Here is a 56,961-nt window from a genome sequence, read left to right as displayed (position 1 = left end):
GCGCGGGGCGGCGGTGCGCCGCTGCGCCCTGCGGTGCGAGCCTTCGCCCGCGCCCCGGGGCTGCGGAGTCCGCGGCGGAGGCGTCCCCAGGGGCCGCGGGGGCGGGAACTGCTGCTGCGGGACCGGCTGCGGGGCCCCCTCCCCCGTACGGAAGAGATTGTCGAACTCGGCGGGCGGCGGCCGGTCGCCGGGGGCTCCGGGCCTGATGCCGTACGGCGCGCCCGGGGGCGGCGGCGGGACCGGCGGCGTGTCCCGCCGGCGGTGGGCGCCGAGGTACGCGGTGGACTCGGCCGGGCTCTCGGGAGGCAGCGCCCCCGGCCCGACGGGCGGGATCACCTGGGTGGCGTCCACCGGCTCGGCCCCGACCGGCGGGATCACCTGGGTCGCGTCCACGGGACCGGCCCCGACGGGCGGGATCACCTGCGTCGCGTCGGACGGGCCCAGGCCGAACGGCGACGGCGCCGGGTGGCCGGGCGGCTCGCCGGGCAGCGGGCCCGCTCCGACGGGCGGAATGATCTGGGTGGCGTCGGACGGTCCCGGCCCCACGGGCGGGATCACCTGCGTGGCGTCCGACGGGCCCTGGCCGAACGGCTGGGCCGGGGGCAGCGGCTGGGACCGTACGCCGTACCAGTCGTCCGGGGACTGAGGCGGCTGCGGCGGCGGCTGCGGACCGGCCGGAGCGGCCGGGTACGGGGTCCCGTCCTGCCAGGACTGCCCGGGCGGCGGGCCCCACTGCTGAGGGGGCTCGGGAGGCCGCTGCCCCCACTGCTGTCCGTCCGCCGGGCCGGGCCGCTCGCCCGCGCCCCGGGGCGCCCAGGGGCCGGCCGTCTCGGGGGGCAGCTCGCCGCCCCGATCGTCACCCTGTCCGCTGTGCGTCACGAGGACTCCTCCGTATGAGCGTGCGGGACCGTCGGTTCACGCTACCGGCTGCCCGGAGTCCCGCCGCACACCCACCGTGGAGCCTGTCGGACATGCCTCCTCAAGTCGCTTCCCGGGAACGGTGTGTGACCGTCCTCACTCAAGACCCGGGCTCAGGCCGCCTGGAGCTCCACCCGCGCCCCGAACTCCCGGACCGCCGGTTCGTCCGCGTACGGCTCCAGGCGCTGCTGGAAGTCCTCCAGATACTCCGCGCCCCGGCTGGAGCGCAGCCGGGAGAGCAGATCCAGCGCGCGGCCGCCCGTGTGGCACGCCTGTTCCACCTCGCGCTGCTGCACCTGGGCGGTGGCCAGGACGACGAGACCGATCGCCCGCCGGCGCGCCCGGGTCTCCGGGTGGCCGTCCAGCGCCTCGGCCGCGTGGTGCGCGGCGGCCTCGGGACGGGCCAGGTCCCGGTAGCAGTGGGCGAGTTCGTCGGCGAGATAGGCGCGGTCGAAGTGGGAGATCCAGGACGGGTCGTCGCCCGACTCGGGCTCCGCCCGCTCCAGTGAGGCGATCGCCTTCCCCGCCACGGTGTGGCAGGTGCGGGAGTCCCCCAGCAGGGCGTGTCCGCGCGCCTCGGCGGCGAGGAACATCGCCTCGGCGCGCGGGGTGACATGGCCGCGCGCGCCCTCCTGCGCGGCGCGCGCCAGTTGGGCGATCTCCCGGGGGTTGCCCAGTTGGGCGGCGAGATGGCTCATGGAGGCGGCCAGCACATAGCCGCCGTAGCCGCGGTCGCCCGCCGCCTGGGCGAGGCGCAGGGCCTGGATGTAGTAGCGCTGGGCGAGTCCGGGCTGTCCGGTGTCGACGGCCATGTATCCCGCCAGCTCGGTCAGCCGGGCGACCGCCGCGAAGAGTTCGCGGCCGACGGACTCCCGGTAGGAACCGGAGAGCAGGCCGGAGACCACGGAGTTGAGGTAGTGCACGACGACCGGGCGGACATGCCCGCTGCCGAAGCGGTGGTCCAGCTCGGTCAGCGCGGCCGTCATCGACCGCACCGCCTCCACGTCGCAGGCGCCGACCCGGGAGCCGGCCGAACGCGCCACCTGGCTGTCCGCGCCGGTGATCAGCCAGTCGCGGCTGGGTTCGACCAGCGCGGAGGCCGCGACCGAGGTGCCGGAGAGGAAGTCGCGGCGGCCGACGTCGCTGCGCCACAACTCGCAGACCTGCTCGATCGCTCCGAGCACGGTCGGGGAGAACTGGAGCCCCACGCCGGACGCGAGGTTCTTGCCGTTGGCCATGCCGGTCTCGTCGATCGTGACCGTACGGCCGAGCTTGCGGCCCAGCGCCTCGGCGATGATGCCGGGCGCGCGCCCGCGCGGCTGCTGTCCGCGCAGCCACCGCGCCACCGATGTCTTGTCGTACCGCAGGTCCAACCCGCGTTCCGCGCCGACCATGTTGACGCGGCGGGCGAGCCCGGCGTTGGAACACCCGGCTTCCTGAATGAGCGCCTGCAACCGTTCGTTCGGCTGTCGGGCGACGAGAGGCCTGGCTGCCATGAAAACCTCCTGAGGCCGCGGTGATCCGCTCAGGGATCGATGCCCGGCTGATATACGGAGAATGCAGAATTGACGGACTTGGTCTGGTTTTTCCACTAGAGCTGCCCACGATGCTTCCGGGCGCTGCCGGAATCCGACCGCGAACAGACGCGAACGGACCGTCAGAACCCTCCCCCTGGGCCTCCGGAACCGGACGGACGGCCGACCCGCGCCGCCGCCCGGAACAGACGACATCCCGCCCCCCTTGTACACGTAGCTACCCGCCCCCGAGGTCCGTCTCCACGCGCGCCCCCGTCCGTGCATCCATGCGCCCCATATGCGGGATCATGAGCGCGGGGCGGGCCGTAGGGTGCCCGTAACTCAAGGTGATGGTGGGAGTTGACTGGTCGTGGAAGAGACCATTGGAGTGAGAGAAGCCGCGGAGATCCCCCAGCAGAGGGGCGAACAGCTGCTGGATCACGCGGTGCGGTACGCGGAGGAGCGGCACTGGGACGTATTTCCGGGGACCTGGCTGGAGGCGGCCGACGGCAGGGAGCACTGCTCGTGCGGCGACACCTCCTGCGAGACACCGGGCGCGCACGCGGTGAATTCCGACTGGGCGAGCCAGGCGACGGGCAGCGCGACCGCCGTCCGCCGGATGTGGGGGAAGGACCCCAGGGCCTCGATCCTGCTGCCGACGGGGCGCGCCTTCGACGTTCTCGACCTGCCCGAGTCCTCGGGCTTCCTGGCACTGGCCAGGCTGGAGCGGATGGAGCTGCCGCTGGGGCCGGTGGCCTGCACCCCGGACCGGCGGATGCTGTTCTTCGTGCTGCCGGGTGCGGTGGCCAAGGCGCCGGATCTGATCCGGGGTCTCGGCTGGGCCCCCAGCTCGCTGGATCTGATCGCGCGGGGCGAGGGGCACTACGTACCGGCCCCGCCGACCCGGGTCGGCGGCCGGGGCGCGGTGCAGTGGGCGCGCAGGCCCACCAACGCCAACCGGTGGCTGCCGGACGCCGAGGAGCTGATCAGCCCGCTGGCGTACGCGTGCGGACGGGACGCCGTCGCGGCCCGCACCCGGAACGCTTAGGAGACGCCTACATAAGGTGGACCTGGTACTGACGCGTACATATCCAGTACGCGCATGACATAGGGGACACCGAAAGGCGGGCACCATGCCGGATATCCGGGCGACAGGGACCGGGGGCACAGACGCGGGCGGGGCGCCGGTCGCGCCGCCCGCTGTTCGGGTGGAGGGTCTGTGGAAGCGGTTCGGCGAGCAGATCGCCGTGTCCGGCATCGACCTGACCCTGCCCGCGGGCAGGTTCATCGGCCTGGTGGGCCCCAACGGCGCGGGCAAGACGACGACCCTCTCGATGGTGACCGGCCTGCTCCGCCCCGACCAGGGACGGGTGGAGGTCGCCGGGCACGATGTGTGGCGGGACCCGGTGGCGGTCAAGTCCCGGATCGGTGTGCTGCCGGAAGGGCTGCGCCTCTTCGAGCGCCTCTCCGGCCGTGAGCTGCTCGCCTACACCGGGCGGCTGCGCGGGCTGCCGGGCGCGGAGGTCGACAAGCGGGCCGATCAGCTCCTGGGCGTACTGGATCTGACGGGATCTCAGAACAAGCTGGTCGTGGACTACTCCACGGGCATGCGCAAGAAGATCGGGCTGGCGGCGGCGCTGCTGCACAACCCGGAGGTCCTCTTCCTGGACGAGCCGTTCGAGGGCGTCGACCCGGTCTCCGCCCAGACGATCCGGGGGGTGCTGGAGCGCTACACCTCCTCGGGCGCGACGGTGGTCTTCTCCAGCCATGTGATGGAGCTGGTGGAGTCGCTGTGCGACTGGGTCGCGGTGATGGCCGGCGGCCGGATCCGGGCGCAGGGTCCGCTCGCGGACGTACGCGGCGACGCGCCGTCGCTCCAGAGCGCCTTCCTGGAGCTGGTCGGGGCGACCGGCCGGGACACCGCCCACGAGGCGCTGGACTGGCTCGGCGGCGGCAGCGCGGGCGGTGCGCGTTGAGCGCCCCGGCCGCCGCGAGTGCCGCGAGTGCCGCGGGCACCGGTGTCGGGCCCGGCACCGGGGAGCTGGCGAGGATCTTCGTACGGCTGAAGCTGTCACTGCTCCGCAACGGGCTGCGCCAGTCCTCCGCGCGCACCGCCGTCTTCGTCCTCTCGCTCGTCTTCACCGTCCTCTTCGCGGCGGGCCTGCTGATCGGGCTGATCGTGCTGCGCGGCGGCGACGGCGCGGCGACCCTCACCGTCCTGCTGACGGGGCTGCTGGCGCTCGCCTGGGCCGTGATGCCGCTCTTCGCCCCCGGCGGCGACGAGACGCTCGACTCGACCCGGCTGGTGATGCTGCCGCTGCGTCCGCGCCCGCTGGTCGCCGCGCTGCTGGTCTCCTCGCTGGTGGGCATAGGACCGCTCTTCGCGCTCTGCCTGGTGGTCGGATCGGCGCTCGCGCTCGCGCACGGCGCGGCGGCCGTGATCGTCTCGCTGCTCGCCGTGCCGCTGGCGCTGCTGATCTGTGTGGCGCTGGCGCGGGCCGTCGCCGCGGCCAACGTCCGGCTGCTGACCTCGCGCAAGGGCCGCGATCTGGCGCTGCTGAGCGGGCTGCTGGTCGCCCTCGGCTTCCAGCTGGTGAACTTCGGCGTGCAGCGGCTCGGCGAGGCGGGCGGGCTCTCCGCGCTGGAGCCCGCCGCACGGATCGTGGCCTGGCTGCCGCCCGCCTCCGCGATCGGCTCGATCGACTCCGTGAGCGAGGGCCGCTACGGCGCGGCTCTGGCGCAGCTGGCGCTGTCGGCGCTCGCGCTGGGCGCGCTGCTGTGGTCCTGGCAGCGGAATCTGACGAAGCTGATGACCTCCCCCGACGGTTCGACGCTGGGCGCGGCCCAGGAGTCGGCCACCGGCGGGGAGTCGTCCGGCACGCTGTCGCGGCTGCTGCCCGAGGGCCGCACCGGCGCGGTGATGCTGCGCGGTCTGCGGTACGCCTGGCGGGACCCGAAGACCAAGGCGTCCTGGGTCACCGGGCTGGCGATCGGTCTGCTGGTGCCGCTGTTCAGCGCCGCGCAGGGGACCGGCTCGGTCTATCTCGCCTGCTTCGCGACGGGCATGCTCGGCATGCTGATGTACAACCAGTTCGGGCAGGACACCTCGGCGTTCTGGATGGTCGCGCAGACGATCTCGACGACGCGTGAGGCGTACGAGGAGCTGCGGGCGCGGGCGCTGGCGCTGCTGGTGATCACCCTCCCGTACACCGTGGTGACGACGGCGGTGACGGCGGCCGTGCTGGGCGACTGGGGGACGCTGCCCTCGGCGCTCGGGGTGTCGTTCGCGGCGCTGGGTGTGTTCCTGGGCACGGGGGCGGTGGCCTCGGCCCGGCTGGCGTACTCGATCCCGCAGGACAGCGGGTACAAGAGCGTCGCGCCCGGGCAGGCGGCACTGGCCTGGATGTCGCTCTTCGGCGGGATGGTCGCCGCCCTGGTGCTCTCCCTGCCGGTGATCGTGCCGACGGTCTGGCTGCATCTGTCGGGCGACCGGGGGACGCTGTGGCTGATCCTGCCCGCCGGGGCGCTGTACGGGCTGCTGATCGGCTGGGCCGGGCTGCGGGTCGCCGCGCCGGTGACGGCGAAGCGGCTGCCGGAGATTCTGGCGGCCGTCAGCAAGGGGTGAGGGGTGGTCCGCCGCCTTCGGCGAGGGTGTTTTCCCGTCGAAGCGGGGTGGCGAAGAAACGTACCGCCTGAGCGTTTTCGCAGCTCAGGCGGTTCTTTCTGAGCGGACCACTCAAGATTGTCCATATGCCGGACGCCTTGCGGAGGCGTCCGGCACCCGTCGCGAGCTGCCCAAACGAACATTCGGTCACCCCCGCCGGGACCCCTGCGGCCGGAAAGACGCGATCGAGGTGCGTTCACTGTCCGCGTACGCGAGACTCCCGAGCGCAATCACCCTCAGAAGCGAAGGAGCTTCACCGATGCGTTCTGTTCGCAGCACGATCGCCGTCACCGCCGCGCTGGTGCTCAGCGCGACCGCCGCGGTCTCGGCACAGGCCGCTCAGACCCGGTCCGAGCCGGTGCGGCCGGTCGTGGCGCACACCCTGGCGGCCCCTGCCGCCGCCGGGCCCTTCGAGGGCGCGGCGGCCGGGCGGACGGCCCGGCTGTACGCGCCCTCCGCGCTCGTCCTCAGCGTCGGCAAGGGCGCCGACCCGATGAGCACGGCCGTGGAGCGCGCGGTCACCCTCAGCTGTACGCCGCGCGCCCACGGCACCCACCCCTCGCCCGCCGCCGCCTGCGGCGAACTGCGCTCGGTGGACGGCGACATCGCGGCGCTGCCGACGGCGCTGCCGCAGACGCTGTGCACGCGTGAGTACGACCCGGTCACGGTGACGGCGGACGGAGTGTGGCAGGGCGAGCGGTTCGCGTGGTCGGCGACGTACAACAACGGCTGCGAGATGGGCGCGTACCTGCCCGGGGCGCTGTTCTCCTTCTGACCCGCACAGCCCGCGGCTCTTCGGCCCCCGGGTCTTCCGACGGCACGCCAAGGCCGCTCCGGCCGTCCTCCGCACGGGACGGCCGGTGTCCGGGCCGGCCCGGGGCGCTCAGCCCGGCCCGGACGCTCGCACCCCGTCGCCCTCGGGGGCGCGGTCCCGGTCGTGGTCGCGGTCGCGGCAGTGGGCGTCGAGGAACGGTTCGATCGCCGCGTACCAGGCCGCCGGGCGCTCGTAGTGGACCAGATGGCCGCCCTCGGCCACCTCCGCGTACCGCCCCCGGGGGAGCACCCGGACCATCTCCTGGGCCTCGGCGCGGCCCAGCTGGCCGTCCGGCCCCCGGACGACCAGGGCGGGGCAGGTGACCTGGGCCAGCTGGTCCCAGTGGGCGTCGTGGGCCCAGGCGGCGCGGGCGGCGAGGAGCTGTTCGCGGGAGAAGACCGGACGCCAGCCCTCCGCCCCTTCGGCCATCATCTCCGCGAAGAACTCGCCGCGCGCGGGGCTGGGGCGCTCCAGCCAGGGGTCCGCCTCGCCGAACCAGCGGCGGGCCTCGGCGAGCGAGGCGAACGGCAGCGGCCAGGAGCGGAACCAGTCCGCCCATTCCCGCTGGGAGGCCGCGCCGTGGGCAGCCGCCCGCATGTCGCAGACGATCAGCGCCCGGACCAGATCGGGGCGGGCGGCGGCGAGCTGCCAGGCGGTGAGCGCGCCCGCCGCGTGGCCCACCAGGGTCACCGGGGCGAGGTCCAGCCGCTCGATCACCGCCACCGCGTCGGCGAGGTGCGCCTCGCGGGTGAAGGGGCCCTCGGCGGGCTTGCCGCTGTCGCCGTGGCCCCGCTGGTCGAGCGCGACCACCCGGTGCCCCTCGGCCAGCAGCCGAGCCGCCGGGGCCCAGTGCGAGGCCCGGCCCATCAGGCCGTGCAGCAGTAAGACGCCAGGCGCGGAGTCGGGCTCCGCGCTCTCCCCGGAGCCCTCCCCGGGGCCTTGGGCACACTCCCCGCCGGGCTCCTGGCCCCCCTCCGGCGATCTGGTGAACTCCCAGGCGGCCAGGTGTACGCCGCCGGCTCCGATCACGTCGATGCGGCGCACCATGTGCCCGGCACCCCCTTCTCTTCCCCGGTCGTCCGTCCGGCCGGACCCCTCCCCGCCGGACTCCTTCAGTTTATCGAACCAACGTTCGAAGATACGGCTTCGAGAGGCAACACCCCTCGTTCGAGTGACCCCTCACCAGGCATGACTCCCGTCGACGGGGGGAGACCTTCTGCGGGAGACGGGCCGCTCGGGGAAGACGGTCCGTGGGGATTGACCCTGGGAGCTCGGGGCTCCGGGTCAGCGCAGGGGAGGGCAGGCCCCGGCGTCCTTGGGCGCCGGGGCACTCCCGTGTCGGAGTGCCTTCCGGCCCGGGGCGGTGACCGCCCCCGGGAAGCACGGATGCACGGCGCACCGGCGGAGCCGGGCGCGCTGGGGCGTACGACGGGCGAGTCACCCTGATCCCTCCCCGGCCGTATGTCATATGCCTCGGCGACAGCCTTGCACGCGAGGGGCCCGCAGGGCTTCCCCCGGGGCCGAAAACGGTGCCGCTGGGGCCGGTGATATCCGGTGATACGGGGGCCCTGGCGCACGGCCCGCGGGTGCGGCCGTCACGGCCCGGGGACCCGCCCCCGGTGGCGGCTCCGCCCCTCGGGCGCGGCCCGCGCCGAGCGCCCCGGGCGGCGGCGGCCCTCCCGGCCGCTCCCCCCGGCACCTGGCCTGAAGACCACCTGTCCGCGCCGCCCCGAAGACGGCGAAGGCCCTGCCGCGCGCCCCGGGGGCTGGTGCTGCGACCGGAAAGGTTCACCGGCCTGCGACGCCCTGCACGGCACCTCGCCACGTTGTCGGACCACGCAAGTACGTCCAGTACGAACCGTGGACCTCCGCCTGGGGGCACCACCCGCACCGGAGGCCGCGGGGGAGATGCACCGCACCGGACGCCGCAGGCCCACGGCAAACCTTTCCGGTCGCAGCACCAGGTCTTCCCGGCCGGGCGCACGGGAGGGCCCCGGCACGGCCCGGGGGTGAGCCCGGGCCCTTCCTCACTGGTGGTTCACTGACAGGCGTGGCTCAGCGCTTGGCCACGAAGACGTGGGAGGCGACATCCGCCTCCAGCTCCGCGGCCTCCCCGCTGCTGCCCACCAGCACCCCGCCGGGCGACTCGGTCACGCTGACCACCGAGCCGGGCTGCACACCCGCGCGCCGCAGGGTGTACATCAGCTGGGCGTCCGTCTGGATCGGCTCGCCGATCCTGCGGACGATCACCGTCTTGCCGTCCACCCCGGGGTCAAGATCGGCCAGCGAGACCATGGAGTCGTCCAGGAAAGGATCGGCCTCCGCCTTCTCGCCCAGCTCCTCCAGGCCCGGGATCGGGTTGCCGTAGGGCGATTCGGTGGGGTGGCGCAGCAGCTCCAGCACCCGGCGCTCCACCGCCTCGCTCATCACATGCTCCCAGCGGCAGGCCTCCGCGTGGACCTGCTCCCACTCCAGGCCGATCACATCGACGAGGAGGCACTCGGCGAGGCGGTGCTTGCGCATCACGCGCGTCGCCAGCTTCCTGCCCTCGTCGGTCAGCTCCAGGTGGCGGTCCCCCGCGACCGTCACCAAGCCGTCCCGCTCCATGCGGGCCACGGTCTGACTGACCGTGGGCCCGCTCTGGTCGAGCCGCTCCGCGATACGGGCGCGCATGGGAACCACACCTTCCTCTTCCAGTTCGAGGATGGTGCGGAGATACATCTCCGTGGTGTCGATCAGTCCGGACATACGTGCCCCTCGATGAAATCGTGCGCTGCGGCCCCGGAGTCAATTCTTACGCATCCCGCCGACAACCGTGCCGCGCCGGGAGAAGCCGCCGGGCAGAGCCGTTGTGGAGACTGTAGGGACAGTATTGACAGGGCAATGGTCCAGACCGCAACGTGATCGGCGGCACGGGTATTCCCCGGCGCGCTCCATGTTCCACATGTCCCGGGTACGCGCGCCCGCATTCCGCGTCCCCGCACCTCCGGAGAGGGCTCAATGATGAGCGAGAGCAAGCTGGCCGGTCAGTTCTTCGACGCGGCCATCGGTCTGCTGGAACGCGTGCGCGACGAGGAGGCGGAGAGCGTCGCGGCCGCCGGCGCGGTCATCGCTGACACCGTCGTCGCGGGCGGCAGACTCTTCGCCTTCGGAGCCGGGCACTCCTCGCTCGCCGCCCAGGACGTCGTCTACCGGGCCGGCGGGCTCGCCCTGATGAATCTGCTCGCCGTCCCCGGCGTGGTCGGCGTCGACGTCATGCCCGCCACCCTGGGATCCGCGCTGGAGCGGGTCGACGGGCTGGCGGCGGCCGTGCTCGACACCAGTCCGCTGCGGGCGGGCGACACCCTTGTGATCATCTCGCTCTCCGGGCGGAACGCGCTCCCCGTCGAGATGGCGATGAACGCCCGGGCGCTCGGCATCAAGGTCATCGGGGTGACCTCGGTGGCGTACGCCGAGCAGACCAGGTCCCGGCACGTCTCCGGCGGCTTCCTCAGGGACCACTGCGACGTCGTCCTCGACTCCAAGATCGCTGTCGGGGACGCGGAGCTGACCCACGAGGGCATCGAGGCCCCCTTCGCCCCGGCCTCGACCGTAGTCACCAGCGCCCTGATGCAGGCGACCCTGGCGGCGGCGGCCGAGCTGCTGGTGGCGCGCGGCTTCGAGCCGCCGATGCTGCGCTCGGGGAATGTGGACGGCGGTCACGAGTGGAACGGCCGTGTGATGCGGGAGTACGGCGACCGGATCTTCTACCGGCGCTGACCCGGGGGGCCCGGCCCGGGAGCCGCGCACCCGCGCCGTCGCCCGTGCACCCCGTACCCACCTCATGCGCGGACCGCGCAGCCGCCCCGGACGCCGACCGGCCCCGGGGCGGCTCCGCGTCCGGGCGGCCCGGTCAGCTCGGGGTGCGGCCCGCGAGGTCCAGGGCGAGCGCCGCCATGGCCGACATGCTCTCCGCGTACACCGCGTCCGCGCGCTCGAAGACCGGGCGGGTGCTGCCGCGCAGGAAGGTCACGACGCCCAGGGTGCGGCCCCGGCTGCGCAGGACCGTGCAGAGGGCGTGGCTCATGCCGGCCGGCCACTGGCGCTCCTTGCACCAGCTCGCCGACGCGGCTCCCGCCGTGCCCGTGCCCGTACCGGTGACGGTCGCCGGAGCGGACACGGCGGCGGCGGGCGCGCTGGCGCGGACCGAGCCGATGCGCTCGGCCGCCTGGAGCGCGGGGTGGCCGCTCGGATAGCGGACCGGGATGCCGCCGCCCGCGACCGGCAGACAGGGGCCCGGCGCGCCGCTCGCCGGGGTCGCCGCCGCGCGGACGAGCCGGCCCCGGTCGCCCGGCTCCACGACATCGACCAGCACATGGTCGGCGAAGCCCGCCAGCGCGAAGTCGAGATAGGCGGTGGTGGCCTCCAGCGGGTCCTCGCACTCCCCCGCCGCCCGGGCCGCCCGGTGCAGCTGGCTGGCGCGGAACCGCAGCCGGTCCGCCTCCTGCTCGGCGAGCTTCGCGGCCGTGACGTCCTGGAACACCCAGCCCACCCCCAGTGGCACGGGCTCCTCCGCCAGCGGGGACGCCAGCCGCAGAAAGCCGCTGCGCCAGCAGCGCCGCCGCCCCGGCTCGGGCCCGCCCGCCAGGGTCACCCACATCTCGCCCACGCCGCGCGGCTCCCCCTCCGCCAGGACATGCTGAAGCGCCGCCTCCAGCTCCTCCACGCCCTGGACCACCAGCTCGCCCAGCGGTCTGCCGAGCTGGACCGGACGGCCCGTGCCCAGCGCCTCGGCCGCGTAGACGTTGACGACGGTCGGCCGCAGATCGACATCGACCAGGACCAGTCCCCAGGACGTGTCGTCGAAGAGGGCCTCGCTCAGCGCGATCGACCGCTCCAGCCCGATCTGCGTATGCACCTCGTTGAACGCGCAGTACAGCCCGGCCCGCTCACCGGTCGCGCCGAGCACCGGCGCGGACTGGGTACGGACCAGCACCCGCCCGCCGTCCTTGCGCAGCAGCGCGAACTCATTGACCGTGCGCCCCGGCGCGTCCATGGCGGCTGTCAACCGGGCCTCCACATCGGCGGCGTCGCCGGAGCGGACCGCCCAGCCGGTGAACCCGCGCCGCCCGACGGCCTCCTGGGCCGACCAGCCGAGGACGCGTTCGGCCTCCCGGTTCCAGTGGGTGATCGTGCCGTCCGCGCCGAAGGCGCAGAGCGCCGCGTCCATCCCGTCCAGCAGGGCGGCCAGCAGCTCCGCCCCCGCGCCCGCCGTCGCCGTCAGCGTCGGTTCACTCTTCGAAGCACTCATCGCGGCCCCCTGTCACCTCACATTCAACTCGAACGTGACCCACGACACACCAGCTTCCGGCTATTCGTTGTCCGTCGGACGCCGTCAGAACGGCTCATTTAATTCGGTTGAGCCCTCCCGGGGGCGCTTCTAAGGTGTGGAGCACACGACGAAAGGAGGTGATCCGGAAGTGGTTTCTTTTCGGATGCGTGAGGTGACTGCGGGCTAGAGGCCTGCTGTCGCACTCTGTGCAGTGGCAGGTTTTCTGCCGCACTCCAATGCAGTCACCCGACCCGTGGGCCGCCGGTGGTCCGACCGGCTTCCTCCGTCCCGTACGGAGGAAACAGGCCCACGGGTCGTTCCGCATTGTCTTTCCCGGGGGATACCCGGGCGCTTAGCCGGGGGGCTTGCCCAGGGGCTTACCCAGGCGCATAGCGGGGCGCATTCAGGGCGCGCCGGGGAGCTTTCGGAGCGCTTTCAGGGCGCGAGCCGCTCAATTCGCCACTTCCCGCCCTCCCGGACGTACCGCAGCCGGTCGTGCAGCCGATTCTCGTGCCCCTGCCAGAACTCCACCGTCTCCGGCACCACCCGGAAGCCGCCCCACTCCGGCGGCGCGGGCACCGGCTCCCCCTCCGGGTAGCGCGCGGCCAGCTCCTCGTACCGCTCGATCAGCTCCTGTCTGGAGCCGATCACCGAGGACTGCTCGCTGGCCCACGCGCCGAGCCGGGACCCGTGCGGACGGCTGCGGAAGTACGCGACCGTCTCGTCCCTGCCGACCCTCGCGGCCGTCCCGGTCACCACGACCTGACGGGCGATCGGATGCCAGGGGAAGAGCAGCGCGACCCGCGGGTTCGCCGCGATCTCCCGGCCCTTGCGGGAGCCGTAGTTGGTGTAGAAGACAAAGCCCTCCGCGTCGTGCCGCTTCAGCAGCACCGTGCGCGAGGACGGCCGTCCCTCGGGGGTCGCGGTCGACACCACCATGGCGTTCGGCTCGCTCAGCCCGGCCGCGACGGCCTGGCCGAACCAGCGGGCGAACTGATCCATCGGGGCGGCGGCCAGCTCCTCCTCCAGCAGCGGGGTGGAGCGGTAGCGCTCCCGCATCACGGCGGGATCCGGCACGGGTACGGGATCCGGCACGGGATCCGGCACGGCGTTCTGGGCGGCGGAGTCAGTCACGACCGTCATCCTGCCCCAGCGGCCACGCACCGGCCCCCGGCGGGGGCCCTGGGCGGGGGGCCCTGGGTCAGTGGCTCACCCTGGCTCCTCCCGCTCCCTCAGCTGACGCCGGAGGATCTTCCCCGAGGCGGCGCGCGGCACCCCCGCGACGAACGACACCCGGCGGATCCTCTTGTACGGGGCGACCCGCTCCGCCACGAACGCCATCACCTCGTCCTCCGTCAGCCTCGCGGCCCCCGGCCGCCGTACGACATACGCCTTGGGGATCTCCGAGCCGTCCTGGTCCGGTACCCCGACCACCGCGGCGTCGGCGATGCGGTCGTGGGTCAGCAGCAGCGCCTCCAGTTCGGCGGGCGCGACCTGGTACCCCTTGTACTTGATCAGCTCCTTGACCCGGTCGACCACATACAGCCAGCCGTCCGCGTCCATCCGTCCGACGTCCCCGGTGCGCAGCCAGCCGTCCTCGTCGATCATGTCGGCGGTGGCTTCGGCCAGGCCGAGATAGCCCTTCATCACCTGCGGCCCCCGGATCGCGATCTCGCCCTCCTCGCCGGGCCCGACCGTCCCCGCCCTCTTCCCGCCTCCGTCCAGCGGCAGCAGCCGCAGCTCCGTCGACGGGAGCAGCCTGCCGACGGTGCCCGGCGGCCCGGGCGGACCGGCCGGCGGTACGACATGGGTGGCGGGCGAGAGTTCCGTCATGCCGTACGCCTGTCCCATCGGCGGCAGCCCCAGCCGTTCGGAGCAGACGGCCGCCAGCGCGGCGTCCAGCGGCGCGGCCGCGCTGATGGCGTACTCCAGCGAGGAGAGGTCGTACCGCGCCACCGCCGGGTGCCTGGCCAGCGCGAGGACGATCGGCGGGGCCACGAACAGGGCGGTGACGCGGTGCCTCTCGATCGTGCCGAGGAAGGACTCGATCTCGAAGCGGGAGAGCACGACGACGGTCGCGCCCTTGCGGAGCGGGGCGTTCATCAGCGCCGTGAGGCCGTAAATGTGAAAAAACGGCAGTACGGCGAGGATCCGGTCGCCGGGGCCCATCGGCAGCGGGACCTCCAGCTGCGCCAGATTGGTGGCGATGGAGCGGTGGGTGAGCATGACGCCCTTGGGCACGCCGGTGGTGCCGGAGGAGTACGGCAGCACCGCGACGTCCTCGTCCGGGTCGATGGCGACGACGGGCTCGGGCCCGGCCGACTCGGCCATGTCCAGCACGCTCGCATGCCCCTCCGCCCGGTCGCAGACGAAGATCTCCTCGATCCCCGGGGCCAGCTCTGCGGCCCTGCGCGCGGTCTCCAGCAGCGGCGCGACGGTGACGATCCAGCGCGCGCCCGCGCCCCTGAGCTGGGTGGCGAACTCCTCCGCCGTCGCGAGCGGATGCACGGTGGTGACCGAGGCCCCGGCGCGGGTGGCCCCGTAGAAGACGCCGGGGTAGGCGATGGAGTTGGGGCTGTGCAGCGCCAGCACATCCCCCTTGCGCAGCCCGGCGCGGGCGAGCCCGGCGGCGATCCCCCGGTGGGCGCTGTCGAGCTGTGCGTAACTGACGGTGGCGCCCGTCGCCGCGTCGATCAGGGCGGTGGCCTCGCCGTGCTCGGCGGCGGCCCGGCCGAGCACCGCCTCGTGGATGGGCAGGGCGACCGGCCGGGCCTCGGGGTAATGGCTGCGGAAGACGTGCTCGTGGAAGACGTGCTCGTGATCGACCATCGGAGCCCCCTCTGCGCTGAGTGGACGGCCAGAATCGCGGCTGACGGCCCGGCTTGGGGAGCCCCGGGAAGCGATGAGATGGGGCGGGGCGGCCCGGGGTCGTGGCTCCAGGGGCGGGCGGTACGCCAGGGGCGCCCGGTCCGGCGGGGGTTCTACCGCCCGTTCTCCACGGGCTCCGGTTTCACGGGCTCCGGTTTCACAGGCTCCGGCGTCCGGCGCCGGGTCTGGGTCCGTACCGCTCCCATGCTCGCCGCGATGACCAGCGCGATCGCCAGCGCGTCCGTGAGCGAGAGCGCCTGGCTCAGTACGAGGAAGCCCGCCGCCGCCGCTATCGCGGGCTCCAGACTCATCAGCACGGCGAAGGTGGGCGACGCCATCCGGCGCAGGGCGAGCAGCTCCAGCGTGTACGGGAGCACGGACGACATCAGCGCCACCCCGAGCCCCAGCACCAGGATCGACGGATCGATCAGCTTGGTCCCGGACTCGGCGATCCCCAGCGGCAGACTGATCACCGCGCCCACGCCCATCGCCAGCGCCAGCCCGTCGGCCTGCGGGAACCTGCGTCCGGTACGGGCGCTGAAGACGATGTACGCGGCCCACATCGCGCCCGCCGCCAGCGCGAACAGCGCGCCCACCGGGTCGAGCCGGTCGAAGCCCCCGCCGCTGAGGAGGAGGACGCCGACGAGGGCGAGCCCCGCCCAGACCAGATTCACCAGCCGCCGGGAGACGATCACCGAGAGGGCCAGCGGGCCGAGCACCTCCAGGGTGACGGCCGCGCCGAGCGGGATCCGGTCGGCGGCCTGGTAGAAGAGGATGTTCATGGCGGCCATCGCCGCGCCGAAGGCGACCACCGTGCCCCAGTCGGCGCGCGAGTGCCCGCGCAGCCTGGGGCGGCAGATCACGAGCAGTACGACGGCCGCCAGCACCAGCCGCAGCGTGACGACGCCGAGCGCGCCCGCGCGCGGCATCAGCAGCACCGCCACCGCCGCGCCGAACTGCACCGAGAGCCCCCCGGCGACCACCAGCCCGACCGGCCCGAGGCTCCATCTGCCGCTTCTGCCGCCCCTGCCGCTCCTGCCGCTCCTGCCCGCCTCCGCCGGTCCGTCCGCCCCGGCGAGCGCGGCGGCGGCCCCGGGTTCGGCGACCCCCGCGACAGGACTGCGCACCTCGTCCACCGACTGCTCCCTTCGTGGAAAACCCCGTACGACCCGTACGGCTCGTACGAGCCCTTCACGCTACGGGGCCCCGCGCGGCGCGTGAAATGCCGACTGGGCTGCGGTTATGCTCCGGGCGCATGAGTATCGAGCTGCGGCACCTCCGCGCCTTCCTCGCCATCGCCGAGGAGTCGAGCGTGACGAGGGCCGCGCACCGGCTGCATCTGACGCAGCCCGCCGTCTCCCGGGCGCTGGCCGCCCTGGAGCGACAGGTGGGCACCCGGCTGGTGGACCGCTCCACCCACCATCTCGCCCTCACCGCCGAGGGCCGGATCTTCCGCGACAAGGCGGCCGCCGCCGTCGCCGCCTTCGACGAGGCCCTCGACTCCGCCCGCCTCCGCCGCCGGCCACTGCGGCTCGGCCACGCCTGGTCCGCCCTCGGCCCCTACACCACCCCGCTGCTCCGCCGCTGGGAGCAGGAGCACCCGGACACCCCGCTGGAGCTGCTGCGCATCGACGACCGCACCGCCGGTCTCGCCCGGGGCGAGGTGGACGCCGCCGTGCTGCGCGGCCCGGTCGACGCCCCCGGGCTCGTGACCGAGCTGCTCTTCCTCGAACCCCGCGTCGCCGCCATCACCTCCGACGGCCCCCTCGCCGCCCTCCCCCACCTCACCCTCACCGACCTCGCCTCCGGCCCGGTCCTGGTCAACGAGGTCTCCGGCGTCACCACCCTCGACCTCTGGCCCACCGACACCCGCCCGCCCTCCCACCTCACCGTCACCAACACCGACGACTGGCTCACCGCCATCGCCGCCGGCCGCGGCGCGGGCGTCTCCGTCGCCTCCACCGCCCAAATGCACCCCCACCCCGGCGTCACCTACCGCCCCCTCCCCGACGCACCCCCCGTCCCCGTCCTCCTCGCCCACCGCACCCACCCCAACCACCCGGCCCTGCCGGACCTGATCGCCCTGGCGCGCGAACTGACCCGGTAGGTACTCCCGGTCGCTCATGGCCCCGCCGCGCAGCACGGCAGGCCATAATCGGAGGCATGGTCCAGGCACCCTTTCCTCAGCCGCCGCCCCCCGCCGAGGTGCTGCGTGCCCGCTATGCCGGACGGCTGCCGGCCCGCCTGGACGACCTCACCGGCCCCGCACACGGCCCGGTCGACCTTCCGCTCCACGTCGTCTGGTCAGGTCTGCGGTCGTTCGACCTCGACCGCCCCCGGTCCCGGATGAGTCTCTACCGCACGGTCCTCGCCGAAGGCCAACGAGACGACCTCACCGCCTTCCTCAACCGCGACCTCCTGATCAGCCAGTGGCCCGTCTTGCGCACCCTGATCAGCCGTACGGTCCGGGACGTCTGGGAAACCGCCTTCCCCGACCTCACCCCCGGCACCTCGGCCGCCGCGTGAACCTCACCGCCCTGCACCGCAGGCTCCTCGCCGACGTGCTCACCATCGGCACCCCTTACCCGCTCGTGGTCACCGGCGGCTACGCAGTCCAAGCCCACGGCCTGGTCGAACGCCTCAGCCAGGACCTCGACGTCGCCACCGAGAACCCCGCCCCCATGGCAGACATCACCCGTACCGTCGTCGAAGGACTCACCACCCGGGGCTGGCACGTCCGCCTCATCGGAGCTGATCCGCTCTCCGGACGCCTCATCGCCACCGACCCCGCCACGAACGAGGAATGCGAGGTCGACATCCTCAAAGAAGCCTTCTGGGCACCCCCGACCTCCACCGCGATCGGCCCGGTCCTCTCCCTCGACGACGTCATCGGCACCAAAGTCCGGGCATTGGCCGACCGGGGCGCCGTCCGCGACCTCATCGACGTCCACGCCGCCTCCCGCCATCGCACCACCGCAGACCTCGAAAGCCTCGGCCGTCGCCACGCCCGCATCGAGTTCGATCTCCATGACCTGCATGACCGCCTCAACGGTGCCGATTGGTACGAAGACGAGGAGTTCGCCGCCTACGGCCTCACCCCCGGCCAAACCGCCGACCTGCGCACATGGGCACTGGCCTGGGCAACAGACCTCGACACCCGCCTCCACCAGGACGACCACCACGACGGGTGAGAGAGCAGCCCGAAAGCCGTCTCCCAGGACAGGACGACGGCCGCTGCCGGACCTGATCGCCCTGACACGCGAACTGACCGGGTAGGCAGGCCGGTTCGGTGGCGTCGAGGACCGTGCCGCCCGGCATACTGCCGTGATCCGGTCCGGGACGGACCATCACTTGGGGGGGACGGGGACATGGGAAGAGCGCGCGGAACCCGAAGAATCTCGCGGGCGGACGTCAGGTTTCTCGGGGCGGGCTGGCTCGTGGGCTTCGTCGGGGCCTCCTGCATCGGCCTCGCGGTCGTGGGAGTCCTCGATCTGGGCATGGTCGCGACGGCGAAGGGCGGCACCCTCTCCGACGGTCCGGGCAGCGGCTGGTACACGGCCGCCGGCTGGATCGGAGGGATCTGGACGCTGTTCCTCTGCATGGGCGTCTACGGCCTCGCGAAGGCGCGCGAGCCCCTTCGCCCGGACGAACTGCTGGCGGCCCTGACCCCCATGCCCGCCGCCGCGGTGATGAGCGTGCTCGTGCTGCGCCAGGTCGACGAGTCGGGTCGGCACCAAGGCAGCGCCTGGATCTTCATCGCCGTCGGCCTGGCGATCCCCGCCCTGCTGTGGCTGCTGAACCACTCGAAGCGGCGCTGACATCCGGCCCCGTCGCTGAACATGCGAGCCGACCCGACAGAGCCCTGCGGGCCCAGCTCTGTTCAGCCGGGCCGAAGCTCCTCGGTGAACAGCGCCTCGTACTCCGGGTCCGCGTACTCGAAGCTGTGCCCGCCGCCATGCCCCCGGTAGAGCGCACAGGCCTCGTTCTCCCCACCCGGCTTTCACCGTGGAGAGCACCGTCATCGCCCCCACCGGCTCACCGCGTAAGCGTTCGCCTCGGCCACGGCCGCGCTCATCGCGTCGGACTGTATGGCCGGACTCAGATCCCCCGGCACCGCGTCCCACTCACACCCGCCGTTGAGCGGCCGCAACTGGACCCGTCCCCCGACCAGTCCCATCACCCGGCCCACCCGCCTCGACGCGGCATCCCGCATCACCGACCCCACCTCAGGCCTGTCCGGTACTGGTTCCCTCTGATGAACCCTGTTCTCGCTCTCAGAGGAAGGTGGATTTCCTGAGCCGGTCACGAGTGCCCCCTCGGATGTCGGGCTCGTTGGTCTGTGTCAGGACAAGTTCACCGTCTCCACCAAGGTCGCGGGCTGTTGGAGACCGGACATTCAGGCGGACATTTCCGCGTCACCACACGTGTTGGACCACGCGCCGCGCTCGAACAAACCGAGAGGAAGCCATGGCAGTCGGCGGTACCGGCAGACTTGCCCTGTTACGCAAGGCGGCGGGCCATACACAGAAAACGTTCGTCACCGACTTCACTCACGAGGCGAGCCGCCTGAATATCGCGGCGTCGGTGAGCGTCCGTCAGCTGCGACGGTGGGAGAGCGAGGAGCCCTCGCCATTGCCCCATCCAGGCCAACAGATCGTCCTGGAAGCGATGTTCGGAATCCCCATCTCAGAAATGGGGTTCGCCGTACCTCCCCATCGGCTGTCATTGGCAGCACCCATCAGCAACCCTGGAACAGTGAAGAGGAGGACGTTCGTCGCTGACGTAGGGGCACTGGTCGCAGCTCCCCTGTCGGGCATCGGACCAGGCGCTCGCATCGGCACCGCCGATCTCACCCGACTGCGCACTCGGGTGGACGATCTTTATCAAACGGACCACACCACGGGCAGCGTGCCCGCCATGGCACAGGCCCGCCGCATCGAGAACGAGATCGGCAACGCGCTCGGGGTCTCTTCGTACACCTCCCGCATCGGACGCGAGCTGCATTCCATGCTTGCCGCTCTGTACAGTCACCAGGCCTGGTACGGGTACGACGGAGGCCGGCTCGCCGAAGGCCGCACAGCATGCATGGAAGCCCTGGCCGCAGCCCAGATGATCGACGATCCGCTGCGCCAGATCTCGGTACTGGAAATCCTCGCCCTCATCGCCGTCAAAGCGGGACGGACATGGGAAGCGGCAAGCGCGGTGGAGAGCGCCTATCGCCTCGCCCGCCAAGCCGGGGCCGGACCCACCGTGCACCTGGTCATCGCACTGCGCGAGGCCAATGTGGCCACACACAACGGAGACCTTTCCGGCGCGCGCCGCGCCCTGAGCCGCGCGGTCAGCCACCAAAGCCGTATGGATACCGATACGGAAGTGCCCCCGTGGGCGAAGTTCGTCGGCCCCTTCGAGGTGGACTACGCGACGGCGGACTTGTACCTCCGAGGCGGCCGGCCCAGGAAAGCTCTGCCCTTCCTGCGTGCGGCCACGCGAGGCATGGGTAGCGATCTCGCTCGGAACAGCGCCTCGTACCGGGCCAAACTCGCGCATGTGCTGCTGGCCGCAGGGGAAGTCGACGAAGCGTGCGCAGAGATGACGACCGTGATCCGCGCATCCGGCCGTATCTCTTCTCCCCGACTCACGGACAGGATTCACGATTTCCAAAGCGCTGCTGGCCAAATGAAGAGCAGAGTCGCCCGCGACTGCGCGATGCGGATTCGCGAGACAAGACAGGAAGGTTCCCCATGACGCTGCACGGAGCGATCGCCGTCGAGTGCCTGAGCGGGCCGGCCTCGGCACAGGCGGAGCAAGCCTTCCGGCTGGTGTACGCGGAGACTTTCGCGGAACCCCCGTACAACGAGACGGAAGCCGACGTGACCGCCTGCTTCCGCCGCTTCCGCTCCCAGACACGGAAACAGACCTTCCGCGCGGTCCTCGCCCGCACACACCAGGGCGAGCCGGTCGGCATCGGCTACGGATACCCCCTCGGCCCCCGCACCGGCTGGTGGGACCGGATCACCCCGCCCGCGCCCGACGACCTTCGCGGTGAGGACGGCCACCGGACCTTCGGCCTGATGGAACTCGCGGTACGCACTCCTTGGCGCAGGATCGGAGTGGCCCGGCGCATGCATGCCGCGCTCATCGCCGACGCGGGGGAAGGGCGCGTACTCCTCAATGTCCGCCAGGACGCCGAGGCCGCGCGGGGAGCCTACCGGGCATGGGGATACCGAAAGGTGGGCGAAACACGCCCATGGGACGGAGCCCCGCTCCACGACGTCATGACCCTCGTTCTACGGTCAGAGACGGCGTAGACGGCGGGTGAAGAGCTGTTCGGTGACGCCGTCGGAGGACGTCTGGAAGGTGAAGCGCATGTGCGGTTCGAGCCTTTCGGGATGCCTCTCGCGGGCACTCCCTAGCTGGTGCGAAGGAGGGAGCCCCGACCTGTCACAGCGTTGATCGGTCTCACCTCCTCGGTTCACAGCGGCACTTGGCGGCGGTGAACGTATCACAACGGTCTTGTCCGACGCCCTCGGTCAGACCGCGTGAGGATCTCGCTCAGCCAGGGACTGCGGACGGCGGGCAGCCGGGCCAGGGTGCGGTGGAACGTTTTCGAGTCGGCGTGGAACAGATGGCGGGGCTTGACGCGGGCGGGTCGAAGTCGTCGTGGAGGACGCCGTCGGGCAGGCGGCCCGAGGCGGGGACGGGTGGGGCGGTCAGCTCGGCACCGCACCCCGTACACGCGAAAACGAACAAAAATGTCCTCCGTCTGGGCAAACAGAAGGATCATCGCAGTTCGTCCGTCCCGTCAGTTCTCAGTTCACCGTCGGCCCGAAGCGGCGCTTGTACGCGGACGGGGTGATGCCCGTCTCGCGGCGCATCAGCGTGCGCAGATTGGCGGCGGTGCCGAGCCCGCTGAGCCGCGCGACCGTCTCGAAGCGGGACTCGCCGCGCTCGATCAGCCGGCGGGCGAGGGAGAGGCGTTCCCCCGTGAGCCACGCCAGCGGAGTGGTCCCCAGCTGCGCCCGGAAGCGGCGGTGCAGGGTCGCCGGGCTGACCGACTCGTACGCGGCGAGGTCGGACACCGTGAGGGGTGAGTCCAGTCGTCCCTGGGCCCAGGCCAGGAGGGACGCCAGGGATTCGTCGGGGAGGTCGGGCATGGGGCGCTCCACGAACTGCCGCTGCCCGCCGTCCCGGTGCGCCGCGAAGACCAGTCGCCGGCTGACGGAGTTGGCGATCTCCGCGCCGTGGTCGCGGCGGACCACATGCAGTCCGAGGTCGAGCGCGGCGGCGCTTCCCGAGGCGGTGAGGATGTCGCCGTCGTCCACGAACAGCACGTCCGGTTCGAGGTGGACGGAGGGGAAACGGGCCCGGAAGGAATCCGCCCACTGCCAGTGCGCGGTGGCCCGGCGGCCGTCGAGGACTCCGGCCTCGGCCAGGGTGAAGGCGCCGCTGCAGAAGCCGATCAGGCGCGCGCCGCGCGCGTGGGCCCGGCGGACGGCGTCGAGCACGGCGGGGCGGCGGGGCACGTCGACGTCGGGGCGGTTGGGGACGATCAAGGTGTCCGCCGTGTCGGCCGCCGCGAGACCGGCGACTCCGGTGAGTGTGAAGAATCCGTCCCGCATCGAAGTGCGGGGCTCGGGCGAACAGAGCCGGAAGTCGTAGAGGTCCCGTCCGATCTCCGGTCTGCGCAGACCGAAGACCTCGGTCGCGCAGCCGAGCTCGAAGGGGTTGGAGTTCTCGTCGACGATCACGACGACCCGGTGTGCGCGCGCCGAGGGCGGTGCGTGCGAGGATTCTTTCGCCATATGCGATTCCTAGCACTCACGCGGGCTGTGCGAAACGGCTCAGGATGAGTCCATGAGCAGCGAACCCATCTCCCTCGACAAGGCCCTGGCCTCCTTCGACGCCCTGTGGAGCCCCCGCATCATCACGAGCGTCAACGACTACGACGTCCGCGTCGCCAAGGTCGAGGGCGAGCACATCTGGCACGCCCACGACGACACCGACGAGTTCTTCCTCGTACTGGAGGGAGAGCTGCGCATCTCCTTGCGCGAGCCCGCCGGAGAGCGCACGGTCCTGCTCCCGCGCGGGGCGGTCTTCACCGTCCCCCGGGGAACGGAGCACAGGCCGTACGCCCCGTCCGGTGCCGCGATCCTGCTGTTCGAGCCCACCGGGACGCCGACCGTGGGCGATCGCCATGGCGAGGTCCCGGACCATGTGGATGCGACCACCGGGCACGCGCTCGGCGGCTGATCCGATCGAATCGGGTCGCGCCGTACGCTGAATGGGTGACCCTTCGTAGTCTTCATGACCGATCCGCCCTGGCCGAACGCTTTGGGCGCGACCCTGCGATGCATCTGATGGAACTCGGCGATCTCGACGATCTGTTGTGGCCGCACACCAGTTGGTACACGGTGTCGGACGACGGTCCGGTCGCGCTGCTGTACGCGGTGGGGGAGATTCCGACGTTGCTCGCGTTCTCGCGGCCCGGGGAGGCCGCGGAGCTGGAGGAGTTGGCCGGGGCGCTGGGGCCGGTGCTGCCGCGGCGGTTCTTCGGGCACCTGACCGGGGAGGCGGGGAAGGTGCTGGCGGCGGTGGGGTACGGGGTGGAGTCGCACGGGACGCTGGTGCGGATGGTGTTGAGGGAGCCGGGGCGGGCGGCGGCGCATCCGGAGGGCGGGTGGCGGCCGGAGGTGTTGGGGCGGGGGGATCTGGCGGAGTTGCTGGAGCTGTTCGGGCGGGCGTATCCGGGGAATTGGTTCGATCGGCGGATGCTGGACACCGGGCAGTACATGGGGGCGAGGCGGGACGGGCGGCTGGTCGCGGTGGCGGGGGTGCATGTGTACTCGGCCGAGTACCGGGTCGCCGCTATCGGGAATGTGGCGACGGACCCCGGGGTGCGGGGGCAGGGGGCGGGCGGGGCGTGTGTGGCCGCGCTGTGCCGGCGGCTGGGGCAGAGCGTGGAGCACATCGGGCTGAATGTGCGGGCGGACAACGCGACGGCCGTCGGGCTCTATCGGAGGCTCGGCTTCGCGGAGGTCACGGAGTTCGCCGAGGCCACGTTCACGGCGCTGCCGCGGACCGCGACCGGCTGAGGCGGGCCGGTCTGTGCACAGACATGCGGACATGTACGCGAAGGTAGAAGCGACGATCAATCGGCTGAGCGCCCGGGTGTACGTCGGGCTGCGCGACGGGCCGCTCGACGCCGGGGATGTGGTCGCGCTCGCCTGTGAGCTGCTCGACTGGGGCGGCGGCGGGGAGGCCGTGCGGGAGGTCGTGGAGCGGGATCCGGCGCGGGTCCCGGCGGCCGAGATGGCGGTGCTGGCGCGGGGCGTGCTGGAGGAGATCGGGTTCGAGCCGGGGTTCGACCTGGAGCCGGGGCTGCTGGAGACGCTGCGGCGGGCGCTGCGGGTGGTGACACGGGATCTGCGGACGCGCGGGATCGAGGGCGAACCCGAGGTGGTGGTGGAGGAGAGCACCTACCCGGAGGCGGCCGTGGTGCGGCTGCCGAGCGGGCGGCTGCTCGGCAACGACGGGACGCTTCCGCCGTGCAGCGGCGAGGACATGGCTGGGGCGGTGGCAGCGGTCGCGGAGATGGTGCACACGGGGCTGCTGAAGGAGACCTGGACGGTGTGGCCGCAGTGCGCGGAGCACCGGCTGGGGGCTCATGCCGCCGAGCGCGCGGAGAGAGCCGTGTGGTGGTGCGGGGGCGGGGACGGGCATGCCCTCGCGGAGGTGGGTGAACTGGGGCGGGCCTGAGCCGGAAGCCCGGGGGCTCCCTCGGCTCACGGCCGCTCCAGGCCCTCCGCCAGCACCTCCGCCAGATGACGGGCCCGTACGCCCGCGAGCTGGTCGAGCTGGGTGCGGCAGGAGAAGCCGTCGGCAAGGATCTCGGTGCCGGGGACGGCCGCGCGGACCGCCGGGAGGAGCTGTTCCCCGGCGCAGGCGACGGAGACCTCGTAGTGGCCGCGTTCGAAGCCGAAGTTCCCCGCGAGACCGCAGCAGCCGCCGCTGAGTTCACCGCTGAGCCCGGCCCGGGCGCGCAGCCGGCGTTCGGCGGCGTCGCCGAGTACGGAGTGCTGGTGGCAGTGGGTCTGGCCGGCGATCTCACGGCCGAGCCGGGGCGGCGTCCACCGGGGCGCGTACTCCTCCAGGGTCTGGGCGAAGGTGCGGACCGAGGAGGCGAGCCGGGCCGCGCGCGGGTCGTCGCCGAGCAGTTCGGGGAGGTCGGTCTTGAGGGTGGCGGCGCAGCTGGGTTCCAGGACGGTGACGGGGATGCCCAGGTCCAGTAGGGGTTCGACGGTGTCGAGGGTGCGGCGCAGCACCGCGCGGGCGCGGGTGAGGCGGCCGGTGGAGATGTGGGTGAGGCCGCAGCAGACGGGCCCGGCGGGGAGGGTGACCGGCAGACCGGCCGCGCGCAGGACGCGTACGGCGGCGAGGCCCGCCGCCGGGGCGAGGTGCTGGGTGAAGGTGTCGGGCCAGAGCACCGCCGAGGCGGGGCCGTCCGCCGGAAGGCCGTCCAGCAGCCGGGTGAGGGTGGTCGGCGCGAGCTTCGGCAGGGGCCGCCGGGGGTCGATGCCGGCGAGCAGCCGGGCGGCCGACGCGAGCGGGCGGATCCCGGCCAGGGCGTTGAGCGGGCGGGCGAGCGGCGCGGCGGCGCGCAGCCAGCGCGGGAGGCCGCCCATGGCGTAGTGGGAGCGGGGGCGGAGGCGGCCCGCGTAGTGGTGGTGGAGGAACTCGGCCTTGTAGGCGGCCATGTCGACGCCGACGGGGCAGTCGCTGCGGCACCCCTTGCAGCTCAGGCAGAGGTCGAGTGCGTCGCGTACCTCGGTGGAGCGCCAGCCGTCGCGTACGACCTCGCCCGCGAGCATCTCGTGGAGGAGGCGTGCCCGGCCCCGGGTGGAGTGCTCCTCCTCGCCGGTGGCGCGGAAGGAGGGGCACATCACGGAGTCCGTGCCCGGTTTCTCCGTACGGCACTTGGCGACGCCGACGCAGCGGCGGACCGCTCCGGCGAAGTCGCCGCCGTCGGCGTGGTAGCCGAAGACGGTGTCGACGGGCGCGGACGGCAGTACGGCGAAGCGGAGGCCCTCGTCGAGCCGGTGCGGGCGGACCAGCATGCCGGGGTTCATGCCGCCGTCGGGGTCCCACAGGTCCTTGAAGCGGGCGAAGAGGGCGACGAGTTCCTCCCCGTACATCTTCGGCAGGAGTTCGGCGCGGGCCTGGCCGTCGCCGTGCTCGCCGGAGAGCGAGCCGCCATGGGCGACGACGAGGTCGGCGGTCTCCTCGGAGAAGCGGCGGAAGGCGCGTACGCCGGGGGCGGTCAGGAGGTCGAAGTCGATGCGGACATGGACGCAGCCCTCGCCGAAGTGGCCGTAGGGCGCGCCGCGCAGGCCGTGGGCGGCGAGCAGCGCGCGGAAGTCGCGGAGGTACGCGCCGAGCCGGGCGGGGGGCACCGCGCAGTCCTCCCAGCCGGGCCAGGCCTCCGCGCCGTCGGGGGTGCGGGTGGCGGTGCCCGCGGCGTCCTCGCGGATCCGCCAGAGGGCGCGCATGGCGGCGGGGTCGTCGACGACGGTCGCGTCCAGCGCGTCGGAGGCGCGCAGCAGGGTCTTCGCGGCGGCGCGCGCGGCGGCGGGGGTGTCGCCGCCGGTCTCGGCGAAGAGCCAGGCGGCCCCGCGCGGCAGGCCCCGGCCGTCGGGGACGAGGTCGCGGGCCATGCCCTCGACGGTCAGCGGGCGGTACGGGAGGAGTCCGGCCGCCGCGTCGGCCGCCGCGCTCTCGTCGGGGTAGCCGAGGACGGCGAGGGCGCGGGCGGGCGGGGCGGGCACCAGCCGCACGGTGGCCTCGGTGAGGACCGCGAGGGTGCCCTCGCTGCCGCAGAACGCGCGGGCGAGGTCGGTGCCGTTCTCCGGGAGGAGCGCGTCGAGGGCGTATCCGGAGATCCGGCGCGGGAGGTCCTGGGGGTATCCGGTGCGCAGCAGGGCGAGATGGGCGTCGACGAGGGGGCCGAGGCCGGGCGGGCCGCCGGGGCCGTTGGGGCCTTTGACGCCTTTGGCCAGACGGTGGGGGGTGCCGTCGTACGCCATGACGGTCAGGGCGCGTACGTTGTCGGCGGTCGTGCCCCAGGCCACCGAGTGCGCTCCGCAGGCGTTGTTGCCGATCATTCCGCCGAGGGTGCAGCGGGAGTGGGTGGAGGGATCGGGTCCGAAGGTGAGGCCGAGCGGGCGGACCGCCTGGACCAGGGTGTCGAGGACTGCTCCCGGCTGGACGACGGCCGTGGCGGAGTCCTCGTCGACGGTGAGGACGGCGTTCATATGGCGTGTGAAGTCGAGCACGACGCCGGTACCAGTGGCCTGCCCGGCGATTGACGTACCGCCGCCGCGCGGCACCACCGGGACGCCGAAGCGGCGGCAGATCTCCAGCGCGGCGGCGACGTCGTCCGTGTCGCGCGGGGCGACGACTCCGGCGGGCACCCGGCGGTAGTTGGAGGCGTCCATGGTCATCAGGGCGCGGGCGGCGGCGGAGAAGTCGACCCGGCCGCGCACCGCCCGGCGCAGTTCGGACGCGAGTTCCCCGGTCGGTCGCTGTTCGGCCATGTGTCTCAGGATGCCCCGTTCGGACGCTCCCCCACAGGAAGGAAACATGCCGATTGTGACCGTTGCGTCCGCCGGGCCCTTGGCAAAGCGCGGGTGAGGCGCGCAAAGTGATCGCCAATTCTCCTATAGTGACGACAACTTGATCAGGAACTAGCGGCTCCAGTTATGCCCCCGCCACCCCTCGGAAGGCAACACTCGATGACCGGCACCGCCCAGAAGCGATGACCCGCGGTATGCGGGCGGTCCACCCGGCCGAGCTCGGCGTGATGCTCCCCGGGCCGGCCGAGAATGCCCTGAAGATCGCCGTCGTCGGCGGCTTCGGGGTCGGTAAGAGCACCATGGTCCGCTCCGTCAGCGAGATACGTCCGCTGCACACGGAGGAAGTGATGAGCCGCGCCGGGCTCACCCTGGACGACACCAGCCGTGTCTCGGCCAAGAACGCCACGACCGTGGCCTTCGACTTCGGCCGGATCACCATCGACGACCGGAGCGTGCTGTATCTCTTCGGCGCGCCCGGGCAGGAGCGCTTCTGGTTCCTGTGGGAGCGGTTGCTGTCGGGGACGATCGGCGCGGTGGTCCTGGTGGACACCCGCCGGCCCACGGACGCCTGGTACGCGCTGGACCGGCTGGAGTACCACGGGATGCCGTACATCGTCGCGGTCAACGACTTCGGCGGCCCGCTCCACAGCGACGAGCACATCCGGCAGGCGCTGGCGCTGGGGCCGGACGTGCCGCTGGTGGAGTTCGACGCGCGGGACCACTCGTCCAGCAAGTTTGTGCTGATCGCGCTGGTGGAGCATCTGCACGAGCTGTCGGTGCACCAGAAGAAATAGAAGATTTCGCGCCGCCCGGGTGTCTCAGCCGACGGACCGGGCGGCCGGGTCGCGCGCGGACCCGATACGCTCCGATGCGTGGCTGATATCCAGATTCCCGCTGACATCAAGCCCGCCGACGGCCGTTTCGGCGCGGGCCCCTCCAAGGTGCGTACGGAGGCGGTGAACGCGCTCGCCGCCACCGGCACCTCACTCCTCGGCACTTCCCACCGCCAGGCCCCGGTCAAGAACCTGGTCGGCGAGGTGCGCTCCGGCGTAAGCGATCTCTTCCGGCTCCCCGAGGGCTACGAGGTCGTCCTCGGCAACGGCGGCTCCACCGCGTTCTGGGACATCGCGACGCACGGACTGATCGACGACAAGTCCCAGCATCTGACCTTCGGCGAGTTCTCCTCCAAGTTCGCGAAGGCGGCCAAGCTCGCCCCGTGGCTCGCCGACCCGACCGTCGTCTCCTCCGAGCCGGGCACTCACCCGGAGCCGGTGGCGGAGGCGGGCGTCGATGTGTACGCGCTCACCCACAACGAGACCTCGACCGGTGTCGCGGCCCCGATCAAGCGGGTCGCGGGCGCGGACGAGGGCGCGCTGGTGCTGGTGGACGCGACCTCGGGCGCGGGCGGTCTGCCCGTGGACATCACCGAGTCGGACGTCTATTACTTTGCCCCGCAGAAGAGCTTCGCGGCCGACGGCGGTCTGTGGATCGGCGTCTTCTCCCCGGCCGCCCTGGAGCGCGCGGCGCGCGTCCACGCCTCGGGCCGGCACATCCCGGAGTTCTTCAGCCTGCCGACCGCGATCGACAACTCGCTGAAGAACCAGACGTACAACACCCCCGCCCTCTCCACCCTCTTCCTGCTGAACGAGCAGCTGAAGTGGATCAACGGCCAGGGCGGTCTGGACTGGGCGGTGGAGCGCACGGCGGCCTCCGCGCGGGCGCTGTACGGCTGGGCGGAGGCCTCCAAGCACGCGACGCCGTTCGTCACCGACCCGGCGAAGCGCTCGCAGGTCATCGGCACCATCGACTTCGAGGACGACATCGACGCGGCGCTGATCGCCAAGACGCTGCGGGCGAACGGGATCGTGGACACCGAGCCGTACCGCAAGCTCGGCAAGAACCAGCTCCGCGTGGCGATGTTCCCGGCGATCGACCCGGCCGACGTCGAGGCGCTCACGGCCTGCGTCGACTATGTGATCGACCAGCTCTGACCGGCTGAGGACATACGCGAAGGGCCCCGGCGGAAGTGATTCCGCCGGGGCCCTCCCTCGTACCGGACGAGCGGCCGTCAGCGGCTCAGCCGGTGGAAGCGCCGGATCGCGAGCGGCAGGAAGATCGCGGTCAGCACCAGCGGCCAGACGACCGCCATCAGCACCGCGTTCTCCTGGACCCAGCTTCCGTCGCTGGCGACCGGGTTGCCGAACAGCTCACGGGTGGCCGCCGCCGTGGAGGAGAGCGGGTTCCAGGCCGCGACCACGCCCAGCCAGTCGGGCATGGTGGACGGCGGGACAAAGATGCTGGAGATCATCGTCATGGGGAAGACGATGGCGTACAGACCGCCCGCCGCCTCCGGGCTGGGGATCAGCAGACCGAGCCAGACGCCGAGCCAGATCAGCGAGAAGCGGAGCAGCACCAGCAGCGCGAAGGCGGAGAGGGTGGCGAGGAAGCCGCCGTCGGAGCGCCAGCCGGTGGCGACCGCCGTCGCCGCGAGGATGGTCAGCTCGGCGACGGCCGCCAGGATGTCATTGCCGCCGCGCCCGGCGACCACGGCGGAGGGGGCCATGGGCATCGAGCGGAAGCGGTCGATGACGCCCTGGGTGGCGTCGTGGACGACAACGGTCGCCGTGTTCATGAAGCCGATGGCCATCGTCATCGCGAACATGCCGGGCATCAGATAGTCGCGGTAGTCGCCGCCGGGCGACTTCATCGCACCGCCGAAGACATAGGCGTACAGCAGCACCGAGAGGATCGGGAAGCCGAGCTGCCAGACGATGATGATGGGCTGGCGCTTGTAGTGGATGAGCCCCCGGCGCACCACGGTCCAGCTGTCCATCACCGCCCAGTACAGCCGGCGCTGGTCGGGGTCGCCGACGGTCAGATCGACCTTGCCGGCGGGGGCGGGCCCGCTCGGGGTGACGGGCGCCGTGCGTTCCAGGACCTCGCTCATGCGGCGGCCTCCTCCTTGGTCTTCTCGGTCTCCGTGCGGTGGCCGGTCAGCCGGAGGAAGACATCGTCCAGGCTGGGCCTGCGCAGTCCGATGTCCTCCACGCCTATGCCCTCGTCCTGGAGCGTGCGCGCCACCTCGGTGAGGGCCGCGACCCGGTCGTGGACGGGCGCGTGGATCCGGCGCTCGTTCCGGTCGGTCTCAGGGGCGGACTCGGCGACCCTGGCGACCACGGCATGGGCCCGGTCGAAGTCGGCGAGGTCGCTCACGACGACCTCGACCCGGTCGCCGCCGACGCGGTTCTTCAGCCCGTCGGGGGTGTCGTCGGCGATGGACTGGCCCTGGTCGATGACGGTGATCCGGGAGGCGAGCTGGTCGGCCTCCTCCAGATACTGGGTGGTCAGCAGTACGGTCGTGCCGCCCGCCACCAGCGCGCGGACCGCGTCCCACACCTCGCCCCGGCCGCGCGGGTCGAGCCCGGTCGTCGGCTCGTCGAGGAAGAGCACATCGGGGGCGAGGATCATCGAGGAGGCGAGGTCGAGCCGCCGCCGCATACCGCCGCTGTAGCTCCCCGCGCCCTTGTCGGCGGCGTCCACCAGGTCGAACTGCTCCAGCAGCTCCACGGCGCGCAGCCGGGCCCGGCGGGCGCCGAGGTGGAAGAGCCGGCCGAACATCTCCAGGTTCTGGCGGCCGGTCATCACCTCGTCCACGGCGGCGTACTGGCCGGTGAGGCCGATCCTGCTCCGTACGCGGCGGGGCTCGCGCCGTACGTCGAGGCCCGCGACCCGGGCGCTGCCCCCGTCGAACCTGAGGAGGGTGGCCAGCACACGCACGGCGGTGGTCTTGCCCGCGCCGTTGGGGCCGAGGAGGCCGTGCACGGTGCCCCGGCGCACGGCGAGGTCGAAGCCGTCCAGGGCGCGCTTCTCGCCGTACCGCTTCTCCAGCGCCTCGGCGTGTACGGCGTAGTCGTTCACAGATCCTCCAGGGCGTACGGATGGGTCTCGCGGGCCAGCGCAACTCGACTGCGTACGCTGTACCCTGATGAGGGTACACCGTACCCAGTTCTTGTTCCAGCGCGTTCGGGAACACCGCATAAGGTGAGGTCATGACGGTCGAAACGAGCGGTAGCGGCGATGTCACCCGCAGCCTGGAGCTGCTGTGGGGCACCGCCGGGCGCCCCAGCCGGGGCCCCAAGCCCGGCCTGACCCTCGACCGGATCGTGACCGCCGCCGTCGAGGTCGCCGACGCGGAGGGGCTCGGCGCGGTCTCCATGCGGCGCATCGCCACCGAGCTGGGCACCGGCGCGATGAGTCTCTACCGCTATGTCCCCGGCAAGGCCGAGCTGCTCGATCTGATGCTGGACCGGGTCAGCGACCCCGGGCCCTGGGAGCCGCCGGCCCCCGGAGAGCGTCCCGACTGGCGGACGGCGGCGGAGGCCATGGCCCGGGGGTATCTCGCCCTCTACCGGGCGCACCCCTGGCTGCTCAAGGTCAACCAGACGCGGACGGTGCTGGGGCCCAGCGCGCTCAAGGGGCTGGAGGCCGCGCTGACCGGGCTGCGGGACATGGGACTCACCGATCCCGAGCTGATCTCGGTGATCATCTCGACGCAGAGCTTTGTGAGCGGGATCGCCCGGGTGGAGACGGAGGCCGCCGAGGCGGCGGAGGCCACCGGGCAGAGCCATGAGGAGTTCTGGGACCGCCAGCGGCCCTTCCTGGAGCGGGCGCTGGTCAGCGGGGAGTATCCGCTGGTGGCCTCGTTGCGGGAGGACGCCTTCAGCGACGAGTTCGACCACTTCGAGTTCGGGCTGAAGCGGCTGCTGGACGGATTCTCCGTGCTGGTGCGCGAGCGCGCCGAGGAGACCCGGGGCGGCGGGGAGGCGGTCAGCTCCGGCGGGTCAGACGCTTGAAGCCGAGGAACAGGGCCACCGCGCCCGCCAGGACGAGCACCCCGTACGTCGTCTTCCGGTCGCCGCCCTCCTCCTCGTCCTGCGCGCCGCCGGACGGGCCCGCCGTCCTGGCCGGTGAGTCGCCGCCGCCGCTCTTCTCGATCGCGACCCGCTCCACCTCGCTGCCCGCGCCCTCCGAGCCGAACATCAGCGCGTCGCCGTCGGCCGTGTAGGTCACCGACTCGGACTGCCGCTGGATGGGGGCCCGCACCCGGTGGTCGGGGCCGAGCCGGCCCTTCTCCCACACATAGCCGCGCGCGCTGAAGTACGAGCGGAGCACCAGCTCCTTCCCGTCGGGCGAGAAGGCCCCGTCGGTCACCCACGGCACCTCCCCGATCCGCCGGAAGGTGTTCGTCCCCGAGGCGGTGAGCCGGGCCGGGCCCTCGTACAGACGGCCGCCGTCCTCGTTCTTGGACGCGATGTAGGCCCGCCCGGTCGTGGGATGCACCATCATCGCCTCGGCGTTGCGCGGCCCGTCCTCGTACTTCACTGTGTACTGCGTCGCCCGGACGGTCGCGTTCCCGAGCGTCTTGGGCTCCGGGAAGGCGTAGATCCAGACGTGCTGCCAGGAGCCGTCGAGATTGTCGCCGATGTCGCCGACGTACACCCGGCCGTCGGGGCCGACCGAGATCGCCTCCATGTCCCGGGGCTTGCCGACGCCGGTCAGGGTGACGGTGGCGACCGTGCGGCCGGTGCGGGAGTCGACCGCGAAGACCCTCGGCTCGTCCTGGTCGTTGTGCGTCCAGTAGACCCCCGGGTGGGCCCGGCTGGCGGCGAGGCCGCTGGACTCCGTGATCCGGGAGTCCTCGACGGTGAAGCCGGGGTCGCCGCCGTCCTGCCCGGCGGCGGCGGCCGACGCGGGTGCGGCGGCGAGCGCGAGCAGAAGGGCCGCGGCGGCCGAGGCGGAGGCGGAGGCGGTGACGCACGGAAGCGAACGCATGGCCCCAGCCTGCCATCCGGCGCGCTCCCGCACCGCTTCCGCACCGCTCATCGCCGGGTCCGTGCCGGGTCCGTGGCCGGTTCGCGGCCGAGCCCGTGGCCGGTCTCACAGCGCGGCGGCGGACGGCGATCGGCGATGATGGCGCCCATGCGCTTTCTCTTCGTCGGCGACAGCATGACCGTCGGACGCGCCGGCGACTACACCTGGCGCTACCGGATGTGGCGGCACCTCGACGGCTGCCCGGACGGCCCGCACGAGATCGTCGGCCCCCGCTCTGGGCTGTACGACGCCGGGACGGACACCGCCGTCTCCACCGACTACGCGGCCCCCTTCCCGGCGGCGGCCCGCCGCCATCTCGCGGGCTGGGGCGAGGGCTGGTTCCACATGGCCCCGCTGATCGGGCCGGTGGTCGCGGAGCACCGGCCGGACGTCCTGCTGGTGTCGCTGGGCCTGATAGACCTCGGCTTCTACACCGACAGCGACCAGACCGCCGGCAATGTCCGCGCCTTCGTCGCCGCCGCCCGTGCCGCCTCCCCCGGGCTGCGGATGGTCCTGCTGCCGGTCATCCCGAACGTCCGGGCCCGTGACGACGCGCCGTTCGCGGCGGAGTGCGAGCGTTTCAACACGGCGCTGGCGAAGGAGGTGGCGGAGCTGGACACCGCGGCCTCGCCGATCCTGCTGGCCTCTCCCCCCGAGGAGTACGCGATCGACACGGACACCTACGACGGCACCCACCCCGGCCCCTCGGGCGAACACAAGCTGGCGGCGGCGTTCGCGACCGCGATGCACCAGGCGTGGGGGCTCGGCGGGCCCTATCGGGCGACCGGCCCGACCGCCCCGGCAGACCCCGGAACGGGCTGAAGCCGCCCCTCCGGAAAGGGAACGCGCGGGGCCCCTTTCAACTCCTTCTGTGCGCCAAGGACGTTGAGCGGAGCCGCATCGGCGGCCCATCAGTCTGGGGGACACCCATGAGCAACACACGCCGGACCTTTCTGGCCGTCGGAGCCACGACCGCCGCCGCGCTGGGCGCCGGGGCGGTGACGGCGGTCTCCGCCAACGCGGCAGAGGTCCCTCGCACCCGTCCCGAGCCGGTCTACGAGACGCCGCTGGGCATCGCGATGGAGGGATACCCCAGCGCGTACCCGGTGCGCTTCCTGCGGCTGGTCAACCAGGGCGAGACGGTCAACATGGCCTATCTCGACATCCCCCCGGCCCCGCAGTCCCCCCAGTCCCCCCACTCCCCTCAGGCCGTCTCCGGCCGGACCGTGCTGCTGCTGCACGGCAAGAACTTCGACGGCGGCGCCTGGGAGCCGACCGCGCGCGCCCTCGCCGCCGCCGGACACCGGGTCGTGGTCCCCGACCAGATCGGCTTCGGCCGCTCCTCGAAGCCCGCCCTGGAGTACAGCTTCGAGCTGCTGGCCCGGAACACCGTGGCCCTCCTGGACCAGCTGGAGGTGGCCCGCGCCGATGTCATCGGGCACTCCATGGGCGGCATGCTCGGCGTACGGTTCGCGCTGGAGCACCCGGACCGCACCGGGCGGCTGGTCCTGGCCAACCCGGTGGGCCTGGAGGACTACCGCGAGCTGGTGCCCGCGCTGAGCACGGAGCGGCTCTTCGCCGACGAGCTGGCCAACAACGGCGTGGAGGGCATCCGCGCCTTCTACCGCGCCTATGTGGTGCAGTGGCGGCGGGCGTACGAGCGCAATGTCGAGCTGCGGTACCGCGTCACCCTCGGCGGCGAGTACCCGCGCTGGGCGCTGGCCTCGGCCCGTACGTACCAAATGGCCTACCACCAGCCGGTGCTGGCGGATCTGCCGAGGCTGCGGCTGCCGGTGCTGCTGGTGATCGGGCAGAAGGACCGGGCGGCGATCGGCAAGTCGTACGCCACCCCCGAGAACCGGGCGAAGCTCGGCGACTTCCCGGTGCTGGGGCGGCGCGCCGCCGCCGCGATACCGGGCGCGCGGCTGGTGGAGCTGGCGGACGTCGGGCATCTGCCGCAGCTGGAGGCGCGGGAGCGGTTCGAGCGCGAGGTGCTGGCCTTCCTCCGCGACTGACGGGCTGACGGGCTGACGGACGGCGCGCGCGAGGGGCGGGCCGGGGGTTTCCCCTCCCCCGGCCCGCCCCTCGTCGCACTCCTCGCAGAAGCCGCGGTACTACCGCGCTTCCGGCGGCGGCGCGTAGGTCACCTTCTCCAGGTGGTAGTAGTCCGCCACGCACTGCGCGGGCCACTTCAGCTTCCCCTGGCGGCCGAACGGCTCCTTCATCCGCGCCACCCCGGTCGGGGTGTACGGCATCACCTTCTCGCCGCGCGCCGACGCCTCCTTCAGCGAGGCGTCCTGGCGGTCCCAGCGCTCGGCCCTGACCTCCATCCGGTCGCCGAGACCGGCGAGCGGGGCCATCAGCCCCACCACGGTCAGGGCGCAGAGCAGCGCCCCGCCCGCGGCGGCGAAGGCGGTCACCGGCCCCCGGTCGCGGAGCCGCCGGCCCAGCACCGCGCCCGCGGCGACCAGGAGCAGGACGTACATCAGCAGATAGTCGTTCCAGGTGCGCTCGGTGGTCACCACCCGGTCGCCGAAGACGGGGTAGGTGATCACCGTGCAGAGATAGCCCGCGACCAGGAAGGCCGCCGCCCCGAGCCCCAGCAGCGGCAGTTCACGCGCCGGTGCGAAGAGGGAGCGCGCCCGCCCCGCACCCTCCCGTGCGAGCAGGCCGAGCAACACCCCCGCGGCCACCGCGCCCAGATACTGCCAGGTGCCGAACACCGTGCCGAGGATCTCCACGTACCCGCGCAGCGAGCCCCACAGCGACTCCGGCGCGAGCATCGAGACGCTCTCCGCGTCGAAGCGGTCGCGGCGGTTGCGCGAGCCCGGCGAGGTGACCAGCAGCAGGGTGCCCGCCGCGATGCCCGCCATGCCCGTGAGCGACCAGATCCGGGCCGTCTTGACGATCCGCTCGGCGAAGATCAGCCGGGCGAAGAGGACCGCCGTGCCGAGGACCACCAGCGAGACGACGGACGCCTCCTCCGAGAGCGTCCCCATGAAGACCCCGGCACCGGCCGCCACGGCGAGAGCCGCGATCCGGGCCCGCCGTCCGCGCGCCCGCAGCAGCGGGATCGCCACCGCGGCGCAGAGCACCGGGGCGAGCGTGTGCGAGACGGAGGCCGCCGGCCAGTAGAAGGTCTTGTACGTGTTGGTCGTGGCGAACAGGAAGACCGCCGTGACCATCCCGGCCACCAGCAGCGGCACCCCGCGCGGCGCACGGGTGCCGCTCGCGCGCAGCAGCGCGACCGTCAGCGCCCACAGCAGCGCCAGCATCAGCACCCCGCTGACCGGGCCGTACCACTGGTGCCCGGCCACCGGGAACTTCGCGTACGCGCCGACGAGGACGCCATTGCCCAGCCGTCCGTTGTCCAGCGAGTAGAACTTGTCGACAAGTCCCCAGATCCCGTCGTCGCGGACGGCCGGGATGAAGCACCACTCGTCCGCGCTGGGCCGCACATGGCGGCCGTAGAAGGACGCCTGGAGCAGCAGCGCCAGCGGCAGCAGGGAGAGACCGAGCGGGCCGTACACCCGCCATCGGGACGGGGGCCGCGAGCCGTCCGGGGCCGCCGGGTCGCGGCGGGCGGAGGCGGACGGGGTGGTCGGCGTGTCGACCGGCATGTTCACAGCCGCCCTTCGCCGAGGCGCGCCGAGACGGCGAGAGCGGCGGCCGGCAGCGGGCCGCCCGGCGGCTCGGAGCCGTCGGTCTCCCGGACGACGTAGTGCGGCCGGCGCTTGGACTCGTGGTAGATCCGGCCCACGTACTCGCCGATGACGCCCATGGTGGCGATCTGCACCCCGCTCATGCCGACGATGACCGCGATCAGCGTCGCGTAGCCGGGGGTGTCGACGCCGTCGACGAGGACATTGGCCACGATCCACGCGGCGTACAGCAGCGCGGAGAGAAAGAGCCACAGCCCGGCGTGGATCGCCATCCGCAGCGGCCGGCTGTTGAAGGAGAGCAGCCCGTCGATGCCGTAGTTGAGCAGCCTCCGGCCGCCCCACTTGGACTGACCGGCCGCCCGCTCCACGTTCTCGTAGGTGAAGCTGACGGTGTCGAAGCCGATCCAGGAGAAGAGCCCCTTGGAGAAGCGATTGCTCTCCGGCAGTGACAGCAGCGCGTTGACCGCCCGCCGCGACAGCAGCCGGAAGTCACCCGCGCCGTCGACGACCTCGACCTCCATGAACCGGCGCACCAGCCGGTAGTACGCCTGGCTGAGCCGGGTCCGCACCACTCCCTCGCCGGTGCGGTCGCGCTGGGCGACGACCTGGTCGTAGCCGTGCCCGCGCAGTTCCAGCATCCGGGGGATCAGGCTCGGCGGGTGCTGGAGGTCGGCGTCCATCAGGATGACCGCCTTCCCCCGGGTCATCCGCAGACCGGCCAGCATCGCCGATTCCTTGCCGAAATTCCGGCTGAAAGAGGTATAGCGGGTACGCCGATCGGCGGCGGCGAGCTGCTGCAAGTGGGCGCGGGTGTGGTCACTGCTCCCGTCGTCCACGTAACACAATTCAAAACTCTTCCCCGTCGACTCAAGAACCCCGACCAGAGTCGTGTGGAAAGTCTCGATCACCTCACTCTCGTTGAAGCACGGTACGACAATCGAAATCTCTGGCATCTGCTTTCCTAGCTCAGGGCCAACCGCTTCCGGACAGGTCCGGATTCATCGCTCGATGTGACGTGAGCTACATAGTGCGCAGGCAACCCGGCGTGAGCCGGTAATTCTGCGCCCCCGTGGCGCGGCTTTCCCTGGGTCATGGCGTCCTGCCCTCTGCGTCAACTACCGCCACATCCGTGCGGGCCTCGCTGTAGAGGACGTCACCTTTGTCGATTCGGTGGCCTGTCTCGTTCATTTCATTGGGCGTGCCGGAGCTGTGGCCGCTCGCGGCCAGGTGCCGGAAGCCCAGATAGCGGTAGTTCTCGGGGTCGATGAGGAGTTCGGTGGAGCCGTCCTGGGCGAACTTGGCGGCATCGGCGGCCGCCCGGACGGTGATGGCGATGGCCTCGCGGCCCGCCGCGTCGCGCACCAGCTGTTCGCCGACGTCGATGCCCGGGATCGCGGCCATCGCCCGGTAGATCTTGGCGAGCGACTTGGAGGAGAGCGGATAGGACTCGGCCATCACCCGCAGCGCCCGGAAACTGTGCTCGGGCGCCGGCTCGGGGTCCATCTCCTTGCCGTCGCCCGTCGGATAGAGCCGGCGCGCCTCGATCAGCGCCTTCTCCGGGTCGTCGGGCAGCGCCTCGGCGATCCGGTAGATCTCGCGGGCCGAGCGGTCGTCGTCCGAACGGTCCCGTTCGGCGGCGGGGTTGGCGTAGGGGGTCCAGTCCTCGGCCTCGGGGTCGTGGTCGACGCTCACTGAGACGTCCGACCGGGCGTCGCCCTGATCCGCCTGGTCGACCACTCGCTTGGAGTAGATCCACTGATCGGGGGCCGGCTCGGGGACCGACGGCTGCTTCGCCACCGCTCCGGCGGCCCGCTGAAGCACCTCGACCGGATTCTCCAGGCTCCGCGAGGCCGCCTTGTCCATGGAGGACATGTCCGGGATGGGCTCCGCCCCGATATGGGTCGCGAGCAGGGCGGCGGCGGTGATGGCCACGGCCGCGCCGAGCGAGGCGATCCGCCAGTCGGAGGCGAGCGCGCGCGCCCGGCCACTGGTCCGCCACGGGCCGGCGCCCCCCCCCGCGAGGCGGGGGCGCCCGCCCGGGGCGACGCCGTGGAGGAGCGGGGGGCGACCGGCCGCGAGGCGGGCGCGGGCGGGAGCCGGGGTCTGCGCGCGCAGTTCGCGCAGGCGGGTCATTTCGTCCATGACGTGGTCAGCTCCGTGGCATCGGGGGTGAACGCGGGGTCGGCGATCAGGGCCTCGCGCACCTTGCGACGGGCGCGGTTGAGCCGGGACCTGACGGTGCCGAGAGGGATGCCGAGAGCCTCGGCCACCTCCTGGTAGCCGAGGTCGGCCCAGGCGATGAGCAGCAGTACATGCCGGTCCCCGGGCGACAGCGCCGCGAGCGCACCGGCGAGCGGGGCCTGAGCCGCCAGCCGGTCGTCGGAACGGTCGCTCCACGGGGCGGCCAGCGGGTCCTCCCCGCTGCGGGCCATCGCCCGCAGCGCCCGTTCCTCGCTGCGCCGGTGGCCCCCGATGAGCTTCGCGGCGATTCCGTAGAGCCAGGGGCGGGCGCTGCCCCGGCTGGTGTCGTACCGCCGACGGCCCCGGAAGGCGATCAGAAAGGTCTCCGCCATGATGTCCTCGGCGGCCCCCTCCCCGAGGCGGCGCGCCGCGTAGCGGTGGATGTCGGACGCGTGCCGGTCGTAGAGCATGGCGAAGACGTCGGGACGCGCCAGGGATTGGGCGATCACCTCGGCGTCGTCGGGGGCGGCCGGCGGTCCGGTCACATCAGCTCCACGGGTCAAGCGGTCAGGCCTGTCATCTGTCTGTTGACCGCAGCGGCCCGGATGGTTCACGGAACCAAAACTTACCTTGGGTAAGCCACTGCGCCTGAGTAAGCTGACCCCATGTCAGAGAACCCCCGGGGACCCGGCCCCGCCTCGCCGGGCGACGCGTTCACCGCCGACTGCCCGGCGCGCGATGTGCTGAACCACGTGGGCAGCCGGTGGGGTGTCCTCATCCTGGCCGCCCTGGGCGAGGGCCCGATGCGGTTCCACGTCCTGCGCGACCGCGTCGGCGGCATCAGCGAGAAAATGCTGTCCCAGAATCTGCGCACCCTCACCCGCGACGGCCTGCTCTCCCGCACGGTCGAACCGGCCTCACCGCCCCGGGTGACCTACGCGCTGACCCCGCTGGGACGCGAACTGTCCTCGGTCCTCAGCGGGCTGGTGGAGTGGATCACCCTGCGGGTCGGCGATGTGCTGGCGGCGCGCGAGGCGCACGACGGCGGGCGCTGACCGCGCGGACGGCGGGCAGTTCTGGCCAGAGCGTGACTGTGTCCTTGTGTGATCGTTGCACAAGGCGGCTGCCCGTCCGGCGCGGCAGTGGGGAGGAGCGCCACCGTGACTGTTCTGGACAACGACATCCGGTTCCTGGACAAGCTGTTCGAGGCGTTTGAGCGGATACCCGCCCCCGAGGGATACCGAATGGAAATCGTCGAGGGGGTCGTCTGCATGTCACCGCAGCGGGACACGCGATGGGAGATCATCCGTCGGATCGTCCGTGCCCTTGAGGACAGATTCGGGAGGGGAGTACGGGTCCTGTCCGATGTGCGCATCGACTTTCCCGGCGGGCTGAACGGCTTCTGCCCCGACGTGGCAAAGCTCACCGACGACGCGAAGAAGAACGAGCGCGGCCACTGGCGCCACGAGGACATCGAGTTCGTCGCCGAGGTGATCTCCAAAGGCACCGCCGCCAACGACTACGGGCCCAAGAAAGACGCGTACGCCGCCGCCGAGGTCCCCGTCTATCTGATCGCCGACCCGTACACCGGCAAGTGTCTGCTCCACACCGACCCGAAGGACGGGGACTACACCATCGAGACGAGGGTCTCCTTCGGGACCTCCGTCGATCTCACCCGCACCCCCGTCGGCCTCACCCTCGCCACCGACGAATTCCCGCGCGACTGAGCGGAGTCCGGCCGATGCTCCGCCGGGGGCGATGCTCTTGCTTCGAGCGCGCTCCAAGGCGTTGGCTTGTGGACCATGAAGTACACACAGCTGGGACGCACCGGACTCACGGTCGGCCGACTCGTTCTCGGGACGATGAACTTCGGGCCGCACACGACGGAGGCGGACAGCCACACCGTCATGGACACGGCGCTCGACGCCGGGATCAATTTCTTCGACACGGCCAATGTCTATGGCTGGGGTGAGAACAAGGGCGATACCGAGAAGATCATCGGTAGCTGGTTCGCCAAGGGCGACGGGCGGCGGGACAAGGTCGTGCTCGGGACCAAGGTGTACGGGGACATGACGGCGAACAAGTCCGCGTGGCCGAATCACGATCGGCTCTCCGCCCTCAATATCCGGCGGTCGGTGGAGGCCAGTCTGAAGCGGCTGGGAACCGATCACATCGACATCTACCAATTTCATCACATCGACCGGAGGACCCCGGTCGAGGAGATCTGGCAGGCCGTCGACACCCTGATCGCCCAGGGCAAGATCCTTTACGCCGGATCGTCGAATTTCCCGGGCTGGAAAATCGCCCAGGCGAATGAGGCAGCCCGCAGGACCGGTGGATACGGGCTGGTCAGTGAGCAGTGTCTGTACAACCTCTTCGAGCGCCGCGCGGAGATGGAGGTCATCCCCGCCGCCCGGGAGTACGGACTCGGGGTCATCCCCTGGTCGCCGCTGCACGGCGGTCTTCTCGGCGGGGTGATCCGGAAGGAGGCCCAGGGCGGCCGTCGAGCCGCCGGGATGGCGGCGGAGAGGCTGGCCGACGCGGCTGTACGGGAGCGGATCCAGGCGTACGAGGATCTGCTGGAGGGGCAGGGGCTCGCGCCCGGCGAGGTCGCGCTCGCCTGGCTGCTGAGCCGGCCGGGGGTGACGGCGCCGATCGTCGGGCCGCGGACCGTCGAGCAGCTGACGGGGGCGGTGCGCGCCCTGGAGCTGGAGCTGGACGAAGAGCTGCTGGCGGCGCTGGAGGAGATCTTCCCGGGGCCCGGTCCCAGCCCGGAGGCCTTCGCCTGGTAGCCCTTACTGCCCGGCCACGGCAGCCACCGCGATAACCGCGAACATGAGTACGAGGACGCCCGCCATGATCTTGTTTCTGGTCTTGGAGTTCACCCTACGAGGTTAACCCGGCCCCTCGGGGCCCCTGTGCCCCAGGTGCCAGCCGGCGACCGTCGCGTAGCGGGGGCGGGCGCCGGGGACTCCCGGCTCGGGGCGGGCGCTGCGGACGAGTGCGAAGCGGGAGACCGGCCAGGGCGCGCCCTCGAAGTCGCTCAGCCCGTCGGCGTACGGCCCGAGGTCTGTCTCCGTGCGGCTGCGGGCGATCGTGAGATGGGCGTGGTAGCGGCGGTGTTCCGTCAGGGAGACGCCCGCTCGGCGGGCCGCCGCGTCCGTGCGTTCGGCGAGCAGTCGCAGCTCAGGGAGGGCCCCGGCCGCGCCCGCCCACAGGGTGTGGCCGCCGAAGTGGCCGCCGCCGTGGATCCGGAGCGCGAAGGGGTCGGTACGGCGGGCGGCCCGGGCGAGGCGGGCGGTCAGTTCGGGCAGCAGCCGTTCCTCGACCTCCCCCAGGAAGGCGAGGGTGTAGTGCCAGTCCTCCCGGCCGGTCCAGCGCAGGGTGTCCGAGCCGGGCAGCGCCCGCAGCCGGTCGACGGCCGCGCCCAGCTCGGCGACCGCCCCGGCCGGGGGGAGTACAGCGGCGAAGAGTCTCATACGGCGAGTCTCGCCCGGCCGGGGTCCGCGCGTCAGACGGCGGCCGTCAGACTCTCCTCACGCTGTTTCGGCACGAAGGCGAGGTGCTTGTGGCCCCGGCGCAGATCCACCTTGAGCCGCAGCCCGCCGGACCTGGCGAGCAGCAGGCCGACGCCGAGCGCGGCCGCCAGCGATATCGCCCCGCCGAGGGCGAGGCCGACCCTGGGCCCGTACGCGTCGGTGATCCAGCCGAAGAGCGGTCCGCCCAGCGGCGTACCGCCGACGAACACCATCATGAACAGGCTCATCACCCGGCCCCTGACGGCCGGGTCGGTCGCCATCTGGATGCTGGAGTTGGCGGTGACATTGACGGTGAGGCCGAACATTCCGACCAGCACCATCAGCAGAGCGAAGATCCAGAACTCGGGGGCGAGGGCGGCCACGATCTCCAGCGCGCCGAAGAGGACCGCCGCGCCCACGAGTATGCGCAGCCGTGAGGTGGCGCGCCGGGCGGCGAGCAGCGCTCCGGCCAGGGAGCCGACGGCCATCAGGGTGTTGAGCAGGCCGTAGGTGCTCGCGCCGGAGTCGTAGACGTCGTGGACGAAGGCGGTGAGCCAGATCGGGAAGTTGAAGCCGAAGGTGCCGACGAAGCCGATGAGGACGATCGGCCAGATCAGCTCCGGGCGCGAGGAGACATAGCGCAGCCCTTCCCTGAGCTGGCCCTTGCCGCGCGGGGCGCGCTCGACCTTGTGCAGATCGGCGGTGCGCATCAGCAGCAGTGAGGCGATGGGCGCGAGGAAGGAGAGCCCGTTGAAGAGGAAGGCGTATCCGCTGCCGACGGCGGTGATCAGCACACCGGCGACGGCCGGTCCCACCAGCCGGGCGGACTGGAAGTTCGCCGAATTGAGGCTGACGGCGTTGCCGAGCTGGTCCGGGCCGACCATCTCGGCGACGAAGGTCTGCCGGGCCGGGTTGTCGACGACGGTGACGAGGCCGAGCAGGAAGGCCGTGAGATAGACGTGCCAGACCTGGACCTCGCCGGTGAGGGTGAGGACGGCGAGCGCGATGCCGGTCAGGGCCATCGCGGACTGGGTGGCCAGCAGCAGGGGCCGCTTGGGCAGCCGGTCGGCGAGCACCCCGCCGTACAGGCCGAAGAGCAGCATCGGGAGGAACTGGAGGGCGATCGTGATGCCGACGGCGGAGGCCGAGCCGGTCAGGGTCAGCACCAGCCAGTCCTGGGCGATCCGCTGCATCCAGGTGCCGGTGTTGGAGACCACCTGACCGGTGGCGAAGAGCCGGTAGTTGCGGATCTTCAGCGAGCTGAACATGGACGTCGTAGGGGCGGGTGCGGGTGCGGAGTCTGCTCCGGGTCCCGTACGCAAAAGTGTTCGCCTCCTCAAAGGTGTTCGTTACAGATGTGCGAGCTTCTCCAGAACGGGGGCGGCCGCGCGCAGCTTGGCCCATTCGTCCTCGTCCAGGCCTTCGGCCAGCTCGGCCAGCCAGGCGTTCCGCTTGCGGCGGCTCTCGTCGAGCATGGCCTCGGCCCGCTCGGTCTGGCTGACCACCTTCTGCCGGCGGTCGTCGGGGTGCGGCTCCAGCCGCACGAGCCCCTTGGCTTCGAGCAGCGCCACGATCCGGGTCATCGACGGCGGCTGGACATGCTCCTTGCGCGCCAGCTCGCCGGGGGTCGCCGAACCGCAGCGCGCGAGCGTCCCCAGCACCGACATCTCGGTGGGGCTGAGCGACTCGTCGACCCTTTGATGCTTGAGCCTGCGGCCCAGCCGCATCACGGCTGAGCGCAGGGCGCTGATGGCGGCGACGTCGTCGGGAGCGATCGCGCCTGCGGCGGCGTCGGCCACCGTGCGTGCGGTGTCGCCGTCGGCGGCACCGCTGGACAGGTCAGACATGTTTATTAGCGTAACTCATTACTCTGTCTAAAGACCAACCGGTTTAACGCGTCGCCGACACGGCACGGACGAGTACGGAGAGCGACGCGCGGAGGGCTCCGGGAGGGCCGCGGGAAGGCCCCGGAAACGCCGTACGGGCGTCCCGGGACCGAGGTCCGGGACGCCCGTACGGGGCGGGGTTCTGGCGGGGGCTCCGTTACGTGAGACCGAGCGCGGGCATCGCGTAGTAGAAGACGAAGACCGCGGAGACGGCGTACATCGCGATGGGGACCTCGCGGCCGCGGCCCGTGGCGAGGCGCAGGACGCTGAAGGCGATGAAGCCGATGCCGATGCCGTTGGTGATGGAGTAGGTGAAGGGCATCATCACCATCGCGAGGAAGGCGGGGACGGCGAGGGTGAAGTCGGTCCAGTCGATGTCGCGGATGGAGCCGGCCAGGATCAGGAAGCCGACCGCGAGGAGGGCGGGGGTGGCGGCCTGGGAGGGGACCATCGTGGCGAGGGGGGTGAGGAAGAGGGCGAGGGAGAAGAGCGCGCCGGTGACCACGGAGGCGAGGCCGGTGCGGGCGCCCTCGCCGACACCCGCGGTGGACTCCACGAAGCAGGTGGTGGCGGAGGAGGAGGTCGCGCCGCCGGAGGCGACGGCGATGCCGTCGACGAGGAGGACCTTGTTGATGCCCGGGAAGTTGCCGTCCTTGTCCATGAGCTTGGCCTCGTCGCCGACGCCGAGGATGGTGCCCATCGCGTCGAAGAAGCAGGACAGCAGGACGGTGAAGACGAAGAGCGAGCCGGTGAGGATGCCGACCTTCTCGAAGCCGCCGAAGAGGCTGACCTCGCCGACGAGCCCGAAGTCGGGGGTGCTCAGCGGATTGCCGGGCCACTTCGGGACGGTGAGGCCCCAGGCGCGGTCCGGGAGGTCGACGATCACTTCGATGATCATCGCGACGATCGTCATGACGACGATGGAGATCAGGATCGCGCCGGGCACCTTGCGGATAATCAGGACCAGTGTGAGCAGCGCGCCGAGGACGAAGACCAGGACCGGCCAGCCCAGCAGATGACCGCCGTGGCCCAGGGTCAGCGGGACGGAGGTCTGGGCGATGTCCGGAATGCGGGAGACGAAGCCGGCGTCCACCAGGCCGATGAGCATGATGAACAGGCCGATGCCGATCGCGATGCCCTTGCGGAGGCTGCGCGGTACGGCGTTCATCACCCGCTCGCGCAGGCCGGAGGCGACCAGCAGCATCACCACGAAGCCCGCGAGGACCACCATGCCCATCGCGTCGGCCCAGGACATCCTGGGCGCGAGCTGGAGGGCGACGACGGTGTTCACACCGAGGCCGGCCGCCAGCGCGATCGGCACATTGCCGATGACGCCCATGAGGAGGGTGGAGAAGGCGGCGGTCAGCACGGTGGCGGTGACCAGCTGGCCGTTGTCGAGCTGATGGCCGTACATGTCCTTGGCGCTGCCGAGGATGATCGGGTTCAGCACGATGATGTAAGCCATCGCGAAGAAGGTGGCGAAGCCGCCGCGGATCTCGCGCGCGACCGTGGAGCCGCGCTCGGAGATCTTGAAGTAGCGGTCAAGGCCGCCGGGGGCGGCGCCCTTCGGCGGGCCCTCGGGGGCGGCGGCGGTGGCCGACGGGGTCATTCCGTCCTCATCAATGCTCTTGGATGTTTCTACGAGTGAAACAGGTCAGGGGCAAACCGTTTCAGTATGAACATATGAACCGAAGATCGCCATCTTCGCGCGTAGACCCCCGTGGCGACTGGGCCGACCGCACCCATTCCCCGGCCGGCCGCCGACGCCCCGCCGGGGCCCGGCGGGGTGCCTACACTGTCCCCATGGCGAAGTGGACTGCGAAGCACGAGGCGCCCGAGCCCCTGGAGGGGCCGGTGGTCGCCACCGTCACCGGTGGCACGATCCTCTGGTTCGTCCTCTTCCTGGCGCAGCTCCCGTTCTACGGCTGGTTCGCCGACCGCGATCTCCAGTGGTGGGTGTGGACCTGTCTGGCCGGCGCGGGCCTCGGGCTGATCGGCATCTGGTACGTCCGAAAGCGCGACGCCGCGATCAAGCGGGCGGCGGCGGCAGCCGAGACCGCCGCGGACACCGCTCAGGACGCGCGGACCCCGGACGGCCCCGGAACCGGCCCCGCCGGAAGCTGACCGACCCCGACACACGGGCCGCTCCCTCAAGGGGTGGACCCGCCGCTCCTTCCGTACCGTACGAACCATGACTCAGCGGGCAGGGATCGACACGGACGGTCCGGAACCTGACGGCCGCGAAGACGGCCGGAGCGCGGCGCGGCAGCAGGGCCCGCCGATCGACGCGGGGGCCGAGCTGGATCCCGTACACCCCATGACCATGCCCGCCTCCCGCCGCCGGGCGACCGGGCTGAGCGGGGCCGAGGTCGCCGAGCGGATCGCCCGGGGCGAGGTCAACGACGTACCCGTACGGTCCTCCCGCTCGCTCGGCGAGATCGTCCGGGCCAATGTCCTCACCCGCTTCAACGCCCTGATCGGCGTCCTCTGGGTGATCATGCTGATCGTCGCGCCGATCCAGGACAGCCTGTTCGGCTTCGTCATCGTCGCCAACACCGGCATCGGCATCGTCCAGGAGCTGCGCGCCAAGAGGACCCTCGACGGGCTCGCGGTGATCGGCGAGGCCCGGCCGACGGTACGGCGCGACGGAGTCGCGGCCGAGGTCTCCACCTCCGGCATCGTCCTCGACGACCTCGTGGAACTGGGCCCGGGCGACAAGGTGGTGGTGGACGGCGAGGTGGTGGAGGCCGACGGCCTGGAGATCGACGAGTCGCTGCTCACCGGCGAGGCCGACCCGGTGCTCAAACGACCGGGCGACCCCGTGATGTCCGGCAGCTTCGTGGTCGCGGGCGGCGGCGCGTTCACCGCGACGAAGGTGGGCCGTGAGGCGTACGCGGCCCAGCTCGCCGAGGAGGCCTCGCGGTTCACCCTCGTCCACTCCGAGCTGCGCAGCGGCATCAGCACCATCCTCAAGTACGTGACCTGGATGATGGTCCCGACCGCGACCGGGCTCGTCATCAGCCAGCTCGTCGTCAAGAACGAGGACGTCAAGAACTCCATCGCCCGGACCGTCGGCGGGATCGTGCCGATGATCCCCGAGGGGCTGGTGCTGCTGACCTCCGTCGCCTTCGCGATCGGGGTGATCCGGCTGGGCCGCAGACAGTGCCTGGTGCAGGAGCTGCCCGCCATCGAGGGTCTTGCCCGGGTCGACGTGGTCTGCCTGGACAAGACCGGAACGCTCACCGAGGGCGGGATGGACGTCACCGAGGTGCGCCCGCTCGGCGGCATGGACGAGTCCTCCGTACACGCGGTCCTCGGCGCGCTCGGGGCCTCGGACCCGCGCCCGAACGCTTCCCTCCAGGCGATCGCCGAGGCGTTTCCGGACAAGGGTCCGGGGCTGCGGTGCGCGGACACCCTGCCCTTCTCCTCGGCCCGCAAATACAGCGGCGCGACCCTCGTCGCGGAGGGCGGGGAGCGTACGAGCTGGCTGCTGGGCGCGCCCGACGTGCTGCTGGCGCCCGGCGATCCGGAACTCGACGGCGTCGAGCGGCTCAATGAGGCGGGCCTGCGGGTGCTGCTGCTGGCGCGGGCCGCCGGGGCCTCGCTGGACTCCGCGACGGCCGCCGAGGGCGCGCGGCCCGTCGCGCTCGTCGTGCTGGAGCAGCGGCTGCGGCCCGACGCCGCCGACACCCTGCGGTACTTCGCCGAGCAGCGGGTCACCGCCAAGGTCATCTCCGGCGACAACGCGGTCTCGGTGGGCGCGGTCGCCCAGAAGCTGGGCCTGCCCGGCGCGGAGCGGCCCGTCGACGCGCGCACCCTGCCCGCCGGGGGCGAGGAGCTGGCGGCGCGGCTGGACGCCCACTCGGTCTTCGGCCGGGTGACCCCGCGCCAGAAGCGGGACATGGTGGGCGCGCTCCAGTCCCGGGGGCACACGGTCGCCATGACCGGCGACGGCGTCAACGATGTGCTCGCGCTCAAGGACGCGGACATCGGCGTCGCGATGGGCTCGGGCTCCGAGGCCACCCGGGCGGTGGCCCAGATCGTGCTGCTGAACAACAGCTTCGCCACCCTGCCGTCGGTGGTGGCCGAGGGCCGCCGGGTGATCGGCAACATCACCCGGGTCGCGACCCTCTTCCTCACCAAGACGGTCTACTCGGTGCTGCTGGCGATCCTGGTGGTGTGCAGCCAGGTCGAATACCCCTTCCTGCCCCGGCATCTGACGCTGCTCTCGACGCTGACGATCGGGGTGCCTGCCTTCTTCCTGGCGCTCGCCCCCAACCGGGAGCGCGCCCGGCCGCACTTCGTCCGGCGGGTGATGCGGTACGCGATCCCGGCGGGCGTCATCGCGGCGGCGGCCACCTTCTGCACCTATCTGCTGGCCCGCTCCCACTACAGCGGCCCGGGCGCGCTGGAGGCGGAGACCAGCGCGGCGACGCTGACGCTCTTCCTCGTCTCGATGTGGGTCCTCGCGATCATCGCCCGGCCCTACACCTGGTGGCGCGTCGCGCTGGTGGCCGCGATGGGGCTGTGCTTCGTGGTGGTGCTGGCGGTGCCGTGGCTCCAGGAGTTCTTCGCGCTGAAGCTGGTGGGGACGGTCCTGCCGTGGACGGCGGTGGGGGTCGCGGCGGCGGGGGCGGTGCTGCTGGAGTTCGGCTGGCGGTGGGTGGACCGGAGGTTCCCGGCGTGAGGCCGTGAGGCCGTGAGGCCGTGAGCGCGCGGGGCCGTGAGCGCGCGGGGCGGGGCCGAAGGCCGAACCCGATGATCGGCTGCGTTCGGCTCTGCCCGTACGCACCCTGAATCCGTCCGCCAGTTGTACGCCCCTGTCCGTTTCACCGGCGTCATTGTTCGGTTACGTCCGGATTTGCCGAGTCACCGGCGACAGCGCCCCACGGCTGTCAGCATGCGCTACATGCCGAAACCCCACGAGCCCGTCATGGATCTGATCCGGGCCTCCATGGACCCCGCGTCGCGTACGGCGCGGTTGCGGATCGACTCCCCCGCCTGCCGCGTGGTGATCGCCGCGGCCCGCGCCGACGCCGAGGAGGGCGGCAACAGCCGCGTGGTCACACTCGCCACCGGCACGGCCGTCTCCGCGACCGGGCTGACCATGCTCCTCGCCGAGCACCGGCACGTCACCACGGAGGTGTTCATCGACCATCTCGAAGCCGCCAAACACGAGATGGACCCCCACGGAAGATCCCCCGACGTCACCGTGGTGATGCGCAGCCTCCTCACGGAGCACCCGATGCAGGAGTCCGCCCGGGTCCTCACCGACGCCTTCCTCCAGGACCAGGAGGGCTTCTGCGACCTCATCGTGGACCTCGCCGAATACGCCGCGAGCGCCATCAAACTCCTCCAGCAGAACAAGGTCGCCACGCAGGAGCAGACCCTCGCCGAGCTCGACGGCATGCTGGAGGAATTCGTCGGCACCGCCTGAACCGCCCGCCGCCCCGGCCCTCCTACCCGTTCCCGTTCCCGTTCCCGTCCGCGTCTCCGGACCCGGACTCGGACCCGCGCATCAGCTCCAGATCGTCCCCCCAGCCGTCCAGCACCGGGCCGTGCCCCCGGGCCCGGGCATACGGCTCCACCTCGCGGAAGAGCCTCCGCACCGCGCGCGGCCCCCGCTCCGACAGCACCTCGCCCAGCAGGGGCAACAGCCGGTCGGGGGCCCACTCGGCACGGTCGAGCGGATGGTGGCGCAGCTCCCACTCCAGATACTTGTTGTACGGGCGGACCCGGCCGTCCAGCGCGAAGGCATAGCCGAGGAAGTACGGCACCGTGTCCGCGCCGTCCAGCCGCGCCGCGAGCGAGCGGCCGTCGCGGTCGCTCTTCAGACACCGGTAGACGCTGTTGAGGAAGGCGTCCAGGAGTTCCGGCGCACTCTCGGCGGCCTCCGCCTGAGTGAGCCGTCCCTTGGCGGCGACGAGTTCGGCGATCAGCCCGTCGGCGGTGTCCTTCACCACCTCGGCGCGGGTGAAGGCGTACCGGTTCCACTCGGTCCCGGAACCGGGCAGGGCGTGGGCGCGGAACTCCGTGAGCGGCAGCAGGACCACATCCAGCAGACCGTCCCGGCGGCGCTCGGCGGCTAGAGGGCCGTGTTCCGCGCCGTCCTCGGCGACGAGGTAGACGTCGTAGTCGGAGCGGGCGGTGGCGGTGCCCTCGCGGGCCCGGGAGCCGGTGAGGACGAGTCCGAGGGCGTGCCGGTCGCGTCCCACGCGCTCCAGCAGCGCCGCGTACTCCCCGGCGGCGGCGGTCCCGGCGGCGTCACCCGTACCGCCCCTGTCGCTGTCCCTGTCCCTGTCCCTGTAGTCGCTCACCGCCTCAGCCCACCACGCGCCCGCCGCGCGGCCCAAGCGGTTTTCGGGGTCAGCCCGCGTCGAACCAGCGGTCGCGGGCGAGTTCCTCGGTACGGGAGGGGTCCTCCAGGAGGGCGGCGACCTCGAAGCGGCGGGGCCACTGGCCGGCCGACCAGGCGAGGCCGGCGGCGACGCCTTCCAGGGTGGAGGCGTGGAGGGTGCCGTCGGGGGTGCGGCGCCAGGGGAGTTCGACGCCGCCGGCGATCAGCTCGTCGTGTTCGACGTAGAAGGCGGGGGTGGCGGGTCCGAGGAGGACATGGACGGATTCCGGTACGCCGTGCTCCTCGCCCTCGGTGGTCACCTCCGCCGTGAGGGTCTCGCTCAGCAGCCGGACCTGGAGCAGCTCGGCCAGTTCCCCGGCGCGCGCCGGGGAGACCGGGAGCAGCGGGAGTCCGTCGGCGAGGGGCAGCAGATCGGGGGCGTCGGCGACGACCGCGTCCCGGGCGTCCACGACACGGGTCGCGCCGTCGACGACCGCCCGCAGCTCGTCGGGGAGGGTCACCTGCTCCGGGTCGAGGTCGGCGAGCGCGCTGTAGAGGCCGTGGAGCTGGGCGGGGCGCACCGGGCGGTCCGGGTCGGCGAGGCGGCCCAGCAGCTCGGCCGCGCCGCCCGGCTCGTCCAGCAGATCGGCCGCGGTGGTGCGTACCCCCAGCGCCCTGAGCACCTGCGGGTCGTCGAAGCCGCCCGCGTCGACGGACTCGTACAGGCCCTCCAGCAGCGGGTCGCCGCCCGCGGCGCGCAGTCCGGCGGGGCGGCGGCCGTCGAGCACCGGGTGGTCGCGGAGCCACCACGCGGTGTACGGGCGTACGGACTCGGTCGTGCCGTCGGGCAGCAGCACCCGCACCGGCTGGGTGAGCGCGTCGCGCAGCGGCGGGCGGGAGAGCAGGGCCAGGGCCTGCGGCCAGCGGTCGTCGTCCACCAGGTCCAGATCGCGGACGGCGACCAGTTCGGTGACGACCGGCGGGACGGGGGTCTCGGGCAGCCGGTCGAGGACGTCCTCGCACCAGACGTCGACGGCGTCCAGCAGACCGGCGTCGTCGGGCTCGGCGTAGTCGCCGTCGCGGGGCTCCAGCTCGTCGGGGTCCAGGACGACATCGGTGGCGCGTACGAGGGTGAAGTCGGCGAGGACTCCGCAGGCCGCCAGCGGGCGCGGGCCCCAGCGGTTCGCCAGTTCGGCGTCGCAGAGCGCCGGTCCGTCCTCGCGCATCACCTGCGCGAAGGGGCTGCCGGGCAGCACCAGCTCCCCGGCGGGGGCGGGCTCGCCGTCCTCGTCGGGGAGGGCGAGCGCGCCGAGCCAGGGTTCGTCGCCGGGTTCGAGGTCGGCGTCGCGCACCAGCGCGAGCACGGTGTCCGCCAGCTCCTCGGCGTCGAGGGCGTCCTCGTCCCAGATCTCGCCCGCGTCGAGCGAACCGGCGACGGCCGCCCGGACCTGAGGGGTGGTCAGTACGGCGCGGGGGGTGGCGGGCAGCGCGCCCAGCTTCTCCAGCAGGGGGTGGGCGGCGTCCGGGTGAACGACCTTCAGCCCGAGCCTGGCGAGGTCCGCCGGGGTGTCGGAGAGCGGGAGCAGGGTCTGCCGGGGGCCGATGACCGTCCGCAGATCGGTCAGCGGCACCGGGAGGCCGGTCAGCCGGTCCGGGTCGACGCCCGCGAGGCTGTCGTAGAGCCGGTGCCACCAGGAGGGTTCGCGCTCCAGACCGGCCAGCCGGTCCATCGCCTCGGTGAGCGGCACCCGGGCGACACCGAGGGTGCGCAGCTCCGCCCGGCGCTCCAGGCCCGCGGGCAGCAGGCTCGGCAGCACCTCGGCCAGCACCCGTACGGTGTCCGCCCCGGCGCCCTCCAGCACCTCCGCCTCGATGGGCCGCAGCCCGGCGGGGGCGGTACGGCCGGGGAGCCCGGTGTCCTCCTCCTCGTCGGCGGGGCGGGGGGCGGCGGCGAGCAGAAAGGCCGTACGCGGCAGCAGCTCCAGGATCGCCGCCCGCAGCGCGCCGTCCAGCTCGCCCTTGCCGAGGGGGCCCGGCACCAGGTCGATGGTGCCGGTGGACACCGGCCGCCACTCCGCGAGCAGTTCGGCGTACGCCTCGGCCGAGCGCCGCACCAGGAAGTCGGTGAGCGGGCCGGGGGCCGGGTGGCGGCGCGTGGTGTCCAGCGGGAACGAGGCGATCAGCAGCGCGGGGACGCCCAGCGGTTCGTCGGTCGGGGTCGGCGCGTGCACGACGGGGGCGGTACGCGGACGGGCGGGCGCGCCCTCGCCGTCCACGGGCACCGCCCAGGTGACGGACCAGTGGGGGCGCAGCCGCTCCTCGACGGGGCGGTCCTTGAGCAGCTCCGCCTTGATGGAGCCGGTGTGGCTGACGGTCCGCCAGCGGCGTTCGCCGTGCTCGCTGTCGTCGATGTGGACATACGGTCCCCGGGTGGCGCGGCGCACGGTCCGTACGCCGTCGGGGGTCTCGATCACGATCTCGGCGAGGCCCGGGAGGGTGAGGAGCAGTGCGTCGTCCACCCCGTCGAGGAGGTGTTCCACCAGGTCGACGGCCGCGCCGTCGCGCAGCGGGAGCACGATGACCGTGTCGTACCCCTCGGGGGCGGGCCCCTGGGCGGGCAGCGGGAGCCGCAGCAGCGGGACCTGTCCGTCCCGGCGGCGGATCTCGTCCGCGAGCCCGGGGCTGTCCGCCGCCGCCTCCTGGGCGAGAGCCCTCGCCTCGGCCAGGGACCAGCGGACGCCTCCGGTACGGCCGAGGATCGCCGGTTCGTCGCTGACGGCGAGCACTGCGGCGAACCCGACGCCGAAGCGGCCGACGCTCTCGCCGTCTCCGCGCTTGGCGGAGGCCCGCAGGGTGCTGAGCGACTCCGCGCCGGCCGTGTCGAGCGGGGTGCCGGTGTTGGCGACCGCCAGCACCGGCGGGGAGTCGCCCTCGGCGGGCCTGAGCGTGAGCCGCAGCCGGCCCGGGGTCTCCGCGCGGGCGGCGGCGTCGGCCGCGTTCTGCGCCAGCTCCACCACGAGACGGTCGCGGTAGCCCCCGAGTACGAGATCCTCCTCCGCGTTCGCGTCCTCCCTGAACCGCGCGGGGGCCGCCGCCCACGCGTCCAGCACCCCACGCCTCAGCCGTCCGGTTCCGAACGGATCGGGCCGCTCTGTGGGGGTGACGCTCACGCTGTGCTCCGCTCTGGGGGGTGGGGAGTGGGCTGGGGTGAAGGTACCGCGTGGGGGGTGGGGTGGTTTTGGCCGGCTGGAATTGACGTACCTGGTTCAGTGCGGGCACCCGGGGTGCGGGCCTGTCCTCAAACTCCCGCTTGCTCCGCTGGGGAGCCCCCAGACGGGCTGGAAATTGACGCGCCCGGCCCCGCTCAGCCCCTCGGGGTGCGGGGTCCGTCCTCAAACGCCGGACGGGCTTGATATTGCCCCGCCCGTCAGTATCAAGCTCGTATGCGGACCCGTGCCCCGGGGCCCGAACTGGGCCGGGAAGGTCAATTCCAGCCCGTCTGGGGGTCCCCCCGGCGGAGCCAGGGGGAGGTTGAGGACGGACCCCGCGCCACGGCGGGCCCGCGACGGACCGGAGACGTCGATCTCAGCCCGTCCGGCGTTTGAGGACGGACCCCGCGCCCTCGGGGCCCGAGCGGGGCCCGGAGGGTCGGCTAGGAGTGGCCCAGGTCCTCGTCGGGGGACGGGGATGGGGTGGGGGTGTCCTGGGTGAGGGGGAAGGCGTCGGTGGCGAGGGAGTCGAAGACGGGTTGGGGGGGCTGGGGGGTCTTGGGCATGACGGCGGCTTCGGAGTGGCCGCCGCAGCCGTAGGAGAGGGAGACGACTCGGCCGTCGGCGGGGGAGAACTCATTGGCGCAGACACCGAACGCCTGTCCGAGCGACCCGGCGATCGGCATGAGGAAGCCGCAGGTCACACACCCTGCGGGCGCGGCCTGCGCCATGGGTGTCTTCGCCCCGAAGGACTCTTCCCAGCGGTCGGCGGCAATGTGCAGGCCGTAGCGCGAGAGCACGCGCGCCCGCCGCATCCCCAGCTCCTCGGCGACGGCCGCGATCTCGCCGCGGGCGTTGGCGACGGTGTCGGCGGGGGCGCGGTCGGTCAGCTCGGCGTCCTCGGCCTCGACGAGCTCGGCGAGGTCGTGGGTGGTGGAGGCGATCGCGGAGTTCGGCGGGGGGGCGTCCTCGCCGGTGAAGCCGGGCTCCAGGCGGAGGTCCTCCGCCTCGGTGGGGAGGAGGTCCCCGGGGCCGAGGTCGCCGGGGCGCAGCCGCTCGCTCCAGGGCACCCACTCGGGTGCGAGGAGGGCGTCGGGGCCGGGGAGGAGGACGGTCTCGTCGAGGGTGACGTTCTTGGCGCGGGAGGCCCGCGCGACCGTCACCGCCCAGCGCCAGCCCCGGTAGCCGGGCTCCTTGCACTCGAAGAAGTGAGTGACGACACGGTCGCCCTCCGAGACAAGGGACACATGCTCACCCACCACCCCCGGGGCCGCGGTCTCCTCCGCCGCCGTCCGGGCGAGATCTACCGCCTCGGCGCACAGGCGGTCGGGGGTTCGGCTTCGCGTCGTCGCAGCACTCACAGGTCTCGCTTCTCTCCTACGCCGTCTCACGGGTGCGCCTGCCGAGTCGTGAGGCGGTACGGGGCGCAGGCGGAGCGGACCAGGGGGCCGCATCGACGTCCGCGCCCAGACCAACCCGTCCCGGGCACACCTACCGTCATCCATTCTGAGGGATGACGAAGAGGCGCGCGGCCGAGAACAATCGCCGGTGGCGCGCTACGCACGCTACCCCTTCCTCAGCTCCGCGCCCACCTGCGCGCTCCAACAAGGGGTCGACAGGGACCCGACTCAGCGCGCATCGCGCGTGTTCCCACGGGTGCTTGGGGCAGTATGACGAGGTGGCAGCCGCCAGGTCGGCCGAGGGGCCCGGAGCGCTCAGCAGAGCGATCCGGGCGGTGGGGCGTGCCCTGCGGGCCCCTTTCACCCGTACCGGGAGACGTATCCGGAGGGCGACGCACGCGCACGGCGCGGGCGAGTCGGGCCTCGGAAGGCTGATCGAGCTGCACGCGGTGAACGGCGCGGGCGATGTCATGATCACGGTCGCGCTGGCGTCCACGGTCTTCTTCTCGGTGCCCACGGACGAGGCGCGCGGCCGGGTCACGCTCTACCTGGCCATCACTCTCGCCCCCTTCGCGCTGCTCGCGCCGGTGATCGGCCCGCTGCTGGACCGGCTGCCGCACGGCCGGCGGGCGGCGATGGCGGCGGCGATGCTGGCGAGGGCGCTGCTGGCGCTGGGGCTCTCGGGGGCGGTGGCCACAGGCGGGCTGGAGCTGTATCCGGCGGCGCTGGGGGTGCTGGTGGCCTCCAAGGCGTACGGGGTGGTGCGCAGCGCGGTGGTGCCGAGGCTGCTGCCTCCCCGGTTCTCGCTGGTGAAGGCGAATTCGCGGGTCACTCTGGCGGGGCTGCTGGCCACGGGTCTGGCCGCGCCGGTGGGGGCGGGGCTGCACCGGATCGGGCCGCAGTGGCCGCTGTACGGGGCGTGCGCGCTGTTCTGTCTGGGGACGTACTGGGCGCTGAAGCTGCCGCCCAAGGTGGACTCGGCGAAGGGCGAGCACAAGGCGCGGATCCTGCCGCTCGGGGAGAGGAAGCCGGGTCTGCGGACGGTGGGGCCCTCGGTGCTGCACGGCCTTCAGGCGAACGCGGCCTTCCGGATGCTCTCCGGTTTCCTCATCTTCTTTCTCGCCTTTCTGCTGCGGGATCATCCGCTCGCCGGGCAGAGCGCGGCGGTCTCACTGGGTC

50 protein-coding genes (2 of these 50 only partly in view) are annotated in these 56,961 nt (G+C 72.3%); 26 read left to right on the top strand and 24 right to left on the bottom strand.

Translation table 11 applies throughout. From position 1 onward, the window contains the following. Together IE247_RS22335 and IE247_RS22330 are read right to left on the bottom strand one after the other, a co-directional pair. On the bottom strand, window positions 1–879 hold the 5' portion of the coding sequence (locus IE247_RS22335) for a hypothetical protein (RefSeq protein WP_229869274.1). 657 nt of this gene lie to the left of the window's left edge; the window shows 879 of its 1,536 coding nt (coding positions 1–879); its start codon is at window positions 877–879; its stop codon lies beyond the left edge, outside the window. A 152-nt stretch (window positions 880–1,031) separates the two neighbouring features. Continuing rightward, window positions 1,032–2,414: an NsdA family TPR-like regulatory protein gene (locus IE247_RS22330; protein ID WP_190124997.1), complete on the bottom strand. Its 1,383-nt coding sequence runs from the start codon at window positions 2,412–2,414 to the stop codon at window positions 1,032–1,034. 388 nt (window positions 2,415–2,802) lie between these two features. Here IE247_RS22330 and IE247_RS22325 point away from each other — a divergent pair, with 388 nt between their 5' ends. From IE247_RS22325 to IE247_RS22310, 4 genes are all read left to right on the top strand, one after another. After that, window positions 2,803–3,480, top strand: coding sequence for a bifunctional DNA primase/polymerase (locus IE247_RS22325; RefSeq protein WP_190124996.1), 678 nt, complete (start codon window positions 2,803–2,805; stop codon window positions 3,478–3,480). Window positions 3,481–3,565: 85 nt separating this feature from the next. Continuing rightward, a complete protein-coding gene (locus IE247_RS22320; RefSeq protein WP_190124995.1) occupies window positions 3,566–4,408 on the top strand; it encodes an ABC transporter ATP-binding protein in 843 nt (280 codons plus the stop codon). Continuing rightward, window positions 4,405–6,057: a transporter gene (locus IE247_RS22315; protein WP_190124994.1), complete on the top strand. Its 1,653-nt coding sequence runs from the start codon at window positions 4,405–4,407 to the stop codon at window positions 6,055–6,057. The genes IE247_RS22320 and IE247_RS22315 overlap by 4 nt, the downstream gene beginning before the upstream one ends. Window positions 6,058–6,355: 298 nt before the next feature. After that, the gene (locus tag IE247_RS22310; RefSeq protein ID WP_190124993.1) at window positions 6,356–6,871 is read left to right on the top strand and encodes a subtilase-type protease inhibitor; all 516 of its coding nucleotides are present in this window, start codon (window positions 6,356–6,358) and stop codon (window positions 6,869–6,871) included. A gap of 108 nt (window positions 6,872–6,979) precedes the next feature. Here the strand turns inward: IE247_RS22310 and IE247_RS22305 are convergent, their stop codons facing one another. Together IE247_RS22305 and IE247_RS22300 are read right to left on the bottom strand one after the other, a co-directional pair. Continuing rightward, window positions 6,980–7,957 carry an alpha/beta fold hydrolase gene (locus IE247_RS22305; RefSeq protein WP_190124992.1) on the bottom strand — a complete coding sequence of 326 codons (978 nt, stop codon included), beginning with the start codon at window positions 7,955–7,957 and terminating at the stop codon, window positions 6,980–6,982. 1,008 nt (window positions 7,958–8,965) lie between these two features. Further along, window positions 8,966–9,658: an iron-dependent transcriptional repressor DtxR gene (locus tag IE247_RS22300; protein WP_190124991.1), complete on the bottom strand. Its 693-nt coding sequence runs from the start codon at window positions 9,656–9,658 to the stop codon at window positions 8,966–8,968. A 255-nt stretch (window positions 9,659–9,913) separates the two neighbouring features. Between IE247_RS22300 and IE247_RS22295 the strand changes: the two genes are divergently transcribed. Further along, on the top strand, window positions 9,914–10,669 hold the full coding sequence (locus IE247_RS22295; protein WP_190124990.1) for an SIS domain-containing protein: 756 nt from the start codon (window positions 9,914–9,916) through the stop codon (window positions 10,667–10,669). A 133-nt stretch (window positions 10,670–10,802) separates the two neighbouring features. Here IE247_RS22295 and IE247_RS22290 read toward each other — a convergent pair whose 3' ends face one another. The 4 genes from IE247_RS22290 to IE247_RS22275 all read right to left on the bottom strand — a co-directional run bounded on the left by IE247_RS22290 (window position 10,803) and on the right by IE247_RS22275 (window position 16,225). Further along, window positions 10,803–12,200, bottom strand: a complete 1,398-nt coding sequence (locus IE247_RS22290; protein WP_190124989.1) for a PAS domain-containing protein — start codon at window positions 12,198–12,200, stop codon at window positions 10,803–10,805. Between the two features lie 456 nt (window positions 12,201–12,656). After that, a complete protein-coding gene (gene pdxH / locus IE247_RS22285) occupies window positions 12,657–13,364 on the bottom strand; it encodes a pyridoxamine 5'-phosphate oxidase (RefSeq protein WP_190124988.1) in 708 nt (235 codons plus the stop codon). Window positions 13,365–13,430: 66 nt separating this feature from the next. Next, a complete protein-coding gene (locus IE247_RS22280) occupies window positions 13,431–15,050 on the bottom strand; it encodes an AMP-binding protein (RefSeq protein ID WP_190124987.1) in 1,620 nt (539 codons plus the stop codon). A gap of 152 nt (window positions 15,051–15,202) precedes the next feature. Further along, window positions 15,203–16,225: an EamA family transporter gene (locus IE247_RS22275; RefSeq protein WP_229869273.1), complete on the bottom strand. Its 1,023-nt coding sequence runs from the start codon at window positions 16,223–16,225 to the stop codon at window positions 15,203–15,205. 119 nt (window positions 16,226–16,344) lie between these two features. Here IE247_RS22275 and IE247_RS22270 point away from each other — a divergent pair, with 119 nt between their 5' ends. From IE247_RS22270 to IE247_RS22245, 6 genes are all read left to right on the top strand, one after another. After that, entirely contained in the window at window positions 16,345–17,196 is an 852-nt protein-coding gene (locus tag IE247_RS22270) for a LysR family transcriptional regulator (protein ID WP_229869272.1), read from the top strand. A gap of 56 nt (window positions 17,197–17,252) precedes the next feature. After that, window positions 17,253–17,615 carry a hypothetical protein gene (locus IE247_RS22265; RefSeq protein WP_190124985.1) on the top strand — a complete coding sequence of 121 codons (363 nt, stop codon included), beginning with the start codon at window positions 17,253–17,255 and terminating at the stop codon, window positions 17,613–17,615. Then, the gene (locus IE247_RS22260) at window positions 17,612–18,280 is read left to right on the top strand and encodes a nucleotidyl transferase AbiEii/AbiGii toxin family protein (protein ID WP_190124984.1); all 669 of its coding nucleotides are present in this window, start codon (window positions 17,612–17,614) and stop codon (window positions 18,278–18,280) included. The genes IE247_RS22265 and IE247_RS22260 overlap by 4 nt, the downstream gene beginning before the upstream one ends. 177 nt (window positions 18,281–18,457) lie before the next feature. Beyond that, window positions 18,458–18,907, top strand: coding sequence for a hypothetical protein (locus IE247_RS22255; protein WP_190124983.1), 450 nt, complete (start codon window positions 18,458–18,460; stop codon window positions 18,905–18,907). Between the two features lie 649 nt (window positions 18,908–19,556). After that, a complete protein-coding gene (locus tag IE247_RS22250; protein WP_190124982.1) occupies window positions 19,557–20,834 on the top strand; it encodes a tetratricopeptide repeat protein in 1,278 nt (425 codons plus the stop codon). Further along, a complete protein-coding gene (locus IE247_RS22245) occupies window positions 20,831–21,397 on the top strand; it encodes a GNAT family N-acetyltransferase (RefSeq protein WP_190124981.1) in 567 nt (188 codons plus the stop codon). The genes IE247_RS22250 and IE247_RS22245 overlap by 4 nt, the downstream gene beginning before the upstream one ends. Window positions 21,398–21,898: 501 nt before the next feature. On the opposite strand, the gene IE247_RS22240 is transcribed toward IE247_RS22245, so the two are convergent. Next, the gene (locus tag IE247_RS22240; RefSeq protein WP_190124980.1) at window positions 21,899–22,891 is read right to left on the bottom strand and encodes a helix-turn-helix domain-containing protein; all 993 of its coding nucleotides are present in this window, start codon (window positions 22,889–22,891) and stop codon (window positions 21,899–21,901) included. 52 nt (window positions 22,892–22,943) lie between these two features. Here IE247_RS22240 and IE247_RS22235 point away from each other — a divergent pair, with 52 nt between their 5' ends. Genes IE247_RS22235 through IE247_RS22225 form a run of 3 tightly spaced genes read left to right on the top strand, consistent with a single transcriptional unit; the run spans window position 22,944 to window position 24,845 of the window. Next, window positions 22,944–23,339, top strand: a complete 396-nt coding sequence (locus IE247_RS22235; protein WP_190124979.1) for a cupin domain-containing protein — start codon at window positions 22,944–22,946, stop codon at window positions 23,337–23,339. A 35-nt stretch (window positions 23,340–23,374) separates the two neighbouring features. After that, window positions 23,375–24,181 carry a GNAT family N-acetyltransferase gene (locus tag IE247_RS22230; protein ID WP_190124978.1) on the top strand — a complete coding sequence of 269 codons (807 nt, stop codon included), beginning with the start codon at window positions 23,375–23,377 and terminating at the stop codon, window positions 24,179–24,181. A gap of 31 nt (window positions 24,182–24,212) precedes the next feature. After that, window positions 24,213–24,845 (top strand): hypothetical protein, encoded by a 633-nt coding sequence (locus IE247_RS22225; RefSeq protein ID WP_190124977.1) that lies wholly within the window; start codon window positions 24,213–24,215, stop codon window positions 24,843–24,845. Window positions 24,846–24,871: 26 nt separating this feature from the next. On the opposite strand, the gene IE247_RS22220 is transcribed toward IE247_RS22225, so the two are convergent. Next, complete coding sequence (locus IE247_RS22220; protein WP_190124976.1) at window positions 24,872–27,679, bottom strand: FAD-binding and (Fe-S)-binding domain-containing protein; 2,808 nt, start codon at window positions 27,677–27,679, stop codon at window positions 24,872–24,874. Between the two features lie 221 nt (window positions 27,680–27,900). On the opposite strand from IE247_RS22220, the gene IE247_RS22215 reads away from it, so the two are divergent. Both IE247_RS22215 and serC read left to right on the top strand, forming a co-directional pair. Further along, window positions 27,901–28,512, top strand: a complete 612-nt coding sequence (locus IE247_RS22215; protein WP_373305598.1) for a GTP-binding protein — start codon at window positions 27,901–27,903, stop codon at window positions 28,510–28,512. 78 nt (window positions 28,513–28,590) lie between these two features. Beyond that, window positions 28,591–29,709, top strand: coding sequence for a phosphoserine transaminase (serC, locus tag IE247_RS22210; RefSeq protein ID WP_190124975.1), 1,119 nt, complete (start codon window positions 28,591–28,593; stop codon window positions 29,707–29,709). Window positions 29,710–29,786: 77 nt separating this feature from the next. Here serC and IE247_RS22205 read toward each other — a convergent pair whose 3' ends face one another. Beyond that, on the bottom strand, window positions 29,787–30,665 hold the full coding sequence (locus IE247_RS22205; protein WP_190124974.1) for an ABC transporter permease: 879 nt from the start codon (window positions 30,663–30,665) through the stop codon (window positions 29,787–29,789). Continuing rightward, window positions 30,662–31,636, bottom strand: coding sequence for an ATP-binding cassette domain-containing protein (locus tag IE247_RS22200; protein WP_229869271.1), 975 nt, complete (start codon window positions 31,634–31,636; stop codon window positions 30,662–30,664). Before IE247_RS22200 ends, IE247_RS22205 begins: the two co-directional genes overlap by 4 nt. Window positions 31,637–31,767: 131 nt before the next feature. On the opposite strand from IE247_RS22200, the gene IE247_RS22195 reads away from it, so the two are divergent. Beyond that, on the top strand, window positions 31,768–32,571 hold the full coding sequence (locus IE247_RS22195) for a TetR/AcrR family transcriptional regulator (protein ID WP_190124972.1): 804 nt from the start codon (window positions 31,768–31,770) through the stop codon (window positions 32,569–32,571). Here the strand turns inward: IE247_RS22195 and IE247_RS22190 are convergent. Beyond that, a complete protein-coding gene (locus tag IE247_RS22190) occupies window positions 32,546–33,550 on the bottom strand; it encodes an SdiA-regulated/phytase-like domain-containing protein (protein WP_190124971.1) in 1,005 nt (334 codons plus the stop codon). The genes IE247_RS22195 and IE247_RS22190 overlap by 26 nt on opposite strands. Before the next feature lie 147 nt (window positions 33,551–33,697). On the opposite strand from IE247_RS22190, the gene IE247_RS22185 reads away from it, so the two are divergent. Then, window positions 33,698–34,411, top strand: coding sequence for a GDSL-type esterase/lipase family protein (locus IE247_RS22185; RefSeq protein ID WP_190124970.1), 714 nt, complete (start codon window positions 33,698–33,700; stop codon window positions 34,409–34,411). A 107-nt stretch (window positions 34,412–34,518) separates the two neighbouring features. Continuing rightward, window positions 34,519–35,604, top strand: a complete 1,086-nt coding sequence (locus IE247_RS22180) for an alpha/beta fold hydrolase (protein WP_190124969.1) — start codon at window positions 34,519–34,521, stop codon at window positions 35,602–35,604. Window positions 35,605–35,703: 99 nt separating this feature from the next. Here the strand turns inward: IE247_RS22180 and IE247_RS22175 are convergent, their stop codons facing one another. From IE247_RS22175 to IE247_RS22160, 4 genes are all read right to left on the bottom strand, one after another. Further along, window positions 35,704–37,209: a DUF6056 family protein gene (locus tag IE247_RS22175; protein WP_229869270.1), complete on the bottom strand. Its 1,506-nt coding sequence runs from the start codon at window positions 37,207–37,209 to the stop codon at window positions 35,704–35,706. Window positions 37,210–37,211: 2 nt separating this feature from the next. Continuing rightward, window positions 37,212–38,204, bottom strand: coding sequence for a glycosyltransferase family 2 protein (locus IE247_RS22170; protein WP_190124968.1), 993 nt, complete (start codon window positions 38,202–38,204; stop codon window positions 37,212–37,214). A 136-nt stretch (window positions 38,205–38,340) separates the two neighbouring features. Continuing rightward, a complete protein-coding gene (locus tag IE247_RS22165) occupies window positions 38,341–39,393 on the bottom strand; it encodes a CU044_5270 family protein (protein WP_190124967.1) in 1,053 nt (350 codons plus the stop codon). Next, a complete protein-coding gene (locus IE247_RS22160) occupies window positions 39,381–39,977 on the bottom strand; it encodes an RNA polymerase sigma factor (RefSeq protein WP_229869269.1) in 597 nt (198 codons plus the stop codon). The genes IE247_RS22165 and IE247_RS22160 overlap by 13 nt, the downstream gene beginning before the upstream one ends. A gap of 120 nt (window positions 39,978–40,097) precedes the next feature. Between IE247_RS22160 and IE247_RS22155 the strand changes: the two genes are divergently transcribed. From IE247_RS22155 to IE247_RS22145, 3 genes are all read left to right on the top strand, one after another. Further along, a complete protein-coding gene (locus tag IE247_RS22155) occupies window positions 40,098–40,487 on the top strand; it encodes a winged helix-turn-helix transcriptional regulator (protein WP_190124966.1) in 390 nt (129 codons plus the stop codon). A 105-nt stretch (window positions 40,488–40,592) separates the two neighbouring features. Continuing rightward, entirely contained in the window at window positions 40,593–41,159 is a 567-nt protein-coding gene (locus IE247_RS22150) for a Uma2 family endonuclease (protein ID WP_229869268.1), read from the top strand. Between the two features lie 75 nt (window positions 41,160–41,234). Continuing rightward, window positions 41,235–42,224, top strand: coding sequence for an aldo/keto reductase (locus tag IE247_RS22145; protein ID WP_190124965.1), 990 nt, complete (start codon window positions 41,235–41,237; stop codon window positions 42,222–42,224). Between the two features lie 102 nt (window positions 42,225–42,326). Here IE247_RS22145 and thpR read toward each other — a convergent pair whose 3' ends face one another. From thpR to IE247_RS22125, 4 genes are all read right to left on the bottom strand, one after another. Continuing rightward, window positions 42,327–42,911: an RNA 2',3'-cyclic phosphodiesterase gene (gene thpR / locus IE247_RS22140; RefSeq protein WP_190124964.1), complete on the bottom strand. Its 585-nt coding sequence runs from the start codon at window positions 42,909–42,911 to the stop codon at window positions 42,327–42,329. Window positions 42,912–42,943: 32 nt separating this feature from the next. Next, window positions 42,944–44,272, bottom strand: a complete 1,329-nt coding sequence (locus IE247_RS22135) for an MFS transporter (RefSeq protein ID WP_190124963.1) — start codon at window positions 44,270–44,272, stop codon at window positions 42,944–42,946. A gap of 27 nt (window positions 44,273–44,299) precedes the next feature. Further along, window positions 44,300–44,797 (bottom strand): MarR family winged helix-turn-helix transcriptional regulator, encoded by a 498-nt coding sequence (locus IE247_RS22130; protein ID WP_373305597.1) that lies wholly within the window; start codon window positions 44,795–44,797, stop codon window positions 44,300–44,302. Window positions 44,798–44,993: 196 nt separating this feature from the next. Further along, window positions 44,994–46,445: an NCS2 family permease gene (locus tag IE247_RS22125; protein ID WP_190124962.1), complete on the bottom strand. Its 1,452-nt coding sequence runs from the start codon at window positions 46,443–46,445 to the stop codon at window positions 44,994–44,996. Between the two features lie 194 nt (window positions 46,446–46,639). On the opposite strand from IE247_RS22125, the gene IE247_RS22120 reads away from it, so the two are divergent. The 3 genes from IE247_RS22120 to IE247_RS22110 all read left to right on the top strand — a co-directional run bounded on the left by IE247_RS22120 (window position 46,640) and on the right by IE247_RS22110 (window position 50,273). After that, a complete protein-coding gene (locus tag IE247_RS22120) occupies window positions 46,640–46,960 on the top strand; it encodes a DUF2530 domain-containing protein (protein WP_190124961.1) in 321 nt (106 codons plus the stop codon). Between the two features lie 67 nt (window positions 46,961–47,027). Next, on the top strand, window positions 47,028–49,523 hold the full coding sequence (locus tag IE247_RS22115; RefSeq protein ID WP_190124960.1) for an HAD-IC family P-type ATPase: 2,496 nt from the start codon (window positions 47,028–47,030) through the stop codon (window positions 49,521–49,523). Window positions 49,524–49,745: 222 nt separating this feature from the next. After that, window positions 49,746–50,273 carry a hypothetical protein gene (locus IE247_RS22110; protein ID WP_190124959.1) on the top strand — a complete coding sequence of 176 codons (528 nt, stop codon included), beginning with the start codon at window positions 49,746–49,748 and terminating at the stop codon, window positions 50,271–50,273. A gap of 22 nt (window positions 50,274–50,295) precedes the next feature. On the opposite strand, the gene IE247_RS22105 is transcribed toward IE247_RS22110, so the two are convergent. The 3 genes from IE247_RS22105 to IE247_RS22095 all read right to left on the bottom strand — a co-directional run bounded on the left by IE247_RS22105 (window position 50,296) and on the right by IE247_RS22095 (window position 55,743). Further along, window positions 50,296–51,153 (bottom strand): hypothetical protein, encoded by an 858-nt coding sequence (locus IE247_RS22105; protein ID WP_229869267.1) that lies wholly within the window; start codon window positions 51,151–51,153, stop codon window positions 50,296–50,298. A 49-nt stretch (window positions 51,154–51,202) separates the two neighbouring features. Beyond that, on the bottom strand, window positions 51,203–54,343 hold the full coding sequence (locus IE247_RS22100) for a sacsin N-terminal ATP-binding-like domain-containing protein (protein WP_190124958.1): 3,141 nt from the start codon (window positions 54,341–54,343) through the stop codon (window positions 51,203–51,205). Between the two features lie 482 nt (window positions 54,344–54,825). Next, window positions 54,826–55,743, bottom strand: coding sequence for a DUF3027 domain-containing protein (locus IE247_RS22095; protein ID WP_190124957.1), 918 nt, complete (start codon window positions 55,741–55,743; stop codon window positions 54,826–54,828). Window positions 55,744–56,060: 317 nt separating this feature from the next. Here IE247_RS22095 and IE247_RS22090 point away from each other — a divergent pair, with 317 nt between their 5' ends. After that, window positions 56,061–56,961 carry the 5' portion of an MFS transporter gene (locus tag IE247_RS22090; RefSeq protein WP_190124956.1) on the top strand. It continues 458 nt past the right edge of the window, so only the first 901 of its 1,359 coding nucleotides appear in the window; the start codon lies at window positions 56,061–56,063; its stop codon lies off the right edge, out of view.

This window comes from Streptomyces inusitatus, assembly GCF_014651115.1.
Taxonomy (GTDB): Bacteria; Actinomycetota; Actinomycetes; order Streptomycetales; family Streptomycetaceae; genus Streptomyces; species Streptomyces amakusaensis.
The sequence above is the reverse complement of the archived record's forward strand: the minus strand, read 5'-3'. Positions and strand labels throughout refer to the sequence as shown.

Coding starts and splice junctions, on each gene's coding strand:
- IE247_RS22330 (WP_190124997.1), bottom strand. CDS start 2,414: ATGGCAGCCAGGCCTCTCGTCGCCCGACAGCCGAACGAACGGTTGCAG.
- IE247_RS22320 (WP_190124995.1), top strand. CDS start 3,566: ATGCCGGATATCCGGGCGACAGGGACCGGGGGCACAGACGCGGGCGGG.
- IE247_RS22310 (WP_190124993.1), top strand. CDS start 6,356: ATGCGTTCTGTTCGCAGCACGATCGCCGTCACCGCCGCGCTGGTGCTC.
- IE247_RS22305 (WP_190124992.1), bottom strand. CDS start 7,957: ATGGTGCGCCGCATCGACGTGATCGGAGCCGGCGGCGTACACCTGGCC.
- IE247_RS22300 (WP_190124991.1), bottom strand. CDS start 9,658: ATGTCCGGACTGATCGACACCACGGAGATGTATCTCCGCACCATCCTC.
- IE247_RS22295 (WP_190124990.1), top strand. CDS start 9,914: ATGAGCGAGAGCAAGCTGGCCGGTCAGTTCTTCGACGCGGCCATCGGT.
- IE247_RS22290 (WP_190124989.1), bottom strand. CDS start 12,200: ATGAGTGCTTCGAAGAGTGAACCGACGCTGACGGCGACGGCGGGCGCG.
- pdxH (WP_190124988.1), bottom strand. CDS start 13,364: ATGACGGTCGTGACTGACTCCGCCGCCCAGAACGCCGTGCCGGATCCC.
- IE247_RS22280 (WP_190124987.1), bottom strand. CDS start 15,050: ATGGTCGATCACGAGCACGTCTTCCACGAGCACGTCTTCCGCAGCCAT.
- IE247_RS22270 (WP_229869272.1), top strand. CDS start 16,345: ATGAGTATCGAGCTGCGGCACCTCCGCGCCTTCCTCGCCATCGCCGAG.
- IE247_RS22265 (WP_190124985.1), top strand. CDS start 17,253: ATGGTCCAGGCACCCTTTCCTCAGCCGCCGCCCCCCGCCGAGGTGCTG.
- IE247_RS22255 (WP_190124983.1), top strand. CDS start 18,458: ATGGGAAGAGCGCGCGGAACCCGAAGAATCTCGCGGGCGGACGTCAGG.
- IE247_RS22250 (WP_190124982.1), top strand. CDS start 19,557: ATGGCAGTCGGCGGTACCGGCAGACTTGCCCTGTTACGCAAGGCGGCG.
- IE247_RS22245 (WP_190124981.1), top strand. CDS start 20,831: ATGACGCTGCACGGAGCGATCGCCGTCGAGTGCCTGAGCGGGCCGGCC.
- IE247_RS22240 (WP_190124980.1), bottom strand. CDS start 22,891: ATGGCGAAAGAATCCTCGCACGCACCGCCCTCGGCGCGCGCACACCGG.
- IE247_RS22235 (WP_190124979.1), top strand. CDS start 22,944: ATGAGCAGCGAACCCATCTCCCTCGACAAGGCCCTGGCCTCCTTCGAC.
- IE247_RS22225 (WP_190124977.1), top strand. CDS start 24,213: ATGTACGCGAAGGTAGAAGCGACGATCAATCGGCTGAGCGCCCGGGTG.
- IE247_RS22220 (WP_190124976.1), bottom strand. CDS start 27,679: ATGGCCGAACAGCGACCGACCGGGGAACTCGCGTCCGAACTGCGCCGG.
- IE247_RS22215 (WP_373305598.1), top strand. CDS start 27,901: ATGACCCGCGGTATGCGGGCGGTCCACCCGGCCGAGCTCGGCGTGATG.
- IE247_RS22205 (WP_190124974.1), bottom strand. CDS start 30,665: ATGAGCGAGGTCCTGGAACGCACGGCGCCCGTCACCCCGAGCGGGCCC.
- IE247_RS22195 (WP_190124972.1), top strand. CDS start 31,768: ATGACGGTCGAAACGAGCGGTAGCGGCGATGTCACCCGCAGCCTGGAG.
- IE247_RS22190 (WP_190124971.1), bottom strand. CDS start 33,550: ATGCGTTCGCTTCCGTGCGTCACCGCCTCCGCCTCCGCCTCGGCCGCC.
- IE247_RS22185 (WP_190124970.1), top strand. CDS start 33,698: ATGCGCTTTCTCTTCGTCGGCGACAGCATGACCGTCGGACGCGCCGGC.
- IE247_RS22180 (WP_190124969.1), top strand. CDS start 34,519: ATGAGCAACACACGCCGGACCTTTCTGGCCGTCGGAGCCACGACCGCC.
- IE247_RS22175 (WP_229869270.1), bottom strand. CDS start 37,209: ATGCCGGTCGACACGCCGACCACCCCGTCCGCCTCCGCCCGCCGCGAC.
- IE247_RS22170 (WP_190124968.1), bottom strand. CDS start 38,204: ATGCCAGAGATTTCGATTGTCGTACCGTGCTTCAACGAGAGTGAGGTG.
- IE247_RS22165 (WP_190124967.1), bottom strand. CDS start 39,393: ATGGACGAAATGACCCGCCTGCGCGAACTGCGCGCGCAGACCCCGGCT.
- IE247_RS22155 (WP_190124966.1), top strand. CDS start 40,098: ATGTCAGAGAACCCCCGGGGACCCGGCCCCGCCTCGCCGGGCGACGCG.
- IE247_RS22145 (WP_190124965.1), top strand. CDS start 41,235: ATGAAGTACACACAGCTGGGACGCACCGGACTCACGGTCGGCCGACTC.
- thpR (WP_190124964.1), bottom strand. CDS start 42,911: ATGAGACTCTTCGCCGCTGTACTCCCCCCGGCCGGGGCGGTCGCCGAG.
- IE247_RS22130 (WP_373305597.1), bottom strand. CDS start 44,797: ATGTCTGACCTGTCCAGCGGTGCCGCCGACGGCGACACCGCACGCACG.
- IE247_RS22125 (WP_190124962.1), bottom strand. CDS start 46,445: ATGACCCCGTCGGCCACCGCCGCCGCCCCCGAGGGCCCGCCGAAGGGC.
- IE247_RS22120 (WP_190124961.1), top strand. CDS start 46,640: ATGGCGAAGTGGACTGCGAAGCACGAGGCGCCCGAGCCCCTGGAGGGG.
- IE247_RS22115 (WP_190124960.1), top strand. CDS start 47,028: ATGACTCAGCGGGCAGGGATCGACACGGACGGTCCGGAACCTGACGGC.
- IE247_RS22110 (WP_190124959.1), top strand. CDS start 49,746: ATGCCGAAACCCCACGAGCCCGTCATGGATCTGATCCGGGCCTCCATG.